Source organism: Halovenus carboxidivorans (assembly GCF_009831575.1).
Lineage (GTDB): Archaea > Halobacteriota > Halobacteria > Halobacteriales > Haloarculaceae > Halovenus > Halovenus carboxidivorans.
Genome location: NZ_WUUT01000007.1, coordinates 1 through 57359, shown reverse-complemented (window position 1 = coordinate 57359; position 57359 = coordinate 1). Strand labels below are relative to the sequence as shown.

Genomic DNA, 57359 nt, shown 5'->3' with positions numbered 1-57359 from the left:
CGTTTCCGCTGCGGTGCAAGCGGTAGGCCTCTGTCTGATCTTGTATGGTCTCTGGAAGCCGACGCGAACGGAAGTCATTTGAGGGCCGGTCGTAGCGATCGGCAACGCGGTACGTTCCGCTTCGAGGATGGTCTGGTGATGTACGTCTGTGATATTGTACGCGTATCTAACCGGTCACGGTAGCTGTGCTGGAGAGCTCATACGACGGTTGCGTGTGATTCCAGGGCGGTAGGGGTATGCGGGGAATCGAAGTACTGCTACCCGCGCAGCCAGTCACCTCGATACAGGAAGGTAGCATGACTGCTGTACGACCGATTGCGGCCCCGAGCCCAAGGAGCACAGTCGGGTCAGGTACAAACGAGAGACCGAGCGCGCTTCCGATAAAAGGCCAACGAGCAGACTGAAGACGAAGCGAGCGGAGGGACATACCATACTCGGGTAGAGACCCAGATAGTGATATCACTGGTGGAGACACATTCTATACGTGGGTGTGTATCAGGAGATAGTCCCTCTGTATTGTGGAAAGCGTGTATCTGGTACTTCTTCTCGGCTACTGCCCACGAAAACGGGTGCCAGCTCACGGTCCCCGCTAAGCGTCAGTTAGCGTGAGGACGAAAGGTCCCGCAGAATCTGTGGAGTATTGGTATTAGGCATATAACAGTAAGTCACCTGCCACGAGCCCCCTGCATGGGTGAAGAATCTGGCCCTGGCGACCGGGAGAAACGACGAGAGCGGCGACGAACCGTGCTAAAAGCGATCGGCAGTGCTCTGTTCGTCGGCGGCGCTGCCAATGCGACCGCTCGCGGGCCACCGGACGGAGCAGGCCCGCCCGGCGGGACAGGCCCACCGTGAAAAAGACGGGGTAGAACCAGCAGTGGAAACGGGAACGGCCAGCCGAAGAATAAACAACAGCCGACGGATCGAACGATTACATGGGACGGGAGGCGCGGGCGCGAGTACGCCGAGCAGGACTGTGCCGGCGTCGCGGTCTGGCACTGGGTCCTGACGCCGGGCGGTCCGGAAGCGTTCACCTCGCTCGGTCCGCTCGAAGTGACGTTCGAGGACGGCGGGAGTCAGACTGCTCAAGGAATGCAGCGAGGCAACGGTGCGTACCACTTTTACGTCCGCCGGAGCGGTGGCGGAGAGATCACCGCTGCGTCTGTCGAGGCGACCGGCGGCGGCAGGAACGCGTTGCTGACGATCAGCGACGGCGGGTGCGAGGGGGCGGGCACCCTGTACTGGCAGGTCGACTTCGGTCAGGGGGCCGTGAAGAACCCGCCGAGCTACTGGCCCGACGACGTGATGGCGGCGCTCGGGAACTCCGAGGACGGAGTTACGGAAAACCCGTCGCTCCGCAGACAACTGACTGACGGGCAACTCAAGGACGTGACCATCGTGAACAACCGGTTCGAGTTCGATGTCGCGGACAACCCGACGGAGGCGACGGTCGAGTTCGAGCTCCCAGACGGGGAAGAGGAAGGGCGCAGACTGCACGTCTCGTCGTGGACTCTGCCGGGCGAATTCGACGAGGAAGAGATAGAAGACCAGGAACTCGAAGACTCGGTTGTGGAGGAGTTCGAGGCCGGAGAACGCGGCTCGTTGACTGTCGACATCCCACAATTATAGTAGAGCGGAAGATCCACGCACTGATACGAAAGAGCCGTTGAGCTGTTTCGGGCCGGAGACACTGCGCTAACCGGGACACCTTCTCGAGCGGTTGCTAGTACGGTTTCTGCGCGCAGATCGGATGTCTGAACGGTTCAACGTCCGCGAGTGTGGGAGACGCGTGTCCCGATATGTAGTTCCGAAGATAGGCTAAAGAAAACAGAGAAGCTTGGCGAAATAATTAGTGCAATATGATCACTTTCGGTCTGCGAGAGATTACCGCGCCCGACGACTGGGAGTCGGTGACCGCTGGGATGGCCCCCGACGGCGTCGCCTTCGATGTGGAAATCAGGGGCGAGACGTGTGCCCATCGGACATCCCTGACGAATCTCATCGGATTGTATCTGTGTGTGAGAGAGGGAGATAGGAGTGCCTGCGAGCAGTGCCCGTACGATATCGATATCGTAGGAGCAGATCAGGTGCGACTGAACGACAATTACATGCTTGACCTCGAGAGCGAGAACATCACTCTAGACCGCAGCGATGTGGTAGCGGCTCTCGAACCGTTCGTAACGGAAATTTGTCGACAATTAGACCGGCAGAGTACGGCAGAGGAGCGGGAGGCGGGATTAGAGTACTTGCAGTCGGTCTTTGACTTCGATGCGGCACAGTTCCACCGGGAACACACGGGCAGATGACCGGGGATGGGAGTGCTGTTCGGACCGAGGTGGGGGAGCCATCAAAACCTCATCCCACACTCCTGCGGACAGGGAGTGATACACTCCTGCCAGCATACATACTGTCAGTCGGGTCTCCGAACCGAACTGCTGTACGACCGACTACTGCAAAAGATCGGAGCGCGGTAGCGCGTCTTCGTCCGTGATCCCCCTCACTCGGTCGCGAGGTCTTCAGATTCGATCGTCTCCCACAGCGCCTCCCCGTCGTCGGTGAGCCCGTACACGCGTCCTTTCTTGCGGTCGTCGGCGACCAGTAGCTCGACGAGCGAGCGCTCCCGAAGATCCTGCAACGCCCTGGAGACGTGTGCGATCCCGACATCCTCGTCGGTCGCGATCTGCGAGGGCGTAGCAGGGCCGACCGAGAGCCGTCGGAGCGCGATGACCCGATACCGCGAACTGATGATGAAGCCGATTTCGTCCCAGTCTGTGCTCATGGTTTGTCCTCGACACGTGCGCCGTCCGTACCGTACGAGCGTGTTAGATTCATTCAGTTCTAAATTATTCGTCGGTAGCTCCGGATATATCTATTGTGTCTGTTCATATTTTAGCCCAAATTTAAGCATATGTTATCAAGAATAGCCGAAGGTTATACTGGTCGTAAACGGTGATCGGCCGAGCCGGTGGCGGGCGAACAGCGCCCAGCATGCCCGGAGGGCGGCCCGAGGCCCAACCAGCGCGGGGACGCGGCAGGGCGGTCACGTCGGTGACGGCCGAGAAACGGCGTCGCTCGGGTGAACCGCGAGGTATGTAGGGTATAACAATACCGAAAGCTACCGACGATCCGATATGGACTGCAGCGGGGACAGCGACCGACCCACGGATCAGAACGAGCCACCGGCTCGAGTGACCCGAAATGAGCGGTGAGCACGTCTACACGGACACGAGAGCCGAGACGACACAGGAACCGGGCGATTCCTGTCCCGAATGCGGGAGTTCGGCGACCCGGTCGGACGACGTTCGGGGGGAGGTAGTCTGCGAGGACTGTGGCTGTGTGCTGCGAAACAGGATGATCGACACCGGCGCGGAGTGGTCGGCGTTCACCCACGAGGAGAACCAGCAGAAATCTCGCGTCGGGTCACCGATGACACAGATGCTCCACGACAGGGGCCTGACGACGAAAATCCACTGGAAGGACCGGGACGCGCAGGGAAAGCCGCTGGCACCGCGGAAGAAAGAGACAATGAAACGGCTCCGGACCTGGCAGAAACGCGTCCGGATTAGCAAAGCCGGCGAACGAAACCTGCAGCTCGCACTCAGTGAGATAAACCGGATGGCGAGTGCGCTGGGCGTGCCCGAACAGGTCAGCGAACAGGCGTCGATGATCTACCGGGATGCGCTCGACCGGAACCTCGTCCAGGGACGGTCAATCGAGGGGGTCGCCTGCGGCGCGCTGTATATCGCCTGCCGAAAACAGGAGATTCCGCGCAGTCTCGACGAGTTCGCGGGAGTGGCGCGGGTCGACCGCAACGAGATCGCGCGCACGTATCGGTGTATAATGGCCGAGCAGGATCTGGAGATGGAGCCGATTCACCCGAAGCAGTTCGTTCCACGGTTCTGCTCCGAGCTCGAAACCGGCCGTGAGATCCAGCGCCGGGCAATCGAGATCCTCGAACGGTCCGGTGAGGAGGGACTCCACTCCGGCAAGTCACCGACCGGGCTCGCAGGTGCGGCCATCTACATCGCCGGAATGCTCTGTGGAGACCGCTGTACACAGTCGGAGATCGCCTCGGTCGCACAGGTGACCGAGGTGACGATCCGGAACCGGTACCAGGAGCAACTCGCAGTCGTCGACGAGGTCGAACAGTAGTTCACCGTCGCGTGTCCAGATCCACCAGCGAGTCCGCGTCCGCGATGACGAACGCCGCGTCGGCAAGCGCCGTTTCGTCGTCGGGGAGCAGAACAACCTGGTCGGTGTCTTCGAGCGTCTCGAAACACTCCCACTCGGTGAACTGATAGCCGAGGTCGGCCTCGTCGTCGGGGTCCGTCGCGAGCGACTTCCAGTCCGACTCGGTCATCTGACTCCCGTCAGGCCTGTCAACCGCAGAGCCAGGCTGTCTGGGACTGTCGCCGTTATCTGTCATCTAATCGCCCCCGCCATGACATCCATCCAATGCACAATTCAGTAGCAAGTACCTACTGTATTAACCCTTGTGACGGGTTCACTGATATCGCATACACATTTTGAGCGAGTTACTTGCAAGGTGATCTCCATATAGTTACGTGACAGAGAGTAGTGTAATTCGTCCAAACAGTCGGCAGACCGCTCAGCGGGGCAAATCTGTGAGTGAAGTAATAGAAACTTACTGGCCTAAGAGCCCCTTACCGCCGGTTTCTGCCGGGAGTTCGGGAGCTGGGTGTCTCGTATCCCAGTTTCAGAGTTAAAAATAGGGATCCGTGCTCTCACTGTGCTCGCCGAGCCACAACGCTCTTTTTCGTACAACTAGAATATGAAAAGAGAAACGCCCATGGTGGGGGCTCGAAGGGACGTGAACGGCGACGAACTTCCCGGAGAGAGGACTACCAAGTGTGAGTTTGATTGGAACAACGACGGGGGGGCACCAGTTGCCGTCGTGGAGACGGTCGCGTCGGTGACCGAACAGTGTCCGACAGAGATGGAGCCGTTGTCGAGGGTCATCGACACCGACGCGCTCGACGAACTGTTCGCATCGACTCGTTCGACCCCACGGAAGACGGGGTATATCCAGTTTCAGTATCAGGGATGTTACGTGCGGGTCTCGGCGGAGGGGACCGTCTACGTGAGTTTACCGGCTGAATAGCTCAGGCGACGACCGAGAGAATCAGCACCGAGTTGACGACGGCAGCGATTGCTGACGGGACCGCCAGCGCGAGCGGCACGAGCGGCCTGACAGGTGCCGGAACGAGCACGCGACAGCAGAGACCGACGAGAAGCGCCGCAAACTTCAGTCCGTACAGCCCCAGCGCACCGGCGCCAGCGAGAGCCGCCCTCGCGACCGGATTGCGCTCCTCCAGTCCGAGGGCGAGCCCGTTGATTGTCAGGGTTACGTCGATCAGCATCACGGCGACCGTACAGAGCCACAGGTTGCGTTCTCGCGAGCGGAGCCAGAGAGGAAAACGGCCGTCGCCACCGCTCGACGCGGCAACGTCGGCCGATCGCGAGAGCAGCTGGCGAAGCGACATGGTCGAGCCCACGGCAGTGCCGGGTTGGCCCGACGGGGGTCGGGTGTCACTCACCCGGCGACGTGACCGTCGACCGACTGGCCCTTTGTTACACTCTACCTTCGGGTGGGAGCCGGGCGCGACGTTCGACCAGCGTGTGGCCGAGACGCCGATAGCGAGGCCAACTCAGTCCGTCGCGGACCCGGCTGCCGGGCAGTAAAGAGAGCATAACAACCACGGGAGCCCCCGGAGTCGGATGTGGATGTCGGAACAGATCAGACCCCGAGGTACCGAGTACGAACTCGACTCGCAGATCGAGTGTCGACGAAATCAGCCGGATCTCTGCACCATCTACCGGTCGGAACCGGACGAGATGCGGGAGATGTCGGGCTGGATCACGGCGAAAGGCGACGCCTTCGTCGATGCGCAAGCATACCGCTGAGTCACCTATCGGACTGTCGGTGATTCCAGAAAACACACCGAACTAATACGGTACGCCGTTCAGCAACCGGAAGCCGCGCCGTCGGCTCCCGGCGGATAGTTACCCCAGCAGTCGCTCGAAAACACTGCTGGGTTCCTCCGACCCGCCCTCCTCCTCGAAGTAAAGATACTCGAGCAGTCGGTCCGACCGCTCGGTGAGGTCGATGGTCCCTCGGTCGGAGTCGTAATCGATGACGCCGGCGTCGGCCATCTTCGGCAGATGGCACTGGTAAAGCCCGACGTACGCGCGCTTGCGCTGCTGCGAGGACAACTCCGCCGGCGTACAGTTACACTCCTGGCTCGCGATGTGTTCAGCGAGTTCGCCGAGTTGTACCGTTCCCTCCGCCGTGTCCAGATACAGCAGCACCGCCTGTCGGCGGTCCGCGCTCAGTAACTCGAACACTTCCGCCTTCGATAGCTGGTATTCACTCCCTGCTGGCTGATCCTCAGTTCGGTGTGTGTCAGTCGCCTGTGGCATTGATACACTGCGTAAGAAGACACCAGGTATATTAGTTAAACAGTCTTTATTTTGATCTAACAAATAAGAAACTGAGTCGGCGGAGCGGCCGGATCGACAGCCAGCGCGTTCACTCGGAGTGGGGAAACACTCCGTCGGTTGGTGTTTTTCGACATTTAGCGTGTTTCGGTGCCTATTGTTCCCGTTCTACCAAAGAATTATGTAGTAGGGAATGATTATTTTGTTTACGCTCGGCGGCGGCGTCCCAACGCGTGCGGGTCCACTCAGTAGCAGTTGACGGTGAGCGGAGAAGAACTGTCCAACCCGCTCTCCGTAGGTATTCGCCTGACGATCGAACGGCAAGCAGACACAGGGGCAGGGAAGTGACAAGGCATGAATAACGCGTATACCGAACGGTCAGGGACAAGTGACGACGAACGCGCAGATACGCGCGACTCCGACGGGAGCGACGGTTCGCTGTCGATCGACGAGCGGTTCGATATCCTCAAAAACGAGCGCCGGCGCATCGTTCTGGAGTATCTCGACGACGCCGGGGAGACCGTCGATGTCGACGAACTGGCCGACCACGTGACGGCCGTCGAGAACGACATCGATATCGACGCGATCACCTCCTCGCAGCGCAAGCGCGTGTACGTCGGACTCTACCAGTTTCACCTGCCGAAGATGTCGGAGATCGGAGTGATCGACTACGATTCCGACCGGGGTGAGGTATCGCTGACAGCGGTCGGCGAACGGCTGTACCACGACCACGAGTCCTCGGACCAACCGCAACGGCGGTGGTACCGGGCGTATCTCGCCCTCGGTGGCCTCGGGGTGGTCGCCGTTCTCGGCGCGGTCATCTCCCAGGCACACATCGCGGTGACGGGACTGTTCGCGGTGCAGACGGCCGCGCTGTTGCTCGTTTCGGCGTATCACAGACAGACAACAGCGGAAGACTCCTGAGTGGCTGTGGAGGTAGATCGAACTTATCCCCGATAGAGCGGGCTTATTGCCGATGAACGGTACTCGCGACTTATCTCATCACGGACAGAGATTCAACTGGGTGCCACGCCCGAATGACACAACCAAGCGGTCTCCGACGGGGGAGAGAGACATCACTTACGCAGTGGTGGAGCACACACGAGAACCGGCGGCGGCGGGCGGACGAACATCGAGTTCGGATGTTCGTCCGCTCGTTCGCGCCCGCACCTGGCCAACACGAGCGTCAACAGCGGCTGATCAGCGGATTGGAGTCTGCGGTGGGAGCATCACTCATCGACAGCTACGAGATCTCGATGCTGGGAGAGCGGCTCTGCTACTGCTGTCAGTGCCGTGAATCGTCCGGCGCGGACCGGCTCCGGGAGACGGTCGACCAGCTGCGCGGCTGGGAGGACGGGGGGCTGGCCGCCAGCGGGTTCGAGGAGCGAGACATCGATTCGGCCATCACCGACGAACAGTACCGCGTGATCGTTCCGCCGGAACTCACGCTCGGGGTCTATTTCGACGACACGCTCGCGGGGGTGTTTCCCTGCGAGGGCGAGGTTCACGTCTACCAGCCAGACACCTATCTCACGATGGGGCTCGATCAGTACGCAGAGGCGAGTCAGGACTCCGGAAAGGGAGTCACGTTCTGAGGCTACGAGTTGGAGAGTTCGGCTAACTGTTCGCACTGCATCAGCGCGATTTTGAGATACGGAGCAGCGAGTTTCGTCCGGTCGGTCGGTTGGATGAGCTGTCGCTCCATATTGTACGTGAGCAGTCCCTCCTCTTCGAGAAGGGGGAGGTGGGTATGGGTGAGTTTAACCGTCACTTTCCGGCGAAACTCCGGCCCCGAACCGCCGTCGGTGGACTCCACCACGTAATCGACAATTTCGCTCATCGTGACGTATCCCTCCGAGCGGAGGAGAAAGGTGAGGATATACCGCCGCCCCGGATGAGAAAGCGCCGAGAACAACGAGTCGATTACCCCCTCGCGTTCCGGAATCGGCGAGGTGATCGAACCGTCGACCAGCGTTCGGACGGCTGCCTGTTCGGCGTCAGTCATCAGCGCGTTCAGTTCGTTTCCGGTCGAGTCTGGGGATGTATCGTCGTGATTACTCATTGTTACCCGTTCGCCGCAGGTGCGTGACGCGTGTGGATTGGATGCGTCCCGCAAACGCTTCGAACGTACACTGTATTGTGAGCAACTTGAACGCTCTCACGGGATACGTACGTGTGCATGTCGGTTGGTTTGCGGTTGTTGCAACGTGCGTCTCGGATCCAGCGAACTGCGTGCAGGCTGGACCAGTCGACGACGAGCCTACTGATAGCAGATAGGCGGGAATTATTGTTATACAGAGGCTGTCGTCGCCTCCGCGAGAATGGCGAAATACGGTGCTTGGCCGCCGGCAGACGGCCCCAGTCCGAAAACAGGACGCCGAAGTCCGTCGGCGGCCGCGACTATCGTGGACTCCCTCGCCGCGGCGGCCGGTTCTGCCAGCATCGACGTGGGAACGAGGCAGATATCGAAGTACTCACGGCAAAAACAGCCGCCGCTCGAAAGCGTTCTCAGGCGTCGCTCGACTCCTCGGCCTGTTCGAGCAACACGATGGCTCCGCCGATCAGAGCGAGATTCTTGAGGAAGTTGATCTTGTTGCTCTGCCGTTGCTGGCCCTCCATCGTCCAGAAGTTGTGAATCGACGGCGTCGTGCCGAGGAAGAACACGATCAGCGCACCCGCGGAGGCCCGGGGGTACTTCCAGAGCAGGATCCCGAGATTCGCGACGAAGAGCATCCCCGTTACGAAGGGAACGAGCACCTCCGGGGCGGGGACTCCTTTCTCCTCGGCGACGGCGACGCGTTTGTCGTTGTTTTTGAAGCCATCGAGAGCCATGTACGCGAGGATCCCGCTGTACAGCGCCCGACCGAGCGCCGAGGGTGCGTCGTCGCTCACGACGATAGCACCTCGATTCGGCTGACGTTGGCCTCGATACGGCCGACGGTCTCGAACTCCTCGCCGTCGGTCTGGCGCATCAGTCGACCCTCTACGTCGTCGCGCTGGTCGGGCACGTCGAACAGTCCCGACCCGCAGATGATATCGCCGTCGTAGATATCCCACGTCTCGATGATCTCGTGTGGCTCGCCCGGATACGAGAGGCGCTCGAAGTCCCGACCGAAGTTCGTCGATTTGAACAGCGCGGCCTCGTGGTCGTCGTCGACCCAGGCGGGCGGGGCTTCCTCGCCGCCACAGAAGTACAGCGCGCCGTCGTGGACGAACACCCGGCGGATATACGAGAAGTCGTTGCCGCGGTCGATCCGCGTCCAGGACTCCCCCGCGTCGGTCGTCCGGTAGAGCCCTCCCTCACCGACCGCGTGGCCGAGACCGAGATTTTCGAGGTCGTGGTCGAGATACCCCGTCGCCGCGAGCCAGACATCCTCGGAGATGGGTAACACCTGGTGGATGTCGTCGATGATCGTGTCCCGGCGGTCGACCCAGGTCTGGCCGCCGTCGTTGCTCAGGTGGATCCCCCCGGCCTCGACGCCGGCGATCAGTTGGTCCGGCCGACCCGGAACGACCTCGAGCGCGCGCAGTCGTGCGTAGTGGGGATCGATGGGTGACTCCCAGTACCCCCGCGAGGGCAGTTCGCGAAAGCCTTTGAGTTCGTTCCAGGTCTCGCCGCCGTCGACCGACCGGAAGATGTAGGGGTCGTTCGTGCCGGCATAGAGTACGCCGTCGGCCGTCGCGAGAATCGACCAGACCTCGCTCTGACCGGCGTGCCAGAACCGGTCGCCGAGCGGGACGCCCAGGTCCGTCCACGTCTGCCCCCCGTCGAGCGAGCGATACGCGCCCGTCGAGGACGCGACGAACACCCCCTCGGTGTGCGGCCACGATTTGACTGCGGTGACGACCCCACAGTCCAGAACTTCCTCAGGTTCCCCCCGCTCGAACGGCACGTCTTCGACCCTGTACAGGCCGTCGTCTGTCCCGATTAACAGTGACATACGAATGTGTCTGGGACTGCCACCTACTAAAAATTTTACCAGGCTGTAAAACACTAAGTGCCAGGGGCTCCGACAGGGAGACATCCGGGGTGGATACAGATGACAGACTATCCGACCAGCCGACCGACAGACGCAGCGTATCTCGGCGAACAGCCGGAGCTACCACGGGAGCTGTTGAACCTGCCGTGGATCGACATCCACAACCACGCGCACACGCTCTCGTGGGAGGACCGCGAGCGGTACGCGCTCTCCGGCTGTCAGTCGATGATGATGGTCGCGTCGGGCTATCACTGGACGCCGTACAAGCCCGTCTCGGCCGACGACATTCGCTTCCTCTGGGACGACGCGATCAACCGCCGGGCGGCAATCGAGCGCAACCACTTCTTCGAGGCGAAACTCGGTCTGGGGGTCCACACGGGCGTCCGAATCGAGAACCCCGACGAACTGCTCGATGCGATGGCGGAGTACTGCGAGTTGCCGGAGGTCATCGCTATCGGTGAAACCGGCGTCACGCCGGGCCAGCACGTTGCGAGTTGGGACGTAGACAGCCAGCAGGCGGTCGTCCAGGCGCAGATGGAACTGGCCGACGAACACGACCTGCCGGTGTTGTTGCACACGCCGAACCAGTCCAGCGACGGCGGGCGGTCCTACCGGTCCGAACTCGCCGTCCCGGGCTACGAGAAGAACACGAGTCTCGGCGCCGATCCGGTGCTCGACGGCGACAATCCCGCTCTCGAATCCGTCAAACGCGACGTGGAGGCGATGCGAGACGCAGGCCTCGACGACCGGCAGGTCGTCGCCTCCCACGCCGACGACAACAACACCGAGTACCTCATGGAGGAGACCGAGTGCTATCTCAGCTACACTATCGGCCACTCCTGGCTGATCGGCGTGACCGCCGAGGACGTCGCCGACGCAATCGACGAGTACGGCCCGGAGCGGATCATGGTCGACACCGACTGTGCGAACGTGCTCCGGACCGACCCGTTCGCGCTGAAGCGTGCAATCTTCGAACTCTACCGGTACGGAATCGACGAGGACGCGATCCGACAGGTCGTCCTCGAAAACCCGCGAACGGTGTTCGACTTCGAGAGCTGAGGTTTGCGTCGCGATAGCAATTTTACTGCCGTCTGGCTGGGCAATACTGTCGAAGTTCAGTTCCGGAGTCGACACTGAGCGACAACAGCGTGTGGCGGCTACGAAAAAGGGAGTTTCGCGTCCGCGGCGTCGAGCGGCGGTCAGTCGTACGCGCACTCGTTCGTGAGTTCGCCGAGTTCCTCGATACCGACGGTCACGGTGTCGCCGTCTTCGAGCAACACCGGCGGTTCGCGGTAGACGCCGACGCCCGGCGGTGTGCCGGTGAAGAGTAGATCACCGGGCTTGAGAGTGAACGCCTGGCTGCAGAAGGAGACCAGGTCGTCGACACCGAAGATCAGGTTCTCCGTCGAGGACTCCTGGAGGCGCTCGCCGTTGACCTCCGTCCAGATGTCCAGATCGTGCGGGTCCGAGAGTTCGTCGGTCGTCACGAGTTCGGGACCGATCGGCGCGAACGAGTCGAGGCTCTTCCCGCGGACCCACTGGCCGTCGCCGTGCTGGAGGTCCCGGGCGGAGACGTCGTTGCCGATGAGGAAGCCGGCGACGTGATCGAGCGCCTCGTCGGGGTCGACCCGACGGGCCTCCTCGCCGATCACGGCGACCAGTTCGGCCTCGTAGTCGACCTGTTCGGTCAGGTCCGGGTCCCACGAAATCGTCTCGCCCGGACCCGTCACCGAGGTCGGGAACTTCGAGAACAACACCGGCTCGTCCGGAATCGGGTTGTCCCCCTCCTCGGCGTGATCGCGGTAGTTGAGACCGACGCAGACGACCTTCTCCGGGTCGGTCACCGGAGCGGCCCGGTCGACCACCGACGCGTCGTAGACGCCGACGCCGGTCTCCTCGGCGTACTCGACGGCCAGTTCGATCTTGCGCTCGTGTTCCCACTGTGCCAGTAGTTCCGTCATCGTTTCGCCGAGGTCGACGCCAGCCCCACTCCCTGCCTCCGAGAGGTTGATGACTGTCTCGTCTCGGCGTACGCCGCACCACGTTCCGGTCGTGTCCGCAGTCTCGTATTGTCCAAGTCTCATTTGCTGAAAGAGTTGTGCCGCAGCTACTTAGAAGTCTATTCCCGCCTCGTCGAGCAGCCGTTCGCCGGACTCGATGAACCGGTCGAACTCCTCGTCGACGAGCGGGTTCTGGAGCTGTCCGTCCCGTTTGACGACCTCGCCGTCGACCAGCACCGTGTCGATGTGAGAAGGATCAGACTGGAAGACGACGGTCTGGATCGGCGAGTGTGCGGGCGCAGTCATGAAGTCGTCCGTGTCGATCATGACGATATCTGCCCGTTTACCGGGCGTCAGCGTCCCGATTTCGTCCTCCAGGTTCAGCGCCTTCGCGCCCTCGATAGTCGCCATCTCCAGGGTCGCCCGGCAGTCGATACTCACCTCGTCGACCTCCTCGTCGCCTTCGAGAATCTTCTGGTTGTCGAACATGCGCTGGAGCTGGAGACCGATGCGCATCTGGCTGCCCATGTCTCCGCTGACGTTCGAGCAGACGTCGACGCCCCACGCCGGACGGCCGCCGGCTTCGAGCACCTTCTCCGTGACCGGAATCCCGTGACCCATCTGCATCTCGACCTCCGGCGTCGAGGAGAAGGAGACGCCCTGCTCGATAGCGTGGTCGATGTCCTCCTGCCGGAAGTGGTTGCCGTGGGCGACGTTCACGTCCGGCCCGAGCATGTCGTCGATTGCGCCGAAGCCCTGATACTCCTCGCCATAGACCGAGGACGGCCACAGCGCGGCGCCCATGTGGATGGTCGCGAGGGCGTCCATCTCCCGGGCCAGTTCCAGGTCGCTGCGGGCGGTCTCGTCGGTACAGAAGTCCGGGCCGCGAAGCCCCAGGGCGAGGCTGAGGCGGTCGTCGTCGCGGATCTTCTCCTCGTATAGCTCCCGGATGAGATCCTCCGGCAGACCCACATCGCTGTCGTACCACCACTTCGCCGCGTCGTCGCCCGGCGGGCCGTAGGTGTACACCGCGCGCAGTCCGGCGTCTTTGAGCGCGTCGACCGCGCGCTCGCCGTGTTCGAGCGAGTTGGGATACGACCAGTCGAGCGCCGTCGTCGTCCCCGTGTAGAGCTTCTCTAACCCCCCGAAGAGGCCGCCGAGATACATGTCCTCGGGCTGGTAGAGGCCGGTGATGTTGCCGAGCATGTGATCGAAGTACTCGCCCATGAGCGACCAGTCCCCGGCGATCCCCCTGACCTGGGTCTGCGCGAGGTGGATGTGCGAGTCCACGAAGCCCGGTACGACGATGTGGTCCTCCGCGTCGATTACCTCCGCGTCGGACGCGTCGAGATTGTGGCCGATCTCGACGATCTCCCCGTCTGCGATACGAATATCTCCCCCCGAAACTTGACCGACGTCCGGGTCAAGCGAGACGATAGTCCCGTTCTGTATGATTTTCTGTGTCATACACGAGCGTATAGTTTGACCAAAGAGTTAAAAATTTACTGCATGGTAAACAGCCGGCCGCGGAAGCACTCCTATTATGTTGGTGTCACTCCGAGTGTACGGCATGAGCGAATCTCGCGAGAAAGTCTCCTCGAAGGAGACCGAGGAGGTGATCATGGAGGCGACGTTCCGCGCGCTGAGCAAGCACGGTTACAAGGACCTCCGGATGCGCGATATCGGCGAGGAGATGGATCTCACCAGACAGGTCATCCACTACCACTTCGACGGGAAGTACGATCTGATGTCGTCGTTTCTGGAGTATATCATCGACCAGTACGAGGGTAGCGTCGAGGTAGCCGACGGCGCGGACCCGCGGACGGAACTCGACGCCAGGATCGATCAGTGCCTGTTCGGCCCCGACTTCGAGGAGTTCACCCACTGGGATCGGATGAAGGTCTACCACGAACTGTACACCTACGCGCAGAACGACGACGAACACCAGGCGATTTTCAACGACCACTACGAGCGCATCCGGGGCAGCATCGTCGAAGTGGTCGAGGAGGGAATCGAGGAAGGCGTCTTTCGGGACGTCGACGCCGAACAGATGGGGCAGTTGATAACCGACGTGATCCACGCCGCTCGGGGGCGACGGATCTCACTGGGTCACGAGGGCGCTCCCGAGGAGGCCAAGCAGGCCATCGACGAGTTCATCCTCGATTCGCTGTACGAGAACTGACCTACTGAGTCACTTTCCGGAGCCGTGGCCTCGTCTTGTCGTCGCCCTCCCGGAGTCGGTACTCGCCGGCGAACTCGACAGTATCGCCCGTGCTGACGCCGTCGTCGGCCAGTTGTGCGATGAGTTGAACGTCACCGAACCGGACGAGCGCGAGGTCGTTCGGCGAGCGAACGTCCGGTGGGGTCATCTCGACGGTGGTCCTCGAGAGCACCTCACCGCGGTCGAGTTCGGTCGTCCCGTACTCGTGACTGGCGCAGACTGGACAGTGGTGTTTGTCGTAATACCAGGTGGCTCCGCACTGCTCGCAGCGGAACGCCTCGTCGACGCGAACCCCGGTCATGCGCGGATCACCGTACAGACGCTGTTGTTCCCGAATCCGGCGACGTTGATCGCCAGTCCGGTGTCAGCCTCGGGGACCTGCCGGTCCGCGGAGGCCTCACCGCGCAGTTGCCAGACCACCTCGACGATCTGTGAGAGGCCGGTCGCCCCGAGCGGGTGCCCCCGAGCCTTCAGTCCGCCGCCCGGATTCACCGGAAACTCGCCGTCGACCGCAGTCTCGCCGTCGAGGGCCGCTTCCCACGCCGTGCCGGCGTCGTAAAAGCCCAGTTCCTCCAGTTCCAGGAGTTCGAGGATCGTGAAGGCGTCGTGAATACAGGCGAAGTCGATCTCTTTGGGAGTCAGTCCGGCCGCCTCGAAGGCCCGTTCGCCCGCGGTTCGGACGCTGTCGATCTCCAGCGGATCCCGGCGCTCGGCGACCGCGTGGGTTCCGGTCGCGCTCGTCGCCGCCGCGACGTCGACGGGGCCGTCCTCCGAGACGACGGCGGCGGCCGCCCCGTCGGTCATCGGACAGCAGTCGTACAGTCGGAGCGGATCGGCGACGACCGGCGAGGACAGCGCCTCCTCGACGGTGATCTCCTTCTGGAACTGCGCGAACTCGTTCGCCAGGCCGTTGCGGTGGTTCTTCGCGGCAACGGCTCCCAGGGCCTCCCGGGGAGCGTCGTACCGGTCGAGATACGCGCCGGCGGCGAGGCCGGCGAAGGAGGGTAGCGTCAGCCCCTGTGCGTACTCGCGGTCGTGGACGAGTTGGCTGATCGCGTCGGTCACCTCCTGGGTTTCGGCGACGGACATCTTCTCGACGCCGACGACGAGAGCGACCTCCGACTGGTCGCTACCGACGGCCTGGATCCCGCGGTGACACGCGCTCGCGCCGGTCGCACTGGTGTTTTCGACCCGGTCGACGGCGACGCCTTCCATCCCCAGTTCGGAGACCAGGGCGTTGCCGATCCCGGTCCCGGTTCCGAGCGCCTCGGTGAGCGCGTTGCCGACGTGGATCGAGGTCACCTCGTCGCTGTCGTGGTGGGAGTCCGCCAGCGCGCGCTCGGCCGCGACCGCGGCGAGTTCGAGCAGTCGGCGGTCGGACTCGCTCTCGAAGTCGGTCATCCCGACACCGGAGATTGCGACATCGGTCATGATTCTTCCTCACCGAAGACGCCCTCCGACTCCAGTGTATCGATCTCCGCTTCGGAGTAGCCCAACTCGCGGAACACCTCGCGGTTGTGTTCGCCCAGCAGCGGCGGGGCCGAGTCGAAGCCACTCTCGGCGTGGTTGTACCGCAGTGGGTGCTCGATGACGGGCACTTCCCCGAGTTCGGGGTGGTCGATCTCCGTGACGGTTCCCCGGGCCTCGATCTGTGGGTTGTTCAGCGCCTCCTCGACGTCGTAGACCGGGCCGGCTGGAACACCGGCATCCTCGGCGATGATCTCGATCCACTCGTCCGTGGTCTTCGCGGCGAGGGTGGACTCGATCTCCTCCTCGAGTTCGTCCAGGTGGTCGACACGGTCGGCGTTTTTCTCGAAGCGGTCGTCTTCGGGCAGGTCCGGGCGGTCCAGCGCCTCGCAGAGTTCACCCCAGAGCTTCTCGTTGAGGATGCAGATGTTGATGTAGCCGTCTTTGGTCTCGAAGGTCTGGTACGGCGCCAGGACCGGATCTTTCGTCCCCATCCGACGGGTCTCCTCGCCTGCGAAGACCATCCCGGCCTGCTTGGTCAGCCACGGCAGCGTCGCTTCGAGCATCCCGAGGTCGATGTACTCGCCCTCGCCGGTCTGTTCTCGGCGGTAGAGGGCGGTCATCGATCCGAACGCGGCCCACATCGCCGTGATGAGATCGGTCATCGGCAGGCCGACTTTCACGGGCTGTCGGCCCTCCTCGCCGGTGACGTCCATGATTCCGCTCATCCCCTGGATGAGCAGGTCGTAGCCGGATCGCTCGCGCCACGGGCCGGTCTGTCCGAACGCCGAGATGGCGAGATAGATCAGGTCGTCGTTGTACTCGGTCAGCGTCTCGTAGTCGACATCGAGTCGCTCGGCCGTCCCGGGCCGGAAGTTCTGGATGAAGATGTCCGCTTGCTCGACCAGTTCGTACAGCGCCTCCTTGGCCCGGTCGTTCTTTAGATCCAGTTCGAGGCTCTTCTTGCCGTAGTTCAGCGTCCAGTAGTACGGTGATTCGCCCTTGATGAACGGCGGCCCGGAGTGCCGGACCGCGTCACCGTAGCCGGGTTGTTCGATCTTGACCACCTCTGCCCCCTGGTTCGCGAGCATCGCGGAACAGAACCCCCCGGTGACGAACGTCGAGAGGTCGACGACTTTGATCCCCTCCAGAATCTTCCCCTGACTGCTCATCGCTCTCCCCCCGTCGGTTTGGCGGTTCGCTCCCCGCTGTGGGCGGTCCACACGTCGTGCCGTGTCTGTCCGTGCATGTGGCGCCCTTTGTTTTACCAAGTAGTAAAAGTACCGGCGTTCGTCCGGGGCTCTCGGTGTAACGAACTGTCGACGGTGATGGTAATTTTCTCACAATATCACAAGAATGATTGATTGTTAAAACGAACCAGGGAAACGAGATGGCAACGCCGCCGGTCGTGATCGATACGCTGGGCGTCGTGACGGGCCTGTCTGCGCTCGTCGTAGCGGCGTATACCCTCCGGTATCGCGGCCGGCCCGTCGCCAACGCGTTCGTCGGGGCCGCGCTGGCGCTCGTGCTCTGGGGCGGACTGATGATCGTACCCGGGACGTTCGGCATCCCCACTGATGGAACGGGGGTCGGGTGGCGACTGTTCAGGTTACTGCGGTTCGTCCTCGGCGCGACGGCGCCGATTCTCTTCTACGTGTACGTGCGGCTGTACACGGGGTACACGCAGTACAGCGAGTGGCAGACGCTCGGACGGCTGTTCGCCCCCGTGGCGGTTCTCGGGGTCGTACGGGTCTGGGGCGCGTCGTTCGTCACGGAGGAGATGGGGATAGCCACTGCCGTGCTGGGAGTCGTCGTGACCGGGTTTTACCTGTACGTGCTCGGGCTGTTACTGCTCGGAGCCTACCGGCTCGCTCGCCTCGCGAAGCGATACAAGCAGATGCCGGCCACACAGGCCGGCGCGCTCTGTCTCGGGATGGTCTCTCCGTACGTCATCGTCTTCGTAAATGGACTTACCGAACCGACCGAAAGCGGGGGGACCGTCAGTATTCTCCCGGTCGATATCACGTTCGTGGGGGTCGCTATCGCCGGTGGAGCCATCGCGTTTGCGGTGCGGTCGTACCCCCTGTTCAGACCGTTGCCCGACGCGGAGTACATCGCCCGCGACGAGGTTATCGAGAACCTCGCGGAAGGGGTCATCGTCCTGGACAGAGACGACCGAATCATCGACCTGAACGAGCGAGCCGAACGGATCTGTGAGGACAGCACGGAGTCGGTGATCGGGAAGCCGATCCAGACGATATCGGAGACGCTGGCAGCGGTCCCAACCGGGGCGACGAGACGGATCGACCTCCAGACGCCCGAGGGGTCGCGTCGGTTCGAGGTGACGACCTCGGCAGTCCGGAGCGGCGAGGACGAACCCGCCGGGAAGACGCTGCGGCTCCGCGACGTGACGGAGCAACAGACCCGAGAGCAACAGCTGCAGGTGCTCACGCGCGTCCTCCGGCACAATCTTCGGAACGAACTGGACGCGGCGCTGGCGTACACGAACGAGGTGGACGACGAGCGGATCAGCACACAGTTGCGCGAGCGGGTGAACAGGCTGGTCGAGATCAGCGACAAGGCTCGCGATGTCGAGGACGTGCTCTCGCGAGGGACCGAATCTCGCTCGATTGTCGATCTGACACAGACGATAACGGACGCAGCCAGCCGGATCGAATCCGAGTACGAGCACTGTCAACTCACGGTATCGACGCCCGAGACGGTCAGGGTCTTCGGGCACCCGGAGCTTCTGGACCGGCTTGTCTCCGAGTTGATCGAGAACGGAATCGAGCACAACGACAGCCCGTCTCCGGCGGTCGAGGTGACTGTCACGACAGCGGCCGACCGGACCGTCGAGATCGAAATCCGGGACAACGGCCCCGGCATTCCGGAACACGAACGGAGTGTGATCGAGTCGGGGGCAGAAACGGAGCTTCGTCACAGCACTGGACTCGGTCTCTGGCTCGCGAACTGGATCGCGGACAGCCTCGCCGGGGAGCTACTGTTTCCGGAGTCCGAGAGCGGAGGCGTTGTGATCGTGCGACTGTACTCGGCGCTGGTCGAGCGGGCTGACCACCCCGTCGACGGTATCACGGGAGCCACGGAGACTGACAGCGCCGAGCCCGAGACCGACGAACAGCAGATACCAGCCGAGTGAACGTCGACCGACAGACGGCCCCGTCGGAACTGTGTCTGGATAGCTAGATACTTCCGGGCCGCCGAGTCTGGATACCTAGCATCCACTACCAGGGAAGACCGTATCGTTCTCTCTACGTACAGATGCGAGACAGATTGGGACAGGTGATCGATTTCGTCACCGAACACAACAGGGTGACCTTGGCCGTACTGTTGGTGGTAACGGGGGCCGTCGCCGCCGGAATCCCGCAACTCGACACCTCCAGTCAGGCGGGCGGATCGGCGGAGCAGTTCGAGGACCTCGACCGAGTACAGGCACAGCAGTACATCCAGGAACAGTACACGAACAGTTCCGAACAACAGACCAACCGCACGATACAGCCGGTGTACGTCCGAAACGAGGGCGGAAATGTCCTCTCGCGCGAGTCGCTGCTCGACGGCCTGCGGTACCAGCGAGAGATTACGAGCGACCCGGACGTGCAGGCGGCGTTACACGAGCAGGGGGTTCGTGGGATCGAGAATCTGGTCGCCAGCCGGTTGGCCGGTGATGCGAATGCGAGCCTCGACGAGCAGATCCAGGCACTGTCGAACGCGACCGATTCGCAGGTGAGAAGCGCCGTCGGTCAACTGCTCGCGGAGAACCCCCGCGCCCAGCAGTTCCTCCCGACGGACCACGGCACAGCCACCACGTCGACGGACAGGCGGCTGATCGTCGTACTCGATACGGGACCGGGTACCAGCCAACAGGACCGCGACGAGGCGGGAACGGCGCTGTACGAGAGAACCAACGAGTACTCCGAGGCCGGATTTTTCGTCCTGAACAGCGACGCGTACCAGGAGGCGAATCAGCACTTCTTCGGTGAGATGGTCGAACTCGTGTTGCCGGTCGCGCTGCTGGTCATTCTGAGTATCCTCGTCTTCGCGTACCGCGACCTCATCGACGTCGTCGTCGGGATGACCGGCGTCGTTCTCTCGGTGCTGTGGACGTTCGGTCTGCTGGGTTGGCTCGGCGTCGAAGCCGGGACGATCAGTATCGTCCCGGTCGTCCTCATTTCGGGACTGAGCATCGACTTCGGTTTCCACATCTTCAACCGGTACCGCGAGCAGCGCGGTCCCGGCGACGGAATCCGCGCACCGATGAACCGCGGCGTCCGGTTAGTCACGACGGCACTGATCCTCGTGACGGTCACGGCCGCAATCGGCTTTCTGGCGAATCTCGCGAATCCGCTGCCGGTGATCCGGGACCTGGGGGTGAGCATCACGCTCGGAGTCGTCTCGGCGCTCGTCATCTTCGTCACGGTCGTGCCGGCGCTGAAGATCAGCATCGACGGCCTACTCGAACGGATCGGACTCGACCGCCGGAAGGCGGCACTCGGCCACGGGACGTATCTCCGGCCGGTCCTCGAATCGAGCGTGACTCTCGCCCGGCGCGCGGCGCCGGCCGTACTCGTCGCCGCCGTCATCCTCGGCGGGGTCGGGGGACTGGCGTGGACCGAACTCAACGAGGAGAGCTATCAGCAGCCAGACGCCGACGTTGCGGAGTGGAAACAGCAACTGCCCGGCCCGCTCGGCTGGGAGCCGAGTGAGGTCCGCCAGCAACAACAGCACGTCAGCGAGATCTATCAGCCGGCGGACGAAAACGACGCGATTCGATCGCAGATACTGATTCGAGACGGCGTCACGAGCGATAGCACTCTCAAAGACATCGACGCCGGCGTTCGCCAGATCGATCGAGAGGGGCTACTCGTCACGCAGTCGACCGTCCAACCGGTTCGGTCCCCAGTGACTGCGATGAACGCCGTCGCCGAGGAGAACGAGAGTTTCGCCGCCGTTCTGGAGGCTCACGATACGAACGACGACGGGATTCCGGATACCGACCTCAAAACGGTGTACGACGCCTTCTACGCGGCCGACAGCGCCACCGCCGAGCAGGTGCTCGAACGGACCAACGGCGAGTACCGCTCGATACTGGTGACGCTCTCGCTGAATGCGGATTTCTCCGACGGCAGCGAAGTCGTCCCGAGACTCGCCGACGGAGCCGCGACGATGGAGGGCGAGGGAGAGCGAACCGCGACCGTCGCCGGGTCGCTGGCGGTCAACGACGCCGTGTTGGACTCGATCATCGGCGGCATCGTCCTGACGATGCTGATCGCCCTGCTCGCGATTGCGGTCACGCTGGTGGCCGTCTTCTGGTCGATGCACGGCAGCGCCAGCCTCGGTGCGGTCGTCGCCGTCCCGATCACGCTCGTCGTCGGACTCGTCGTCGTCGGGATGTTCGTTCTCGACATCCCGCTGACACTGCTGACGGCGCTGTTGATGAGTCTCGTGATCGGGCTCGGCGTCGACTACAACATCCACGTGGGTGACCGATTCGCAGACGAACTCGACGCCGGAGCGGAGCCGATCGAGGCGCTCCGGGCGGCGGTCACGGGAACTGGCGGTGCACTGCTCGGGAGCACGCTCACCTCCGCCGGCGCGTTCGCGACTATCGGGCTGGTCCCGCAGCCGCAACTGCAGAGTTTCGCCGCCATCGTCGTCATCGCGCTGGTCACCTCGTTTCTGGTGAGCCTGATCGTGTTGCCGAGTCTGCTCCTGCTGTGGAGTCGATACACCGACGGCGTCCTCAGCGTCGCCCCCGACGCCGAACCGACGCCGCAGGACTGAGATGAACGACTACCCGGACGGAACTCGGAGAACCAGCGTTCCAGTACGCTCAAGAGTCGACACACCAACAACGGAGTATGGCTGCGCCACGGCTCGTGTACGACGACGACTGCGGCTTCTGCATGTACTGCGTCCGGTGGCTGCTCCGGTTCGGGGAGTTCGAGCCGGTCGGCTTCGGCGAGTTGACGCCCGACCAGAAGGCCCGCTTGCCCGAGGAGTACGACAACTGTATGCATCTGTTGACCGACGACGCCGTCTACTCCTGCGGTGAAGCCGCCGAGCAGTCCCTCGCACACTGCGGGCGTGTCGGGGCGGCTCTCGCGGGACTCGCGCGACAGCTCCCCTACTGGGAGCGGCTTCGAGAGCGAGGGTATCGGTTCGTCGCCGACCGTCGGGCAATCTGGGGTCGGTTCCGGTCCTGTCCGAATGTCGAGTAAGCGTCGCGGCGGACAACAGGAGAAGATGTTCGCGAGGGGGCGTATCCCGCGGGCGACGCTCTAGCCGGTATGGGGAAACACGCGTTTCTGTTGCTCTCGCCGCCGGAAAACCCGGGTCGAATCGCGAATCCGCTCGAATACGCCTCGCAGCTGGATGATGCGGGCCACGAGGTCGTCGTCTGGTTCGACGGCGGCGCGACGTTCTGGTTCGAGGACCTGTCGAGCCGTCCCGAACCCGCGCTCGATGCGTACCGGACGGCCCGCGAGCGCGGGCTGATCGCCGGCGTCTGCAACCACTGTGCGACGCACAAGGGCGTCGTCGGGGCCGTCGAGGACGAAGGATTCGAGATCACCGGCGAGGACCACCAGCCCGCTGTCGACGACCTCGTCGAAGGGGGGTTCAAACTACACGTCGTCTAACGCCTCAGCAGATCAAGCGGGAGGTCACTCCTCCAGTCGGTCGTCCAGGTACTCCGCCAGGACGACGGCGTTGTTGTGCTGTTCGTCGGTCGCGGCGTACAGAAGCGTGAGCGTGCCCGACCGGGCGGAGTCGAGCAGGTCTCGAACCAATTCGGGGCGATCGGCGAGTTCGTCGCGATACCGCTCGCGGAACCCCCCGAAGCGCTCCGGGTCGTGGTCGAACCACTCCCGAAGTTCTTCGCTCGGCGCAATCTCTTTGTGCCAGTCGTCTAGCTGGGCCTGTTCTTTCGAGACGCCGCGAGGCCACAGGCGGTCGACGAGAACCCGCCGGCCGTCATCGGGGGACGGCTCCTCGTAGATCCGTTTCGTCCTGATTGTCATGGGGGGATGTTGGTCGAGAGTACTGTTAAATACCGTCTCTCTCCGGCCGTTTTCTGAAAACGTACGTGTCGAGCGGCGCGCCCAGTTCCGAGGGGACCGACTCCCAGTTGCTCGCTCCAGCGGTGGTTGACTCCGGGTCTCGGGTCGGACCCAGCGAGGCAGGCGCAGTCGTCCGGTCAACGGATCCGGGACTCTCTGCGGAGACGACACCGAACAGTTCCATCTCACGGAGGGCGGCGACGTGATCAGCGGACTCCAGGTGGTTGTTCGCGAGCACCCAGCCACCCGGCCGCAACCACCGTCTGACGATGGGTTCCTCGATCAGTCCGGCGTTGCGGAAGATAATCACGTCGGCGCGGGTGGACAGGTCGTGTCCCGTCGCGTCCGCAGCGACTGCCTCGTACCCGGCGCGTCGGAGGTCGGCCATCGCCGCCGTATCGACATCCGCGTAGATGACGCGACTCCGCGGAACGGCCGCCGACGGACTCACGTCGTGACCCGAGCCCGGATAGTAGACAACCTCGGGAGAGAGTCCGAACTCGTCGACGACGGTCTCGTACTGGACGATTCGATCCTCGAACTGGACCGGCGAGGAGCCCGCGTTCATCGACACGAGCGCCGCTGGACACATCCGTTCCGGGAGTTCGTACCCCGAGTCCGGATCGTACCCCGTCGCGTGGACTCGCACGGCGGCCTGCCGGATCGTCTCTGTTTCGTCGACGACGGTCTCCCAGTCTGGCTGGTCGCGCTCGCGTGCTCGCTCGACGTACCGGGATTCGAGCCGTCGCCCCTCCAGGTAGAGATCCTGAACGCGGTTCGCAAGTGCGACACCTGCCGGTGTCTGGGAGTCGACCGTCCCGAGGATGGTGTCGAGACAGGTGCGAATCTCCGCGGGCACGGCGGCGCAGCCGGTCCCGACCAGGCCGGCGTCGACGATCCGGTCGTAGCACTCCAGCGCGGTGTCGATCCGGTCGGCCTGTGCGTCGAGGTCGGCGGCGGTGACTGACATCGGAGATCGTAGGGTTCGCCCTTCTGTGAAGTACTCTCTGTGCTCCCGTATCGGCCGCGGCGAAGATGTACGCGACCGGATTTTTGTCGAGAGCGACCAACCCTGAAGGACGAGTGAGGCGACACGGATGACAGATCTCGAAACGCACGAGGTGCCGGCGTCGGTATCGACCGACGACTGGCGACTCCAGATCACGGGTGCCGTCGAACGGCCCCGTCAGTACACGGAAGGAGAGATTCGCGAGTCCAGACTGGAGACGTTCACGCAGGATTTCGAGTGTGTCGAGGGGTGGGTCGCGACGGGGCTGGACTGGAAGGGGGTTCGGGTCGGGACGCTCCTGGACGAGGCCGATCCCGTCGACGAGGGGTACGGACTGGTCAGATCGATGGACGAGGGCTACGCCTGTTCGTTCCGTCTCGACCGACTGCGGGACGCCGTCGTCGCTCTCGAAGTCGACGGCGAAGCGCTGCCCGTCGAACACGGCGGCCCGGCCCGCCTCGTCCCCACTGACGACGGGCGGGACTGCTGGGAGAGCGTCAAGTGGGTCACGGAGATTCAGATCTCCGAGGAGGAGCCGACTAAAGACGACACCGCCAGCGACATCGCTCTGTCACGGATCGACTGACGGAACTCACGCGTCGACCATCGACTCCACCTCGGGGAAGAGGACGTTGTTCTCCCTGTGTACGTGCATGTGAGTGTCCTCTTCGAGGTCTTCCAGTCGCGCGAGCATACTCCGGTAACTCGGACAGGCGTCGTCGGGCACCTCGTAGCCGTTGGTCAGTTCTGCGATCCGGTCGAGTCGCGCCGCCGTCTCCTCGTGATCGCTCTCGTAGTGATCCAGTTCGGCCCTGAGCGTCGCCCGCTCGTCGGCGGAGAGTTCCTCCCCGCGGTCGAGTTTGCGGATGATCGGGAAGCCCTCCTCCTCTTCTTCGGCGATGTGCTCGCGCATCTCCTCGGCCAGGTCGGGAAACAGCGAGTCGACCTCGCGGAGTTCGGGGTGGTCGTCACCGTGGACGCGGCTGACCGTCTCGACGAGTTCCTCCAGGTCGGGGAGTTCCTCCCGGAGGTACTCGTGGTGGGTCTCGACGATGTACTCGACGAGTTCGGACGGCGTCTCCCACTCCGGTTGGTCGTCGCCGTCGTCGATATCACGCAAGGCCTCACGGACCTCCTCGACCGACAGATCCTCCTTCGCGCAGGCTGTCGCGAGCGATTCGTCGCCGCCACAACAGTAATCGAGATCGAACGACTCGAAGACGCGGGCGTACTGTGGCTGTTCAGCGACCAGTGCACCGAGCTCTCGCTCCGGGTCGATATCGGTAGACATTCTATCGGGAGCCAGTTCAGGGCGGACGAGCGTAGAGAACACGCCGAATATCTTCGTCAGCGGATCACTCTTCGACGGCGGTCCGGACGAGATACGGTCCGTCCCAGTCGTTGACCCAGTCGGGCGCGGCCGGATGGTCGCGCAGCCGATTCGCCTCGTAGGATTCGTCCGGGTAGACTGCCCCGGTGTCGTCGGTCACGTCCGCGCGCGGGACCGCGAAGGTCACCGGCTCGCGGTCCTCGGCGTCGACGAGTTGTCTGCGACCCCACTCGTGGGCCTGTCCCGGCGCGTCGACCCACTCCTGAGGATGGAACTGTACGAGTACGTCCGACTCGGTCTCGGTCCCTGTCATGACTCCGGGTTCGAGAGCGAACGACATATCGGGCCCGTCGAACACCTTCGGGACACGCGGAGGTATCGACGGCACTCGTCGCGGGTCCGTGTCGTGATCTTAAGTCGGTCCGGTGTCGAATGCAACTATGACGAGCGAGCGAACGACAGTCACGCCCGAGTATTTATTTCTGGGTGTGAATGCGGGTCAGCAGGGCAGCAGAGAGGCCGGGGTTTGCCTCCCCGGTCATCGAGAAGGTGGTGTCGATGGGTGAGCGATCGATCGGGGTCGATGTCGGCGGGACGTTCACGGACGTGACCCTCTCGCTGGACGGGGAACTCGTGACGGCGAAGGTCCCGACCACGGCCGATCAGAGCGAGGGGGTCATCGCCGGGATCGAGAAAGCGTGTGCGGAGGCCGGGATCGATCCACAGACAATCGACGAGTTCACACACGCGATGACCGTCTCGGTCAACGCCCTGCTCGAGGAAGACGGCGCGGAGACGGCCCTGGTCACGACGGAGGGCTTCCGGGACGTGCTGGAGATCGGTCGACAGGATCGGCCGTCGCTGTACGATCTCGACGCCGAGAAACCGACGCCACTGGTCCCGAGACACCGCCGCTTCGAGGTCGACGAGCGGGTGACGACCGACGGCGTCGAGCGGCCGGTCGACGAGGAACAGGTCCGGGGGGTCGCCGCGGATCTGCGCGAGTCGGACGTGGAGTCGGTCGCAGTCTCGCTGCTGCACGCCTACGCCCACCCGGAGAACGAGCGGCGGGTCGCGGAGATCCTGCGAGCGGAACTCGACGTGCCCGTCTCGGCCTCCCACGAGGTGTTAGCCGAGTTCCGGGAGTACGAGCGCACCTCCACCACTGTCGTCGACGCCTACGTGCGGCCGGCGATCGATCGGTACCTCGGCCGCCTCTCCGAGCGGGCGCGGGAGTTGGGCGTGCCCGAACCGCAGATCATGCAGGCGAACGGGGGGATCACGGACGCGGAGACCGCCAGAGAAAACGCCGTGACGACGGTCCTGTCGGGGCCGGCGGCGGGGGTCGTCGGCGCGGGCGCGATGGCGAGCGAGGACGCATCCGGACTCGTTACCTTCGACATGGGAGGGACCTCCAGTGACGTGAGCCTCGTTCAGGACGGGACGGTCGAACGAACGACCGAGGGCAGCATCAACGACCGGCCGATCAGGACGCCGATGGTCGACATCGAGACTGTCGGGGCGGGCGGCGGGTCGATTGCCTGGGTCGACGCCGGCGGCGCGCTCCGAATCGGCCCCCGCTCGGCCGGGGCCGATCCCGGACCCGCCTGTTACGGCCACGGCGGAACGGAGCCGACGGTCACGGACGCCAACCTCGTTCTGGGATATATCGGTGAAAGCACCAGCCTCGGCGGGGAGTTGTCCCTCGACGCCGACGCCGCGTACGATACCCTGGAGGGCCTCGCCGCGGAGGCCGGACTCGACGGGCCGCAGGCGGCCGCACGCGGCGTCTACCGGGTCGCGAACGCGAACATGACACGCGCGATCCGGTCGGTGACCGTCGAGCGCGGGTACGACCCACGAACGTTCGGACTCGTGGCCTTCGGCGGCGCGGGACCGATGCACGCGATGGCGATTGCCGACAGCCTCGACATCGACCGGGTGGTCGTTCCGCGGGCCTCGGGCGTCCTGTCGGCGTACGGTCTGTTGACCGCCGACGAGAAGCGAGACGCGGTGCGAACCTACCAGCGGGCGCTGTCCGCGGTCGATCCGGACAGCGTCGACGCCGTCTACGAGGACCTGTCGGCGGAGCTACTGGCCGAGGTCAGCGACCGGGAGGCCGCGACGGTGCAGTGTGCGGCGGACCTGCGGTACGCCGGCCAGAGCTTCGAACTCACCGTCGACATCGAACGGCCGTTCGGCGCGGACAGCGCCCGCGAGGCGTTCACGTCGGCCCACGAATCCGCGTACGGCTACCGGGCCGACGAACCGGTGGAACTCGTGAACTGCCGGGTGACGACCGTCGTGTCACGCAGCGGCCCGACAATCGAGTACGCGGCGGACGGTGAGCCACAGCGCGGATCGCGCGAGGCCGTCTTCGGCGAGGAGCGCCGCGAGACGCCGGTCTACGGGCGCGAGCAGTTGCCGCCCGGCGGGAGGATAGAGGGACCGGCGATCATCGAGGGCGACGAGAGCACGGTAGTCGTTCCGCCGGCCTGGGATGTGCGGGTCGGAGACGACGGGACGCTGATAGCGGAGGTGGGCACGGGTGAGTGACGAACAGAGCGCAGCGGGGAGCGAGGAGATCGATCCGGTGACTCTGGAGATTCTCCGGAACCAACTAGAAAGCGTCGCCACGGAGATGGGCCACGTGCTCATCCGCGGGGCCTATTCCCCGAACATCAAGGAGCGTCAGGACTGTTCGACGGCGCTGTTCGACGCCTCCGGGCGGATGGTCGCCCAGGCCGAACACATCCCGGTACACCTCGGAGCGATGCCGGACGCGGTCGAGACCGTCCGCGAGCAGAATCCCAGGCCCGGCGACGTGTTCATCGTCAACGACCCGTTCACCGGCGGCACCCATCTGCCGGACATCACGCTCGTGTCGACGATTGCCCCCGACGACGAGGTGATCGGGTTCGCGGTCTCGCGGGCGCATCACGCTGACGTCGGCGGGAGCACCCCCGGAAGCATGCCGCCCGGAGCGCGGGAACTGTACGAGGAGGGGCTACGACTGCCCGCGGTGCGACTCGTCGACGGCGGCGAAGCGAACGAGGCGGTACACGACCTGATCCGGGCGAACGTCCGGACGCCGGACGAACGCGAGGCCGACCTCCGGGCACAGCGGGCCGCGAACGACCGGGCCGAGCAACGGATCGGCGAACTCCTCGCAGAGCACGGGTCGACGCTGCTCGACGCGTTCGACGCCGTGATCGAGTACTCACGCGAGCGCGTCGAGGCGGAACTGGGCGACCTGCCGGACGGAACCTACCGGGCGCGAGACGTGCTCGAAGGCGACGGCGTGACCGGCGACGACATCCCGATCGACGTGGCCGTCACGATCGACGGGCCGTCGATCACCGTCGATTTCGCCGGGACGGCCGATCAGGTCGAAGGCAACCTGAACGCGCCGCTGTCGGTCGCGAAAAGCGCCGTCTACTTCGTGGTCCGAGCGATCACCGACCCGGAGATCCCACCGAACCACGGCTGTTACGAACCGGTGACCGTCTCCGCCCCGGCGGGGTCGGTACTCAATCCGGAGCCACCCGCAGCGGTCGTCGGCGGCAACGTCGAGACGAGCCAGCGGGTCATGGACGTCACGCTCGCTGCGCTGGCCGAGGCCATCCCGAAGGCCGTGCCCGCGGGCGGACAGGGGACGATGAACAACCTCATCATCGGGGATCGCAGCGGCGAGTTCACCTACTACGAGACCATCGGCGGCGGGTTCGGTGCCCGCCCGAACAAGGACGGGATGGACGGGGTTCAGGTGGGAATGACGAACACGCTCAACACGCCCGTCGAGGCGATGGAGACTGAGTACCCTCTACGTGTCGAGCGATACGCCCTGCGGCCGAACAGCGGCGGCGACGGGCGGTATCGAGGCGGGTTGGGAATCGAGCGATCAGTCACCGTCGAAACGGACGCGACCGTGTCGCTGCTGACAGAGCGCCGTCGGACAGCGCCCGCAGGCATCGACGGCGGGGAGGACGGCACTCGCGGGCGGAATCTGATCGACGGCGAGACCGTGCCGGCGAAGACATCGGTAGACGTGGAGTCGGGAACGACAGTCTCGGTACTGACCCCGGGCGGCGGCGGTCACGGCGACCCGGACGACCGGGATCCGGAGGCGCGGGCGCGGGACCGACGGGACGGGAAAGTCGACGACTGAGACACCCGGCGAGCAAATCATTCTTACCCCCTGCCTGTGGTAGGTCGGGTATGGAGTACGAGCGTCTCGAACTGTTCCAGCCACACTACGGGACGGTGAACATCTACCGGATCGGGGACACCCTCGTCGACACCGGACACCCCTGTCCCGAGTCCCGTAAATCCGTACGGGAGGCCCTCGACGGACCGCTCGCGGGGATCGATCGAGTGGTACTGACACACCCGCACATCGATCACGTCGGCGGCTGTCTCACCATCGACGACCTCTCCGCGCTCCCGGTCACGGTCTTCGAGGGAACCGACGAAATCCTCCGGTCGTTCGAGTCGTACCTGCGGGACGCCCGCGAGGAGATGGCGACGTTCGGGTCGGGGCTGACCGACGGCGAACCGCAGGTCGACGACCGCTACTTTCCGGTCGACATCGAGTACGCGACCGACGACGTTGAAGTCGAACAGGTCGCAAGCGCCGGTGATACCGTCTCCGTCGGCCCGTACGACTGCGAGGTGATCCACACGCCGGGGCACTCACAACAGCACATGTCCCTGTATCACGAGTCCTCCGGCGTGATGCTCTCCGGCGATATCGTCTCGACGAACGGCCACTTCATGTACGGACCGCTACACTGGGATATCGGCGCGTACAAGACCGGACTGAAGCGGATCCGCGAGTGCGAGCCCGAACTACTGTTGCCCGGCCACGGCGATCCGATGGACGACCCCGCCGAGCGCGTCGAGGACGCGCTCGAAAAGGCCGAACGGGCCGAGCAGGCGGTCCTGTCGGTCGTCCGAGAGCAGGGCCCGATTCCGGCACACGACCTCGCCGTCGAGGCGCTCGAGGCGACGGAGACAACCGTCCAGTTTCTCACGAACGTCGCGTCGGCGTACGCGATTCACCTCGCCGAGGCGGGCGAGATCGAAGTCGAACGGCGGCCCTACGTCGTCGCCCGGCCGCGGTGAACGCGAGTTCACACAACCCTCTTTTTTTTCTCCCGTGCAAGTGACGGTACAAGATGGATCGAAGGGAGTATCTGGCCGCCGTCGGAACGGTCGGAGTCGGTGCTCTCGCCGGCTGTTCGGGGACCGACAGCCCCGGAGAGACGGGGGACAGCGCCGACAACGAGACCGACGGGTCGGCGGACACACAGCCCGACCAGCCGACTGACGGACAGCCGAGGGGGTCCGACCCGGCGGCGCTTCGGCGGCGGGCACGGGCGTTCGTTGAACTGCTTCTCGACGGGTCGTTCGACGCCGCCTACGAGCGCGTCTCGGAGTCGTTCGCAGAGAGCGTGCCACAACAGACCCTCCGACAGCAGTGGAGCCAGACGGTCGACCCGCTGGGTTCGTTCGAGGGGTTCGCGTCGACGACGTATCGCGGGTCGCGTCGCGGGCTGGAGATCGTCGAGTTGGCGGGAGAGTTCGCGGACGGCGGGCTCACCTTCCAGGTGCAGTTCGGTGACGAGGCAATCGGGGGATTCCGGTTCACCCCGGGCGTCTGGTCGCCGCCGGAGTACGTCGATCAGTCGGCGTTCAGCGAGGAGCTACTGGCGATGCAGGCGACGGGAGACTGCGAGATAAGCGCGACGCTGACTCTGCCCGAGGGGAGCGGCTCCGTCCCCGGAGTCGTGCTCGTTCACGGCAGCGGCGACCAGGGCCGCGACCAGCGAGCCGGCCCGAACCGGACGTTCAAGGAACTCGCCTGGGGGCTGGCGACCCGGGGGATTGCGGTGTTGCGATACGATCAGCGAACGGTCGCCTGCGAGGTAGACCGGACCGAGGCGACCGTCGACGACCTGATCACCGACGACGCGCTGACGGCCATCGAACGACTGGCCGCCCGAGAGCGCGTCGACAGCGTGTTCGTCGTGGGTCACAGCCTCGGCGGACGGCTGGCACCGCGGATCGCCGCCCGGTCCGAGCGCGTCGCGGGCGTGGTCATGATCGCACCGCTCGCAGAGCCGATTCACGAGGCGATTGTGCGCCAGACGGAGTATCAACTCGATCTCGCGGAGAATCTCACGGAGACACAGCGCGAGCGACGACTCTCAGGCGTCGAGGCGTTAGCCGAACGGATTCGGACGCTCTCGATTGGGGAAGACGAAACGATCAACCTCGGCGGGGGTGCCCGCGGGCGGCCGTTCTTCCGGACGCTTCAGGAGTACGACCACCTCAGTACGGCCGCGGAGTTGTCGGTGCCGCGGCTCATCCTCCAGGGCGAGCGGGACTTTCTCGTCACCGTCGAGGACGACCTGATGCTCTGGGAGAACGCGCTGGCCGGTGAGTCGACCGTCGAGATCATTCGCTACGAGAATCTGAACCACCGACTGCAACCGGGAGAGGGGATGTCGACCCCCTCGGAGTGGACGCAGCCCACCCCGGTCGCTGAGACGGTCGTGAACGATATCGCGGGGTTCGTGACTGCCAACCAGTCCGGTTAGCGGCGGCGCAGCGCGCTCGCCGCGCCGACGGCGATCACCGCCAAGGCCGCCGCGAACAGACCGAATCCGGCCCCGGAGCCATCGCTGTCTTGCGCGTTGTCGGACTCGTTCGCCTCCGTGCCGTCGCTTCCGTCCTCGGAGTCGGTGCCGTCCATCGAGTCCTGTGATCCGTTCGTCTGCTGCAGCGAGATTGACTCGTGGACTGTAGTCAGGTCGTCGACGCTCGGTGCGGTCACGATCCGAACGCGGTCGTCGGTCTGTTCGACGGCGACGGCCATGTCGTACGCGTCGGTATCTAACGTGTAGACGTTCTGGTAGCCGTCGGCGAGCGTGCCGCCGCGGTATTCGAGCAGCGAACGGTACGCCTCCGCGAACTGTTCGGCGTCTCCCGCGTCCGCCCAGGCGAGTTCCCAAACGGCGGCCGTCTCGTTGTCGCCGTTCGCGTAGCCGTAGAGTTTGTCGCCGCGCCAGCCGTCGGTCTCGGGGATCCCGTAGTCGAGTTCACCGCGTCGCGGCATGAACTCCGAGAAATCCGAGATGACGCTCTGGCGGCCGTTGGTCTCGTAGTACGGCGCCACGAGGATCGCCGTCACCCCCGCTTGGCCGATGGTGTTGTACGTGAGATTGCCGCTCTGGACCCGTCGCCACGCCGAGGTACTGCGATCCGGAACCGTGATGTTAGCAGTCTCGAACTCGCCGAGGCGGTCGGGATAGATCGTCTCGGTCGTCGTCTCCGGGTAGTTCCCGAACAGGTCGTTGATCGCCTGTGTGCCCCCCGCCTGGTACCGCTGTTCGATCAGCGGCAGGGTGTACTGGAACTGCTGGTTGAGGGCGATCGCCCAGTTCGGCACCTCCGGCGGCTGACCCGGTGCCGGGATGAAACACTCCGTCGCCCATTCACCGGCAGCGCAGTTCTGTTGATACTGCTGCTGGAAGAACTGCGCGTCAGTCTCGACGACGCCAGCGGAGGAGAGATAGCCGTCGTTCGTCGGTTCCGCGAACACCGCCGCAACGTCGAAGTGCTGGTCCTGTAGCGCGTGGACCAGTTCGTGGGCGAGCGTCCCCTGGTTGAGATCCTCGACGGTCTCGTCGTCGGTGACGAAGGCCATGTACTGCTCGCTGGGGAGGTAAAACGCCGCCGGGAACGCGGTCTGTGCCTCGATGAGTTCCCGAGTCGTGTTGACCTCGTTCCCGATTGTCAGCCGTGCGGCGTACTGGGCGCGCTCGTAGAGGCGCCCCTCCGGGCTGATCTGTTCAACGGCCGGCGCAACAATCCTCTCGCGGTACTCCTCGCGGCTGATCGTTCGTAGCGGCGGAAGCCCCTCCGTGTAATCGAGACACCGCAACGCTTCGACCTGGGCGGCCGTTCGCCCGGCGAGGCGGTCCCGTTCGGTCTCGTTGAAGCCGTCCTCGGGCGTCACCTCGACGGGTTCGGTGTACCAGTACCCCTCGACCCACCCGATGACCCCCTCCGGATTCTCGGGGTCGTCGAGGTCGGACGGCGGGGTGGCGGCACACTCCCCGACGTGGTCGTCCGTGAAGACGGCAGATTGTGCAGATGCTGTGCTGTCGGTCGTCTCTCCCGGCGAGGCGGCGGCGGGTGTCACGATCACGACACCGAACGCGACGAGCGCGATGGCGAACAGAAGGAGTCGAGTTCCGTCCCGTCTCATCCGGGACCCTCCTCGACCGTGAGTCGCTGTCCCTCCGGCGCTGGTCTGCGCGTCAGCATGTGTGTACCTTTGTCGTAATTCAAGTAATTGTTTCGCGGTTTCGACCGGTTTCTCGCTCTGAAACGCGGTCGTGAACGGAGGGCATTTTACCGGCTATCCGCAAAGAGGGGTATGTCAGACGACGACGGCGGGTTCGAGGATGTCCGGGAGAACATCGACGGACATCCGATACGGAGTCTCCTCGTCTACGCACTCCCCTACTGGCTTCGGCTGAGCGTCGGTGTCTTGCTGTCGTTCTGCACCCGATTCGCACGGCTCGTCCCCCCGATTGTGGTCGCGACGGCAATCGATCGGGTCATTCTGCAGTCGGGTGAACCCGGTCTACTCGCGAGCGCCGGCCTCGTGCCCGGCGGCGCGATCACCGGCGAGGCGGCACGCGTGGCGCTACTCGAACGGCTAGTCGTGATCGCGATCATCGCGTATCTGGTCCGTTCCGCGGCACGGTTCGGCTCGCGGTATCTGCTGCAGTCGACCGCCCAGAAGGTACAGCGCGACCTCCGAAACGACACCTACGACCACCTGCAACACCTCTCGATGGACTTTTTCGTCTCTCATCAGACCGGCGGCATGATGTCGATTCTGAACAGCGACATCAACCGACTGGAGCAGTTTCTCAACACCGAGTTCCGCCAACTGATCCGCGTCGTCGCGACGGTCGGCGGCATCTCGATCATCCTCTGGACATACTCGCCGAAACTGACGCTGATCGCGCTCGCCCCGGTTCCGGTCATCGGCCTCGCGAGCGGGCTCTTTCTGAACTGGATCGAGCCACGGTACAAGTCGATCCGCGAGACGGTCGCGCGCCTGAACACGCGTCTGGAGAACAATCTCGGCGGGACGGCGGTCATCAAGACGTTCAACCGCCACGCGTTCGAGCGCGAGCGCGTCGCCGAACAGAGCCAGACGTACCACGACGAGAAAGTGTGGGCACTGCGGATCAGGCGCGCGTTTTTCGCTTCCCTCCGGCTGACGACCGGCGTCGTCTTCGTGCTCGTCCTCTACATCGGCGGCACGGATATCATCCTCGGCGATCCCGGGGCGCTGTCCGCGGGTGCGTTCGCGCTGTTTTTCCTGTACCTGCGCCGGCTGTACTCCCCGATGCGTCGGGTCGGCAAGTCCGCGAACAAGTACCAACTCGCCAAGTCAAGCGCCGAGCGCGTCTTCGGGCTGCTCGGGAAGGAGCCGACCGTGACCGAACCAGCGGAGCCGTACACCCCCGACAGCGTCGACGGGGCGGTCCGCTTCGAGAACGTCACCTTCGGCTACGGCGACCGCGAGCCGGTCATTCGCGACGTGTCTCTGGACGTGCCGGCCGGGACGACAGTCGGTCTCGCCGGCCCCACCGGAGCCGGGAAGTCGACGCTTCTGAAGCTTCTCCCTCGGTTTCACGACGTCGATGCCGGGACCGTCGCGGTCGACGGCGTGGATGTCCGGGAGTACAGCCTCGAAGCGTTGCGCTCGGAGATCGCAATCGTCGAACAGAACCCCTACCTGTTCTCCGGAACTGTCGCGGAGAACATCGCCTACGGGGACCGCGAGGTGCTGAGCGCCGAGTGGGACGAGAGCGAGGGTGTCACCGGAGACGGCCGGAACTCACGGGAGCGCATCGTCGAGGCCGCAACGGCCGCAGAAGCACACGAGTTCATCAGCGATCTGCCGGACGGCTACGACACGCTCGTGGGCGAGCGAGGGGTCAAACTCTCCGGTGGCCAGCGCCAGCGACTCGCCATCGCACGAGCGCTGCTCAACGACCCGTCGATCATCGTCTTCGACGAAGCGACCTCGGACGTGGACACCGAGACGGAGGAACTCATTCAGGAGAGCCTGAACCGCCTCATCGAGGACCGAACCGCGTTCGTCATCGCGCACCGGCTGTCGACGATCCAGTCGGCGGATCGGATCGTCGTCATGGACGACGGCGAACTCGTCGAGTCCGGAGCGCACGAGGAGTTGATCGAGAGCGACGGGGAGTACGCCGCGCTCTGGCAGGCACAGGTCGACGCGGACAGCGACGCTCGCGTGACCGAGGAGCCGCACCCACGCACGGACTGAGAGAGGGGCTACGGACGGTTACCGGCGGGCGAGGGTTTATTGAGATCAGTTCCCTATCACGGTTGTGCAAACGACGCCACCGGGGCCGCGGGGCGAACCGCTGTTCGGGAGCGGCCGGCAGTACTCCGCGGACCCACTCCGTTTCGTCGAAGAGGTCGAACGCGCGTACAACGGAATCGCCGCCTTCGAGATGGGGCCGATGGAGACCTACTTCGTCGCCGAGCCGTCGGCAATCGAGCAGATTCTCGTCGGTGATGCCGACAAGTACCGCAAACCGGACTTTCAGAGCGACACGCTGGGTGATCTGCTCGGCGACGGGCTGTTGCTCAGCGAGGGCGACACCTGGCAGAAACAGCGCCAACTCGCCAATCCAGCCTTCACCATGGGTCGACTCGCCTCCTTCGACGACCGCATCGCCGGCCACACCAGCGACCTGCTCGACCGCTGGGGCGACGGCGAGCGCCGCGACATGGAGCGAGAGATGACCCGGGTGACGATCGACGTCATCGCGGATCTGATGCTCGGCACCGAACTTTCGGAGCGACAGCTCAGCCAACTCCGGGAGAATCTCGAACCGATCGGCAGCCAGTTCGAGCCCGATCCCGTCCGGTTCGCGCTGCCGCCGTGGGTCCCCCTCCCCGGTGACCGCGCCTACCAGTCGGCCGTCTCGGCCGTCGACGAGATTGTCGAGGAGATCATCGCCGACCGCCGCGGAACGGAGGGCGATGGTGAGGGCGCGCCGATGGATCTCCTCTCGATTCTGCTGCGTGCCCAGAGCCGCGGCGAACAGTCCGCCCAGCAGCTCCGTGACGAGGTGGTGACGATGCTGCTGGCCGGCCACGACACCACGGCGCTGACGCTCACCTACACCTGGTATCTCCTCTCCGAACACCCCGAGAAACGGGAACGCCTCTACGAGGAGGTCGACAGAATCGAGGGGACGCCGACGATCGACGACGTGCAGAGCTTCGAGTACCTGGAGTGGGTCATCGACGAGGCGATGCGGCTGTACCCGCCCGTGTACACGCTGTTTCGGGAGGCCAACGAGGCGGTCGAACTGCTGGGCTACGAGATTCCCGAGGACGCGATGGTTATGCTCTCGCAGTGGGCCGTCCACCGCTCGCCGGAGTACTGGGACGACCCCGAACAGTTCCGCCCGGAGCGGTGGGCCGACCGAAACGGCCACCGGTTTTCGTACTTCCCCTTCGGCGGCGGGCCGCGTCACTGTATCGGGAAGAACCTCGCCAAACTCGAAGCGCAGATGATCGTCGCGATGGTGGCAAGCGAGTACGAGCTCTCCTACGAGGGGTCCGCGCAGTTGGAGTTGCGGCCGACGCTGACACTGCATCCGCGGGACGGCATGGAGATGGAAATCTCCCGTCGGGAGTGACCGAACCGCACGGGTTTTTGCCCCTCGACAGCCGTTGTTCGGACGATGGCGACGATCGACGCGGAGTTGATCGAGAACTACCTCGACTACTACGAACAGACACAGGGCGTGCTCCCGGAGCGACTGCACGGCTTCGGCGAGCAGTACCGCGAGCAGGGATATCTGACGCGTAATCAATTGTACGACATTGCATACGAGTCCTCGACGCGAAGCGCGTACCACGTCGAGAAGAACCCCGAGGATCGCTGTCGGCAGGTGACGGCAAACGTGCTGCTCGTCGAGGACGACTTCTCGAAACTGCAGTTGTTGACGGGACTGCGCGGGTTCAAGGCACCCACGGCCTCCTGTGTCGTGACAGCTCTCGATCCGGAGTCACACGCCGTCGTGGACACCCGCGTGTGGGCGACGCTCGAACGGTTCGGACACGTCGAGGGTCGCAAGGAGTCCTTTTCGCCGGCTGATTACGTGACGATGATCGAGCCGATCCGCGATATCGCGGCGGAGACGGGCTACACCGCCGAGGAGGTCGGGTACGCGCTGTTTGCCTACGACGACAAACACCGCGAGGGAACGCTGCACTGAGGGGCCCGGCAGACGGGAGGGTGTCCGAGGCGTCGGGAGTCCTGTGGATTTACCAGCGCGGGGTGAATATCGAGTCGGTATGGCAGATCACAGCGGATCGGGAGCGGGACAGCCAGGGGATATCGCGGAACAGTTCGACCTCTCGGGCGAAGTGGCAGTCGTGACCGGAGCGAGCCGCGGAATCGGGCGGGCAATCGCGATCGGACTGGGCGACGCGGGAGCGACGGTGGTTCCGACAGCGCGAACAGAGTCCGCACTGGAGGAGACTGTCGACGAAATCGAGGCTGTCGGCGGAGATGGACTGGCGATTACCTCCGACGTGGCCGACGACGACAGCGTCACGGCGCTGTTCGAGCGGACCGTCGAGGAGTTCGGCGGCGTCGATATTCTCGTCAACAACGCGGGGATGAACCCCGAGGCAGCACTCGGCAAACCCGAGACGATCGACGTCGAGGGATTCGACCAGACGCTGGCGGTGAATCTCCGCGGGGCTTTCCGCTGTGCGCAGGAGGCCGCGGAGTATCTACAGGACGGCGGCGGGTCGGTGGTCAACATCGCGAGCGTGGCCGGTCTGGTCGGCCTGCCGCGACAGCACCCGTACGTCGCCTCGAAGCACGGGCTCGTCGGCATGACCAAGAGTATGGCACTGGACTGGGCGCCGGACGTGCGGGTCAACGCCATCGCGCCGGGCTACGTCGAGACGGAGTTCATCGACGAGGCCTTGGAGAACGACTCGATCCGGGAGTCGCTGCTCGACCAGACGCCGCTGGATCGGTTCGCCGATCCCACCGAGATGGCCGGGCCGGCGGTCTTTCTCGCCTCCGAGGCGAGTTCGTACGTCACCGGGAGTTGTCTCACGGTCGACGGCGGCTGGACCTCGCGGTAAGGGTCTCGCCGCTCCGCCAGCGCGCGGTCGGGGTCTCGTTTCTCTCCCGGAGGGTCGAGCCGACGATTTAGGGGCCTACAGCGCGACAATCAGGCATGGATCGCCGTGCTGTCGCTGCGCGCGTGTTCGTCTGCTGCGCGGTCGCCGTACTGCTCGCTGGCTGTGCGTTTTCAGCCCCGGGCGACACAGACGCCGACAGTCTGCCCGACGCCGCTGGATCGGACACGGAGCCGTCGGTCTCGGAAGACGAAACGGGAACGAACGGACCGATCGACAACACCGGGCTGGCGGTCGACGAGAATCGAGTGTACAACCGGACCGAAGCGCTTCTCGGGGTCGATGCGACGGCACCGACCGTGCGCGTCGAGCAGATCGAGACGCGGGTCGGAGCCCCGGACAGACCGCTCTTCGATCTGCTGGGACTCACCAACGAGAGCGCGACAGACGGGGGCGGAGCCCCTGCCGCGGCGCTCGCGACGGGACCGAACTCCGTCGTCATAAACGAGGCGTACGTTGAGTTGGACGAGAGCGGACAGCGAGCCAGCGACAGCAGCCCGGCGCTCGTACTCGCACACGAGTTCGCACACACGATCCAGTTCGAGCAGCGGTGGATCCCGCCGGACTGGGAGGGCGGACCAGCAGCAGGCCAGGAGTCGCTGGACGGACAGCTTCTAACGCGGGCGCTGATCGAGGGCGGAGCCGTCTACGCCGCCGAGGAGTACGCCGAGGACGCGGACCTCGACGGCAGCCAGATCGGGCGGTTCGAGCGGCAGTACCGAGAAGCACCGCCCGAGCGAGCGTTCGCGATCGGTCCCTACCACCACGGCGGGCAGTACTTCGACACGATGCTCGACTCGGCCGGGGGGCTTGAACAAGTCTACGAGGGCGAGCCGCCCCGGACCACGACCGAACTTCTCCACCCCAGGAGGGGGTTCGAGCCGACACCGGTCTCGTTTTCGGCCGCTGTCGAGCGCGACGGATGGACGACCCGGCCAGACGAGAGTGACACCACGGGCGAGATGTTCGTCCACATCGCGCTGAGCGCACATCTGGACACCGAGCAGGCCAGCGCAGCGGCGACGGGTTACGCGAACGATCGGTTGCTCGCGTTCGGTGACGGCGAATCGGTCTCCTACGCCTGGGTGACACACTGGAACAGCGCTGCCGAGGCCGAAGAGTTCGCGACGACGTTCCGCGAGGCCCTGGACGCGCGGAGTGACGACGACGCCGACCGCGTCAATCTCCGGTTCGCCGGCGAGCGATCTGTCGTCGTCCTCGCCGGGAGCGAGCAGTTCCGCGAGTCGACCGCAATCGACGGAGCGGGGACTACTCTCGAAGTTGTGCTCACTGACGAGCAACCGGGGACGACGCGACGGTCGGCCGCCAGCGCGGACGCTGGAAGCGGCTCGGCAGCGGACACAGGCGACAGTCAGGGGACAGCGGTAGCGAAGTGATCCTGGGCCTCACTCTGGTCTGGGGATGCTAATCTCGACGACTGTCCCGGTCGGATCGTTGTCTGCGATAGAGACGTTGCCACCGACGCGGGTGACGAGCCAGTGGATCGTCCACAGACCGATGCCGCTGCCGTGCAACAGCGAGTCCTCCTCGCCCTCTCTGAGGACTTCTCGCTCGATATCGGGGATACCCGGGCCGTTGTCGACAACCCGGATCGTCACCCGCTCTTCGGCGTCGGTGTCGACGCTGAGCGCGACGGTCGGCGTCTCGCTGTCGTTGTGGACGAGAGCGTTTTCGAGCAGTTCGCCGACGACCAGGGTGAGAAACTCCCGGTTGCCCTGGACCTGTGCCTCCCCGAGGTCGGCTTCGATGTCAGCCTCGGGGTACTCGGCGGTGTACTGCTTTTGAAGTTCGCGTAACACGGATCGAACCGCGATGGAGTCGGTGACATCGACCCGCTTGATCGTCTCGCCGAACGTTCTGACTTTCTGGCTCAACTCGGTGAGGTCGTCGGAACTCGCCTGGATCTCCCGGACGCTCGTGAGCGCTTCGTCGAGCGGGAACTCGCGGAGGCGCTCTCTCGCTTCCGCCGGGTCGGTCGAGGAGTCGATATCAAGGGTTTCGAGCGAGCGTTCAACGTGGTCGGCATAGCCCGTGACGACCGTCAGTTTGTTTCGGAGGTTGTGCCGGAGGACGCGGTTGAGCACCATCAGTCGCTGCTCGCGCTCCTTTCGTTCGGTGATGTCCCGGACGACACCGCGGAGCGTTCGCGTGTCGGCATCAGTAACTCGTTCGCCCTCGATCCGAACCCAGCGAGTCCGACCGGCGGCGGTGATGATCCGGGCCTCGATATCGAACTCGGTGCCGTTCTCGCGGCATGCCTGCAGCGCCTCCGCGACGGTCTCGCGGTTCTCGGGGTGGAAGTAGCCGATCGCGTCCTCGTAGCGGGGCTCGAACGACGGGCCGACATCGTAGAGGTCTCGAAGGCCGTCGGTCCAGTACAGGTTCTCGGTGTCGAGGTCGATCTCCCACCCCCCGACATCTGCTTGGGCCTCTGTCCGACGGATGTGGTCGCGCTCGCGTCGCAGTTCCCGCTCGCGTTCTTTGAGTTCGGTGATGTCGCGGCCTTCGGGGATGAGCAGCGTGACCTCGCCGTGGTCGTCGGTCACCGGCCGGATCGAGAAGTCGATAATCGCCTCGCGGTCAGAGCCCTGCACGGAGACCTCCTGACGGACGAACTCTCCGTCAGCGGCGCGCTCGACGCCGGCTTTCGTCTCCTCACGGAGCGCGTCGGAGTGCTTGAACCAGAAGGCGTCCCAGAGTTTCGTACCGATCACGTCCTCGGGATCGAGATCGCCGAATTCGAGGGCTGCCTCGTTGACCTCGATGAGCGTGCCGTCCGGTTCCATCAGCCCGGTGAACTGGTAGGTGTTGTTGAAGACTGCCTCGAACCGCCGCTGACGCTGCTTACGGTCGGAGATGTTCCGCCCAATCCCGACGAGTCCGAGCGATTCGCCGGTCTCGTCGGTGAGCCTCGCTCCGGTGAACTCGTAGGGGATCTGTTCGCCTTCCTTCGTCTGGAAGTGTGCCTCGATGGTGACCGTCGTGTCTTCCTCGAACACGTCGGCGATGGCTTCGTAGATCTGCTCGCGCTCTTCCGGTGGGAAAAGCTCCGCCGGGTGCATCGATGCAATCTCCTCGTCGCTGTAGCCGGTGACAGCGGACAGTCGGTCGTTCCAGCGGAAGAACTGGCCGTGTTCGTCGAAGGCGTAGAACACGTCGGGCAGCGCGACGAAGATGCTCTCGGTCAGTGCGCGCTCCTCGCGGAGTTCTCTGGTCTGGTCGACCCGGTCGAGCGCCGTCGTCGTGTGCTCGGCGAGGGTTCGTGTCACGTCGACGACGGTGTCGTCGAACTCGACGTGCTCTCTGCCGCCGACGCCGATCATACCGTGCGTGCCGAGGGGCAGGAGCACAGCGTTCGTCAACGAGTTTTCGGGCGCGACAGCCCGGGGCGTGTAGCTCGTCGGGTCGCCGTCTCGGAAGACGCCGTACTCGTAGCTCTCCGGACCGAACGAGTCGACGAACCCCTCCTCGCGGGCCTCCTCGGTCGCGTAGGCGGGTTCGAGGCGGTTGGTGTCGTCGTCGTGAAACCAGCAGATGGCGAACGGAAGGTCGAAGACGTCCGTCGCCGCCTCGACTGCGACCGCCGCGACCTCCTCGGCGGTCTCGGCCTGCTGGATCTGTTCGGTGGCGTCCTGGAGGCGTTCGACGGCGGACTGGCGGCGCATGCGCTCGGTGATATCGCGGACGTTGACGAGCGTGGCCGGTTCTCCCTCGTGTTCGATTCTGGTCACCGCCAGGTCCAGCATTCGCGTGTCGCCCTCGCGAGTTTCGATTTCCAGTTCGTACTGGTTCGGAGGGGATTCGCCGTCGATTCGGCTCTCGTACCGCTGTCGAACGACATCCCGGTACTCGGCGGAACAGAGGTCCTCGAAGTGCTTGCCGACGAGTGCCTCCGGTTCGTAGCCGGTGATCTCCGCGAACGTCTCGTTGACGAAAGCCAGGCGATGGTTCTGGACGACGGCGATGCCGTCGTTGCTCTGCTGGACGAGGGACTCGTATCTGTCCTGTCGTTCCGTCTGGAGGCGGTCGAGGTGACGCTGATGGCTACCGATACAGAGAACGGTCGGCTCCTCGATCCACCACTCCGGGAGGGGCGACAGCGCCCACCGGAGTCGAGTTCCCTCCCCGGCGAGAGTCGTCGTCTCGACGGTCGCGTTGCCGGTATCAAGCGCCTGCCCGATGGCTTCGGTGAGATGATCCGGGGGTTCGGCGAACAGGTCGCTCCCGGCGGTGCCGACAACTGCCGAGCGCGTACGGTCGACCAAGTCGGCGAATGTGTCGTTGCAGTCCCGGATTTCCCCCCTGCTGTTCAAGAGACAGACCGGTTCGGCAAACGTGTCGAGACCCGGCGGCAGTGTGCCGACAGACTCGGGGTCCGCACCGTCACCCATTCCGTAGACGAACGGACCCCACTCAAATAGGCATTATGTCATCGCAGAACGAACAAGCCGACCGAACCGGCAGTACGTGTCTCGATTCAGGAGGTCGTGATTCACGGTGCGAACCGCCGCGTGCACCCGTTCGTCTGTATTGTCGGCCTCCAGGCGGTGCTGGCGTCAAATAAAAACGGTGAGGTATTCGGATGGATCGTCAGTCAGACACCGGCCCCGCGGCGTCTGTGTTCCGGTAAAGAGGTTTCACCGGAAACGTGGTGTGCAGGCAGTCCACCAGTCGGCAGGGAAGACGTTCAGCGGGACGTTTTTCACCGGAAATCCGGTGTGTGTATTTAGTTAAGCCGGTCCTACTCGGGCCGGGCACCCCGCCGAACGGATGTGAGGTGCCCACGTTCAGATGGAAGGGATTTCACCGGAAACGTGGTGTGTCGGGCAGGCGTGGGAACTGTCGTTCCGTCGCGCGGTCGGTCCCGGCGAAGGGGTAAGTGTCCTCAGTTTGCTATCGGCGCCCACGAACGAGGGCCGGCACAGAATCAGTGAAACCGTCACCGATCAGCCAGCCGTCGGTGGGGTGAATATACGACGCGATAAGTTAATTTTCTTATATATCAGAGGCGGATCCTTTAATTCAACGGCTTCTAACGGCCGATTGAGGGGTGTGAGAGCCGTTCGTGGGAACCTGATTTTTGCATTAAAGTTATATACTGAGAATGTAACGATCTATAATGATGTCAATTGAAAATCCAATGGCAGGTGCAGCAGAGGAACCACATCCAGAGATTGCGGGGTTGTTAGAGCAGATGGGAGCCGAACCGATGCCAGCGTTCTCGTCGCTGTCTCCGAACGGCGCCCGGGCCTTTGCCAGGGAGATGTTCCCCGATCCCGAGGAGCCGACGCAGGTCGGGGACATCATGGAACTGAGGATCACCGATAATGACATCCCGATCCGGGTGTACATCCCCGAAGGACAGGGGCCGTACCCCACGCTGGTGTACTTCCACGGCGGCGGTTGGGTTATCGGCGATTTAGATACCCACGACGAGACGTGTCGGGTGCTGTCGAGTGAGGCCGACTGTATGGTCGTGTCTGTCGATTACCGGCTGGCTCCCGAACACAAGTTCCCGACGCCGCTGGAGGACTGTTATGCAGCCTTCGAGTGGGTGAGTGAGAACGCGGAGACGATGCAGGTCGACACCGAGAACCTGTTCGTGGGCGGTGACTCCGCCGGCGGCAATCTCGCGGCTGCCGTTGCGCTTCGCGCTCGCGATACCGGCGGACCGTCTATCGCTCGACAAGTGCTCATCTATCCCGTGACGGACCACAGTTACGATACCCCATCGTACGACGAGAACGGTGAGGGCGGAATGATCTCGGAAGACGATATGCGGTGGTTCTGGAACCACTACCTCCGCGACGAGATAGACGGGAAACACCCGTACGCATCACCGCTACAGGCACAGAGCCTCGATGACCTCCCGCCAGCGACAGTGGCCACCTGCGGACTCGATCCACTCCGGGACGAGGGTGCCGCATATGCGGAGCGGCTCAGAGATGCAGGTGTCTCTGTCGAGCATCACAACTACGAGGATTGCATCCACGGGATCGCACAGATGGTGGTTGAACCGATGGACCTGACCCGTGCGCGCGAACTCCTCGACGACACCGTAACCGATCTCCGCAGGACCATCGAGGAGTAATCACACCCCCCGTTAACACAGTCCGGCCGTTAGGAACTATTTTCAACAGAGAATAAAGTACCTAACGTTGACAAGACTTATGTAATGTTAAATCATTATGTATTGGTGCTGTTATGAGTTCGCAGACTGAACACTCCGGGGGGACAGTGTACGAAACTGATTACGACGCAGTTATCGTCGGGGCCGGATTTTCGGGGCTCTATCAGCTCCACCGCCTGCGGGATGAGTTCGGGCTGTCAGTCAAGGTGATCGAAAAAGCCGACGACGTCGGCGGCACGTGGTACTGGAACCGGTATCCCGGTGCCCAGTGCGACAGCGAGAGTCACGTCTACTGTTACTCGTTTAACGAGGAGATCCTCGAAGAGTGGCAGTGGAGCGAGCGGTATCCGTCACAGCCAGAGGTGCTGGAGTACCTGCGATTCGTCGCGGACCGCCTCGACCTGCGGAAAGACATCGAGTTCGGGACGGAGGTCACGTCCGCGTCATTCGACGAGAGTGACGGCCAGTGGAGAATCGGTACCGACGACGGCGAGGAACTCACGTCACAGTTTTTCGTGACCGCTGTCGGCTGTCTGTCCGAACCGTGGGTTCCGGATTTCGACCACATCGACTCCTTCGAGGGCGAGGCGTACCACACGGGTCGGTGGCCACACGACGGCGTCGACTTCGCCGGGAAACGCATCGCGGTTATCGGCACCGGTGCCTCCGGCATTCAGGTCATTCCGGAGGTCGCCGAGGAGGATATCGACCATCTTACAGTCTTCCAACGGACGCCGAACTACGCCGTCCCCGCACGGGACCGTCCGCTCGAAGACGACGACTGGGACGAGATCCAGAAGAACTACGACGAGATCCTACAAACCGCTCACGAGAACGGATTCGGGATGCCGTTCGATCCGGCGTATCCCACCGCCGAGGACAAATCGATGGAGGAAGTCCGGGAGATTCTGGAGCCTCGCTGGCAAGAAGGTGGGTTCCGGTTTATGCTCACCTTCGAGGATCTCGTGTTCAACCCGGAGACGAACGAGAAAGTGTCCCAGTTCGTCCGTGAGAAGATCCGCGAAACCGTCGACGATCCGGAGTTGGCGGAGAAACTCGTCCCCAAAGACCACTACTACGCGACGAAACGCCCCCCACTGCACACGAACTACTACGAAACGTTCAACGAGGATCACGTGAGCCTCGTGGACGTAACCGAGACACCGATCGAGCGAATGACCCCGGAGGGGATCCAGACCTCGGACGATCATCACGAGTTCGATATGATTATCTACGCGACCGGCTTCGACGCGATGACCGGGACGCTGTTGAATATGGATATTCGAGGCCGGGACGATCTGACTCTCGAGGAGAAGTGGGCTGACGGGCCACAGACGTATCTCGGCCTCGCCGTTCACGGGTTCCCGAACATGTTCACGATCACCGGCCCGCAGAGCCCGTCGGTGCTCAGCAACATGCCCGTCTCTATCGAACACCACGTCGAGTGGGTCTCCGACGCGATCAACCACTTCGCAGAGAACGATATCCGCCTCGTCGAACCGACCAGAGAGGCCGAAGAGGCGTGGACCGCCCACAACACCGAAGTGGCCGAGCAGACGCTGTATCCCACGGCCGATTCCTGGTACATGAACGAAAATATCGAAGACAAGCCGACCGTCTTCACCCCCTACATCGGTGGGGTCGACGTCTACCATCAGACGATCCAGGAGGTCGCCCAGAAGGGGTACGAAGGGTTCGAGCTCACCGAGTCGATCAGCGACCTCGACCCGAAAGGGGATCAGCCGTCACTCAGTGTGATGGAAGGCGACTGACGTGGCGGCAGGCTGTGAGCCTGCGATCCGCGGTTTGCACGGAGGCCGTCACCGAGAGTACAGTTGTGAAGGCAAACCGCAGAGTTCTCCAACAACCCCGCCGCCTCCCGGCAGAGCTATCTCAGTGCGGCGAGAGATGTCTGCCGGTCACGGCGCGGAGAACGTCACCCGCGGCAGCGCTTGCAGTGGTCCGTGTCGCGTGCTACCCCGATCGATTTACAATCGGCACAGGTCGGCTCCCCGCAGTCGGCACAGATAAACCCCGCGTCCGCTTCTGTGGGCGACACCCCGTTTTCGGCGACACTGCTGCCGCAAAGATGACATTCCTCTGCCATGTATTCACACTCAACCGCTACGTATATAAACCTTCGCTACGCCGCGGTCGCAGCAGACTCGTTTGTGAACGGCGACCGGAGGACAGAGGGGTGTTATCGGTACCAGAGAGGATACTGTGTTACTAGATAACAATTATACTCTCAAAACGATAACAAGCCTCGTACGATGCCAACGCTCTCTCAGATTCTCGTGTACCCGGTCAAAGCACTCGATCCCGTCCGCCTCCCGAGGGTGTCGGTTTCCAGCGCCGGGGGGCTCGCCCACGACCGGATCTACGGCATCAAAGACGAAGACGGCAATTACGTCCACGGAAAGCGGACTGCCGCTGTCCATCGGCTCGACACGGAGTACGATCCGGCGACGAAGCGACTCACTGGGAGGGTGCGCGGAGAGGGGGCGTCCCACGAGTTCCATCTCGAAGACGACCGAGCAACGCTCGAAGCGTGGTTGTCAGAGTACTTCGGTACAGCAGTACACCTCGAACGCGGCACGGGCGGGAATCAGACCGACAGCGCCGTTTTCACCGAAGACGGAGGGGCCGGGCCGACGCTTGTCAGTCGGGGGACTCTCGAAGAGGTAGCCTCCTGGTACGATGACATCGACTCCGCTGAGATGTGTCTCCGCTTGCGGCCCAATCTCGTCGTCTCAGGGGTCCCCCCGTTCTGGGAGGACCAGTTGTTCACAGACGGCGGCCGCCGGTTCCGAATCGGTGAGGTCGCTCTCTCGGGAGTCAGACCGATCCCTCGCTGCGTCGTTCCGACTCGTGACCCGCGTACGGGAGCCGAGCATCCGGAGTTCAGGGAGACGTTCGTCCACGAACGACGGGAGAGGCTCCCTGCCTGGGTGGACGTGAGCGAGTTCGACGGGAACCTATTCAGCCTCGCAGTCGGCACGCGGATCCCAGAATCCGATCGGAACCGCACGCTCAGTGTCGGGGATCCGGTGCGATTGTAATATACCTGAGCGTGAACTTACACCTACAATAACTTTATATTTTGAAAACACGTAATAGGATAACATGAGCCACGGTATCGAGTCACTCGCTGTCTGTCTCGACCGTGACCACGTCATCCGCACGGCGGGTATCGCACTGCTCGTCGGGACGTGGCTGACGCTGTTCAATCACGCGACGGCGCTTTTAGGCCTCGAGCTGTCCTTTTGGGTCCGTATCACGCTGAACTATCTTACTCCTCTCACTGTCGCGAACTTGGGACTGATCGCCCGACAGACTGGGTCGTCGGACCACTGAGGTACCCTCTCGTTACACCCGGGGCCGGGACCTCTCGGTTTGCAAAACCAGTGTTTTAAAACGAACTGTCGGGCATCGGGTCGGTCTACGGTAGATTCGACTGGTGATAAATGTAAATAGTTAACTTGACTCATGGAGAGTGGGTACGTACACATGCCAGAGCCAGTCATCGCGTCGGTCGGCGCCTCGCCGCTCGGCCACACGGACCTTCCGGGCCGCGACCTGTTTTCGCTCGCCCTCGCGGAGGCGTTCGACGAACTGCCAGCCCCTGCCGATCTCGTCGAGGCGATGTACGTCGGCAACCAGTCGGAGAGCTACGAACACCAGATCATGTACGGGACGCTGTTGGCGGAGTGGGCCGGCCTCCGTCACGTTCCCGCCGAGCGGGTCGAGGGATGTGCCGCCGCGGGCGCACTCGCCTTACGCCACGCCGTCAAAGACGTCCGGAACGGGGAACACGAGGCCGTACTCGCCTGCGGCGTCGAGAAGATGACGGCAGCGGGCACCAGCGGTGCGACAGACGCGCTGTCGGCGGCGTTCGATCGTGCCATCGAGCAGCGCTCGGGCGTCACCGCGCCCAGCCAGTATGCACTGCTCGCACAGCGCTACCTCCACGAGACGGATGCGACAGAGCGTGACCTTGCGGAAATCGCCGTAAAGAACCACGCCAACGCCGCCAACAACCCCCGAGCGCAGTTCCCGGAGGAGATCGACGTGGCGACGGTTCTGGAATCCGATCCCGTCGCTCCGCCGCTGAAACTGTTCGACTGTGCGCCGGTCGGAGACGGTGCCGCGGCCGTCCTCGTGACGACGCCCGATCTGGCGGCTGACCTCGACCGCCCCCAGGTGCGCGTCGCGGGCAGCGGGGCCTCCGCGAACAGTATCGCGGTCGCCGAACGAGATATGACCGAGATCGCTGGCGCTCGCGTCGCTGCCGAGAGAGCTTACGAGGAGGCGGGCATCGACGCCGGGGCGGTCGACATCGTGGAGGTTCACGACGCATTCACCGTCTGCGAGGCGCTGCTCGCGGAGGCCGCCGGTTTCGCCCCTGCGGGGACGGGCTATCAGAGCTATCTGCCGCCAGCGGAGCGAGCTACCGGCTGGACGGACGTGCAGTTGAGTCCCAGCGGCGGATTGAAAGCTCGTGGCCACCCCATCGGCGCGACCGGACTCTTGCAGGCGCTTGAGGCATACGAACAGCTCACGGGCACAGCAGGCGACCGCACGATCACAGACGCTGAGACGGCACTGCTGCTCAACGAGGGAGGCGTTGCGGACGCCGTTACCGTTAGCCACGTGCTCACGACGGCGGAGGCACGATGACTGACAGTAGCCTCGATGCGACCGACCCGCGGACACTCCCGGGTTTCTTTGCCGCCCTCGCAGACGGCACCCTCTTGGGTGGTGTCTGTGCCGACTGCGAGCAGGTTCTGTTACCGCCGCGGCCGGCCTGTTATGCTTGCGGCAGTCGGGCTGTCACCGTCGAACCACAGTCGCGTGAAGGGAGGATCTTCTCGTACACGGCGGTCCACACGCCGCCGCCGGCGTTCGCAGCGGACGCACCGTACACGGTCGCCGTCGTGGAACTCGCGGACGGTGGCCGCCTTCTCGGACGCGTGGACGCCGACTACGCCGATGTCAGTATCGGAGACTCGGTCGAACTCACGGTACGTGAGCCGACAGCCCCGGAGCGAGAGGCTGCGCTTGATTACGAGACTGACTGGCCGGTCCACGTCTTCGAGCAGCAGTGAGAATCGGGGCGGCTCTGCGCCGGACGTGCCCGAGCGCCTGCTGGTGAAACTCGACAGACCGATTGTACCAGAAGCCGACGGAGACGACTTCGGCGGGGAATTGAAAGGTCACGCGGGTTCACGCCCAGAAACAGAGTTCAGCGTAGGGGTCCACAGAGTAGCTTGAAGTAAGAAAGTGTTCGAGTTCCCGTCAGTTAGGTGGGCCGATCAGACCCCGTTCTCCCCGCCTGACCGCGGCCGTTGCTCTCGTCGGCTTTGCTCCTGTCTTCCTTCTCACCGCTTTTTCGCTGTTCGCTCGCATCTTCTCTTTTACCGTCGATTGTCGCAGTCCCTCGAACCGGTCGCCGGGTGCCGTCGCGTTCGGCGTACAACCGGACTCGAACGTCCCCGTCGGGGCCACCCGGAGCGGTTTCGATCCCCGTCTCGTCGGCCGGGAAGACGAACGTCGTCCGGTTGCCGCGCTGTGTTTCCTGTCGTGGCTCGGCGCCACGGGACCGGTTCACGTCGTAGAACCACCCGAACCGGACCGTTCCGTCCGCGAGGTCGCCCGCCGAGAGGCCCTCGACGGTCACACGGTAGTTTTCTCCGGCCCGTTTCACGTCGATTTCAACGTTGTCGGCCTGTGGATACGGGAGCGCCCGCTGGGTGAGTGGCGGCACGAGATAGTTGCCGCGCCGCTGTGTGGTGAGGTAGTGGGCGATCCCACTGTTTTCATCGACGTCAACCAGATTCCCGTCGTCGTCGAATACCGCCCCTGTTTTTCGATGGTCAATACGACCGTCGTCGGTCAGGCCAAAGGTAGCCGAATCGAGCGGGACCCCGTTCATGGCCTGACGCATGTAGGCCATGTACGGGTTGAACCGCATGAGAGCCACGAAGTGATTGCCAGGAACCCGGTCTTCGTCGGGCGCGGCCGGAGCAGTGCCAGCAAAGTCACGACGGAGCATCACTCCCTCAGTCTCCTGGTCGCCGTCGTGTCCCGGGAGTTCGTCGTCGCGCTCCTCCGCGGGCAGCAGTTCGTCACGGTCACCACCCGAGAGGCGCTCCTGGCCCTCGTCGGTGATCCGAGTCTCCATGTCGAAGCGGGCTCGTGCGACCTTTTGTGCATGGCCGACGACCCCCTCATCGTCCCAGTCCGGCTGTGTCTCGCGTGCCTTGTCACCGGCCGTGGGATCATCGGACGCCTGCGATACGTCACGCATTGGCGTCTCCCCCGGCGCGTTCGAGTTCCCCAGATTCTCCCCGACCGCACCGGTGTTCTCGTCGTCGTGATCCGGTGAGAACATCCTCTCTCGCCGCTCCGTGCGGTCGTTGTCGTCGTAGAACCCCTCCAAGTCGATGTTCAACTTCGAGACGTGTTGAATAGTTCCTTGAGCGAACACGCCGGGATCCTTGGGTACGACGAGCCGCTGGTCTTCCAGCAGAGTGACGTTCGTCTCGCGCGGGAGGCTGTTTTTGTACTGGTCGTTGAACCCCATCGAGAGTTCGGCTGCCGGGTGCGCTCCGACCTCGTCGTCGAACTCGTCCTCATCCGGGACACGGTCGGCATCGAACTCCGTATCCTCGGCCAGTCGCTCCTCGACGTTTTCGTGACCGGCGAAGCCGACCCGACGCTCCGGATACGAGACCGGCTTGCTGAGGATCCCGTCGAGCGTGTGCTCGAACGGCTCCGGATCCTCGGGAGGTGCGTCTTCCCACACAGTGTCGGGATCGTAATCGTCCCACAGCATCGCTTCGGCCAGCAGAAGTTTGCCGATATCGTCGCTGGCGAGATGAATGCAGGCGTCGAAGGTGTCCGCCTCGACCGGTCGTTCTCGCTCCAGCGTCACACCTGGGAGGTCGATAAGTGTCTCGGGCCGAAGGAGCGACGGCTTGTCGAAATCGACCTCCGTCGCGGGGCCGATGCCCTGTGGCAACGACTCGTCGAATCGGTCGAAGTATGCCGGCGAGTAACTCACGGTGAACAGAATCCCTTCGTGACTCCACTCGAACGTTCGTTCCACGTCCCGAAACGCCTGGGCGACAGTTTCCCGGTCTTCGGCTGTCGGTTCCCCGTCCCCGAGATAATCGACGTGGAGGAGGAGGTGGTACTCGGGTGGAAGCGTCTGTTCACGCTGGGGAAAGTACTTCTCGTATCCGTCCCAGGCGTGCTGTCGGTTGTCTCTAGCTGCGAAGCTAATCGGTTCGTGATCGTCCTCCGCAGCAGCAACCGACGGCACACCACCCACGCCAAGGGCGGTCGAGAGAGCACTTATGCCGCCGATCGCGAGCGCCGATCGCATGAACTCCCGGCGGTCGACGCCACGGCTACGTTTTTCTCCGTCGTCGTGACCGGCTTTTGTATCCCCGCTTCCGTTCTCAGTGTCGTCATCGTTATGTACTGGACAGGTCATGGCTCACCCTGCTCGTCCGGAGATGGACGTGCATACCCGTAGGCAAAAATAATACATAATTAGTTGCCTTTTACTATTGCAATAGATTAGATTGTATTAATGTACGATCCTCCATCGAGAAATACACACACGGGACGAAATTGGCGAAAGACTGTGGGGTATACTTTCTTCGTGTTGCACCCGTTTCCCGGGTGTGGCTGAGTAGGCTAATCAGAGTACGCGAAATGCGGACGACCGCCCACATGTTGATTAGCAGACGACGCCCGTCGGAGAGGACCTCTAAGCGAGGCGGGATCAGGGCATGTAAGCTCACGGAGATGGTTATCATTCCGGATCCTAGATCTTCTCGCTCTACGACGAGTTGAAGTCTCTGGCCGCCGAACCCGTGTGTATTGACGGGTTCGAGAGAGGGAGTGGACCGCAGGGAGAGTCCAAATAGCGACACGGTGGCCCTCCCACTACCAGCGGATATTCCGACACCCACAGAGGTGGCCGGGGACACTGACGCAGAGGGGACGGTCGTCTGGCACCGGAAACACCTCCGAGTCGAGGATCATCGAGGGCTGAGCGAGGCGGTCGGGAACAGCGACGTGATCTGTCCGCTGTTCGTCTTCGACCCGACGTTTTACGGCTCGGAGGGGCTCGCCTGCGATTCCCGGGTTCGTTTTCTCCATCAGTCCGTGACGAGCCTCGCTCGGCTGTACGCGGCCGCTCCGTGTCAGGCAGAGTCTGTCGGGACAAACGGACACGAACGAACGTCCGAGACGCGATTGGCAGATTACGGCGGCAGCGAACACGAGGATAGCACGCTGTCGAGCGAAGAGACGGGATTGACTGTCGGCTACGGCGCTCCTGCAGAGATCCTCGCCCGGTTCGTCGACCGCGGGTGGTCGGTCCTGACGATGGCGACGCCGACCAGTCGATACGGGAAGCGGCGAGACGACCGTGTCCGGACCGTCTGCGGCGATGCCGTCAGATTCGTCTCCGGGGACGGGCTGGTTCGGGACCGCGACCGGACGCGAGAGAACTGGCAGTCGCGTATCGACGACTGGCTCACCGACAGCCAGCACGAACCGGACTGGGGGAGAGAGACGACCCGCCTCACGGTCGAGACGGGCGTCACGCCGGCGCGGGTCGATCTAGCCTTCGACATCACGCCGTCGAAGCGTCGAGTCCCGGTCGGGACCCACCGTAAAGCGAGCAAACAACTACGGTCGTTCGTCGACCGAATCGGCTCGTATCCGAGAAATATCTCCGCCCCGCAGGACGCCCGCGAGGGGACGAGCGGGCTCTCGCCGTATCTCAACTTCGGGCTGTTCTCGATCCGGCAAGTCTACCAGTACGTGGCCGAGAACGCCCCTAACTGTCGGGGACGAGAGATGTTCGCGAGTCGGCTGGTGTGGAACTGCCACTACAACCAGAAACTGGTCGACTGGCCCGGGTGGACTGATCGGGCCGTCAATCCCGTCTTCGAGGGGCGCAACGAGGACAACCACGACCCCCAACTGATCGAGGCCTGGAAGCGGGGAGGAACCGGATTCCCGATGGTCGACGCGTCGATGCGGTGTCTTCGGGAGACGGGCTGGCTGAACTTCCGGATGCGGGCGATGTGTGCCTCGTTTTTCGCACATATTCTGAAACAGCCGTGGTGGGTCGGTGCCGACTGGTATCACCATCACCTGATCGACAGCGACGTCGGGATCAACTACACCCAGTGGCAGAGTCAGGCCGGGCTGATCGGCAAGCCGGCACAGCGCGTGTACAACCCGCGAAAGCAGGTCCGAGATCACGACCCCGACGGGGAGTGGATCAGCCGCTGGGTTCCAGAGCTGGCAGAGCTACCGAGTCAGTACCTGCCCCGGCCGGAACGGACACCGCTGGAGGTCCAAGAGAACTGCGGGGTACGAATCGGAGAGAGCTACCCCCGACCGGTGGTCGATTTCGAGACCGAGCGCGAGGCGTTCTGGTCGTGGTACGAGCAACAGCGTCCGCTGGCCGCCGAGCAGTTGGGCCGTCCAGAGATTGCCAAGCGAGCCTCCTTCTCCGGCGGGTACGAGGCCGCCCGAGCCATCGCAGACCAGTACGGGCGACCGTCCGATGACACGGTCGCGACGCAGCTATCGCTGTCCGATGTCGAGGGCGGAGAGCCCCAGCCAGGGGGGACCGATCCGCCAACGGCACAGCGATTGGGAGGCGGGCGAACGGTGGACGGCCGGGAAAGTCCCGAGGTTGTCGACGATACCGGCTCCGTGCCGACGGGTGCCGGACGGGAAACGGGGGAGCCGTCTCCGGATGATCGAGATGCGGTTGCCGAGGTGCCGGAGTCGGCAGACGGGAACGCGGAAAACTCCGAGAGTGACGGCTCCGAACAGACATCGATTGACCGGTTCGATTGAGTGAACGGCACGGACCGGAGTGGGTGACGAAATTCGCTGGACGAGGCGGACCGGAGTGGGTGACGAAATTCGCGAGTCGACCGAGACGGTCCGGAAGCAGAACCAGGGGGTCGGTGCGTGATACTCCCCCTCGCACAGCCCTCTTGACCCCGTAGCTCGTACGTTCACTGTGTCCGGAAGCACCGAGACCGGGAGTACGAAGTCGGAGGTCGGGAGGGTCGGTCGGTACCGCGATGCCGTTCTGTTCGTGTTGCTCGCTGCGCTGTTCGGCGGGTCCTTTGCCGCGATCAAGACCGGACTGGCGGAGTTACCGCCGGTGCTGTTCGCCGCCCACAGATTCGACGTGGCCGCCGTCGCGTTGCTGGGGTATCTCGTTGTTGTCCGGGACCGAGAGACCTGGTTGCCCCGGACGCGGGCGGACTTTGTTGGGATCGGTGTTGCGGCGCTGTTTCTCATCACGCTGAACAACGGGCTGCTGTTCGCCGGGCAAGCGACGACGACGCCGGCGGCGGCATCGGTCATGTACGGGCTGAACCCCGTGCTCGCACCGGTGTTCGCGTGGGTGCTGCTCGGTGACCGACTCTCCCGAGTGGGGGCGCTGGGGATCGGCGTCGCGCTGGCAGGCGTAGTGGTGATGGTTCGTCCCTCGCCGTCGACGCTTGCCGAGGCGAGTGCGATCGGACAGTTGCTCGTTCTCGGCGCCGCGGCCGCGGTCGCGCTCGGAAGCGTGCTGCTTCGACGCGTCGAGCCACAGATGGAGAGTCTCCCGCTGACGGCCTGGGCGATGGCCGTCGGTGCGGTGCTGTTGCACGCGACGAGTGTCGGATTCGGCGAGTCGCAAACTGCTCTGCTCGGTGCCTCCTCGGCAACACTGTGGAGCGTTCTCGCAGTCGGATTACCGTCGACAGCCGTCGCGTACGCGATTTATTTCGCGCTCATCGAACGCCTCGGACCGGTCCGTGCGAACCTGGTCGCCTACGTCGTTCCGGTGTTCGCCGCCCTGACTGGCTGGGTGGTTCTCGGATCCGGGATCTCCGTGTGGACCGTCGTTGGGTTCTTCGTCGTTGTCGTCGGCTTCGCTCTCGTCGAGCGTGAAACGATCCGAGCAGAACTACGACGGGCGTTCGGTCGTGGGAACGTCAGTGTGAGCCATCCAGGCGACGATTAGCGTGGCTCCGATGTGCGGAGACAGGCACGAGCGCAGGCGAAAATCAGTGCGTGGCCGGGCGTCAAGACTTTACTCCACGGTGTCAGCGAGTACCTCCCGGACTACCTCCGGATCTTCGAGCAGTTGGTGGTTGGTGTAACTGCCCTCGGCGCTGCCGCCGCTGTGTCTGGTCTGTTTGGTGATATCCAGAAAGGCGTGCTCTTTGAGAAGGTCTCTGACCCGGCGGAGAGAGAGCGAATCTGAGCCCTCCTGACGGCACACTTCCTGATAGATGTCGTAAATGCGCGTGGTTCGGTAGCCTTCCTGGTCGTCGTCGTTGAGCGAGAGGATGGTCAGCGCTTGCAAGACGTACCGTGAATGGGGAGTCGAGCCGCGGATGAGTTCCCGGAACCGGTCCGTTTCGGCTCGTTCGCGGGCGTCGACGACGAACTCCTCGGTGACCTCGGTCGCGCCTCGGGACTGGGCGATTTCGCCGGCGTACCGAAGGATGTCGATAGCCTGGCGTGCGTCGCCGTGCTCTCTGGCCGCGAGAGCCGCGGCCTTCGGGATGACTCCGTCCTGCAACACGCCGTCGCGGAAGGCGTCTTTCCGCGCGGACATGATGTCGTTGAGTTGGGTCCCGTCGTACGGCGGAAAGACGAACTCTCGTTCACAGAGGCTCGATTTGACCCGTTCGTTGAGCTGTTGTTCTTTGTACTTGATCTTGTTACTGATGCCGATGACGCCGATCTTGCAGTTGTCGACCTTTCCCGCCTCGCCGGCGCGTGAGAGTTGCATCAGAATGTCGTCGTCGGCCAGTTTGTCGATCTCGTCGAGGATGACGAGGACGACATCGAACCGCCGGTCGAGGATGTCCCAGAGCCGTTTGTAGTACGTCGAGGTGGCGATTCCCTTGTCCGGGATTTTGATGTCCGTTTCCGTCGGATCGTTGAGCGAGGACGCGATGGTCTGGACGGCCTGGGTCTCCGTCGAATCCTGCGCGCAGTCGACGTACGCGAAATCCGCCTCGACGTTTTCCTCTTCCGCGGTGTCGATCAACCGGTGAGAGACGTGTTTGGCACAGAGTGATTTTCCGGTGCCCGTCTTGCCGTAGATGAGAACGTTGCTCGGACTCTGGCCGAAGATAGCGGGGTTTACCGCGTTTGCGAGGTTGCGAAGTTCCTCGTCCCGGCCGACGATTCGCCCCTCGTCGGGGAGATGGTTGATCTCCAGTAGTTCCTTCTGGACGAAGATCGGATCCTCCCGAATGAACAGGTCGTCGGAGTCGGCCATGATTTGTACACCACGTTTCCGGTGAAACTA

The 57359-nt window shown here is 63.6% G+C and carries 52 protein-coding genes (1 of these 52 running past the window's edge); 32 read left to right on the top strand and 20 right to left on the bottom strand.

The genetic code is table 11. The annotated features are described in order from the left end of the window. From GRX03_RS17140 to GRX03_RS15325, 3 genes are all read left to right on the top strand, one after another. Positions 1-82, top strand: partial view of a DUF7521 family protein gene (locus GRX03_RS17140; RefSeq protein ID WP_449271939.1) — the final stretch only. 227 nt of this gene lie to the left of the window's left edge; 82 of the gene's 309 nt are visible here — the last part of the coding sequence; the start codon falls outside the window, past its left edge; it ends in the stop codon at positions 80-82. A gap of 1007 nt (positions 83-1089) precedes the next feature. Next, on the top strand, positions 1090-1626 hold the full coding sequence (locus tag GRX03_RS15330) for a hypothetical protein (RefSeq protein WP_159765157.1): 537 nt from the start codon (positions 1090-1092) through the stop codon (positions 1624-1626). 230 nt (positions 1627-1856) lie between these two features. Then, on the top strand, positions 1857-2303 hold the full coding sequence (locus GRX03_RS15325; protein ID WP_159765155.1) for a hypothetical protein: 447 nt from the start codon (positions 1857-1859) through the stop codon (positions 2301-2303). 191 nt (positions 2304-2494) lie between these two features. Here GRX03_RS15325 and GRX03_RS15320 read toward each other — a convergent pair whose 3' ends face one another. After that, positions 2495-2776 carry a winged helix-turn-helix domain-containing protein gene (locus GRX03_RS15320; protein WP_159765153.1) on the bottom strand — a complete coding sequence of 94 codons (282 nt, stop codon included), beginning with the start codon at positions 2774-2776 and terminating at the stop codon, positions 2495-2497. Between the two features lie 419 nt (positions 2777-3195). Here GRX03_RS15320 and GRX03_RS15315 point away from each other — a divergent pair, with 419 nt between their 5' ends. Beyond that, positions 3196-4149, top strand: coding sequence for a transcription initiation factor IIB (locus GRX03_RS15315; protein WP_159765151.1), 954 nt, complete (start codon positions 3196-3198; stop codon positions 4147-4149). 1 nt (position 4150) lies between these two features. Here GRX03_RS15315 and GRX03_RS15310 read toward each other — a convergent pair whose 3' ends face one another. Continuing rightward, positions 4151-4357: a hypothetical protein gene (locus tag GRX03_RS15310; protein ID WP_159765149.1), complete on the bottom strand. Its 207-nt coding sequence runs from the start codon at positions 4355-4357 to the stop codon at positions 4151-4153. A gap of 432 nt (positions 4358-4789) precedes the next feature. On the opposite strand from GRX03_RS15310, the gene GRX03_RS15305 reads away from it, so the two are divergent. Then, entirely contained in the window at positions 4790-5119 is a 330-nt protein-coding gene (locus GRX03_RS15305; protein WP_159765147.1) for a HalOD1 output domain-containing protein, read from the top strand. Between the two features lies 1 nt (position 5120). On the opposite strand, the gene GRX03_RS15300 is transcribed toward GRX03_RS15305, so the two are convergent. Beyond that, the gene (locus GRX03_RS15300) at positions 5121-5501 is read right to left on the bottom strand and encodes a hypothetical protein (RefSeq protein WP_159765145.1); all 381 of its coding nucleotides are present in this window, start codon (positions 5499-5501) and stop codon (positions 5121-5123) included. A gap of 241 nt (positions 5502-5742) precedes the next feature. On the opposite strand from GRX03_RS15300, the gene GRX03_RS15295 reads away from it, so the two are divergent. Further along, positions 5743-5922, top strand: a complete 180-nt coding sequence (locus GRX03_RS15295) for a DUF7511 domain-containing protein (RefSeq protein ID WP_159765143.1) — start codon at positions 5743-5745, stop codon at positions 5920-5922. 99 nt (positions 5923-6021) lie between these two features. Here GRX03_RS15295 and GRX03_RS15290 read toward each other — a convergent pair whose 3' ends face one another. Further along, positions 6022-6438, bottom strand: coding sequence for a DUF7344 domain-containing protein (locus GRX03_RS15290; protein ID WP_159765141.1), 417 nt, complete (start codon positions 6436-6438; stop codon positions 6022-6024). Positions 6439-6810: 372 nt separating this feature from the next. Here GRX03_RS15290 and GRX03_RS15285 point away from each other — a divergent pair, with 372 nt between their 5' ends. Together GRX03_RS15285 and GRX03_RS15280 are read left to right on the top strand one after the other, a co-directional pair. Next, positions 6811-7380: a DUF7344 domain-containing protein gene (locus GRX03_RS15285; RefSeq protein WP_159765139.1), complete on the top strand. Its 570-nt coding sequence runs from the start codon at positions 6811-6813 to the stop codon at positions 7378-7380. A 113-nt stretch (positions 7381-7493) separates the two neighbouring features. Beyond that, positions 7494-8051: an HTH domain-containing protein gene (locus GRX03_RS15280; RefSeq protein WP_368278558.1), complete on the top strand. Its 558-nt coding sequence runs from the start codon at positions 7494-7496 to the stop codon at positions 8049-8051. Between the two features lie 2 nt (positions 8052-8053). On the opposite strand, the gene GRX03_RS15275 is transcribed toward GRX03_RS15280, so the two are convergent. From GRX03_RS15275 to GRX03_RS15265, 3 genes are all read right to left on the bottom strand, one after another. Further along, a complete protein-coding gene (locus tag GRX03_RS15275; RefSeq protein WP_159765135.1) occupies positions 8054-8518 on the bottom strand; it encodes a DUF7344 domain-containing protein in 465 nt (154 codons plus the stop codon). Positions 8519-8964: 446 nt separating this feature from the next. Next, the gene (locus tag GRX03_RS15270) at positions 8965-9288 is read right to left on the bottom strand and encodes a DoxX family protein (RefSeq protein WP_159765283.1); all 324 of its coding nucleotides are present in this window, start codon (positions 9286-9288) and stop codon (positions 8965-8967) included. A 56-nt stretch (positions 9289-9344) separates the two neighbouring features. Further along, positions 9345-10397 (bottom strand): WD40/YVTN/BNR-like repeat-containing protein, encoded by a 1053-nt coding sequence (locus tag GRX03_RS15265; RefSeq protein WP_159765133.1) that lies wholly within the window; start codon positions 10395-10397, stop codon positions 9345-9347. Positions 10398-10496: 99 nt separating this feature from the next. Between GRX03_RS15265 and GRX03_RS15260 the strand changes: the two genes are divergently transcribed. After that, complete coding sequence (locus tag GRX03_RS15260; protein WP_159765131.1) at positions 10497-11495, top strand: TatD family hydrolase; 999 nt, start codon at positions 10497-10499, stop codon at positions 11493-11495. 140 nt (positions 11496-11635) lie between these two features. Here the strand turns inward: GRX03_RS15260 and GRX03_RS15255 are convergent, their stop codons facing one another. Together GRX03_RS15255 and GRX03_RS15250 are read right to left on the bottom strand one after the other, a co-directional pair. Next, positions 11636-12520: a fumarylacetoacetate hydrolase family protein gene (locus GRX03_RS15255; protein ID WP_159765129.1), complete on the bottom strand. Its 885-nt coding sequence runs from the start codon at positions 12518-12520 to the stop codon at positions 11636-11638. 27 nt (positions 12521-12547) lie between these two features. Further along, entirely contained in the window at positions 12548-13903 is a 1356-nt protein-coding gene (locus tag GRX03_RS15250; RefSeq protein ID WP_159765127.1) for an amidohydrolase family protein, read from the bottom strand. A 103-nt stretch (positions 13904-14006) separates the two neighbouring features. Here GRX03_RS15250 and GRX03_RS15245 point away from each other — a divergent pair, with 103 nt between their 5' ends. After that, on the top strand, positions 14007-14618 hold the full coding sequence (locus GRX03_RS15245) for a TetR/AcrR family transcriptional regulator (RefSeq protein ID WP_159765125.1): 612 nt from the start codon (positions 14007-14009) through the stop codon (positions 14616-14618). 1 nt (position 14619) lies between these two features. On the opposite strand, the gene GRX03_RS15240 is transcribed toward GRX03_RS15245, so the two are convergent. From GRX03_RS15240 to GRX03_RS15230, 3 genes are read right to left on the bottom strand one after another with little or no spacing between them, the layout of a single operon-like run. Then, complete coding sequence (locus GRX03_RS15240; protein WP_159765123.1) at positions 14620-14958, bottom strand: Zn-ribbon domain-containing OB-fold protein; 339 nt, start codon at positions 14956-14958, stop codon at positions 14620-14622. After that, positions 14955-16091, bottom strand: coding sequence for a thiolase C-terminal domain-containing protein (locus GRX03_RS15235; protein ID WP_368278576.1), 1137 nt, complete (start codon positions 16089-16091; stop codon positions 14955-14957). Before GRX03_RS15235 ends, GRX03_RS15240 begins: the two co-directional genes overlap by 4 nt. Beyond that, the gene (locus GRX03_RS15230; RefSeq protein ID WP_159765119.1) at positions 16085-17296 is read right to left on the bottom strand and encodes a CaiB/BaiF CoA transferase family protein; all 1212 of its coding nucleotides are present in this window, start codon (positions 17294-17296) and stop codon (positions 16085-16087) included. Before GRX03_RS15230 ends, GRX03_RS15235 begins: the two co-directional genes overlap by 7 nt. 218 nt (positions 17297-17514) lie before the next feature. On the opposite strand from GRX03_RS15230, the gene GRX03_RS15225 reads away from it, so the two are divergent. From GRX03_RS15225 to GRX03_RS15210, 4 genes are all read left to right on the top strand, one after another. Then, positions 17515-19281 (top strand): ATP-binding protein, encoded by a 1767-nt coding sequence (locus GRX03_RS15225; RefSeq protein ID WP_159765117.1) that lies wholly within the window; start codon positions 17515-17517, stop codon positions 19279-19281. A 122-nt stretch (positions 19282-19403) separates the two neighbouring features. After that, positions 19404-21923 carry an efflux RND transporter permease subunit gene (locus GRX03_RS15220; RefSeq protein WP_159765115.1) on the top strand — a complete coding sequence of 840 codons (2520 nt, stop codon included), beginning with the start codon at positions 19404-19406 and terminating at the stop codon, positions 21921-21923. Between the two features lie 77 nt (positions 21924-22000). Beyond that, entirely contained in the window at positions 22001-22360 is a 360-nt protein-coding gene (locus tag GRX03_RS15215; RefSeq protein ID WP_159765113.1) for a thiol-disulfide oxidoreductase DCC family protein, read from the top strand. Positions 22361-22429: 69 nt separating this feature from the next. Then, positions 22430-22780 carry a DsrE family protein gene (locus tag GRX03_RS15210; protein WP_159765111.1) on the top strand — a complete coding sequence of 117 codons (351 nt, stop codon included), beginning with the start codon at positions 22430-22432 and terminating at the stop codon, positions 22778-22780. A gap of 24 nt (positions 22781-22804) precedes the next feature. On the opposite strand, the gene GRX03_RS15205 is transcribed toward GRX03_RS15210, so the two are convergent. Together GRX03_RS15205 and GRX03_RS15200 are read right to left on the bottom strand one after the other, a co-directional pair. Further along, positions 22805-23161 (bottom strand): DUF488 domain-containing protein, encoded by a 357-nt coding sequence (locus GRX03_RS15205; protein ID WP_159765109.1) that lies wholly within the window; start codon positions 23159-23161, stop codon positions 22805-22807. 25 nt (positions 23162-23186) lie between these two features. Further along, entirely contained in the window at positions 23187-24170 is a 984-nt protein-coding gene (locus GRX03_RS15200) for a hypothetical protein (protein ID WP_159765107.1), read from the bottom strand. A 127-nt stretch (positions 24171-24297) separates the two neighbouring features. Between GRX03_RS15200 and GRX03_RS15195 the strand changes: the two genes are divergently transcribed. Then, the gene (locus GRX03_RS15195) at positions 24298-24795 is read left to right on the top strand and encodes a molybdopterin-dependent oxidoreductase (RefSeq protein WP_159765105.1); all 498 of its coding nucleotides are present in this window, start codon (positions 24298-24300) and stop codon (positions 24793-24795) included. A 6-nt stretch (positions 24796-24801) separates the two neighbouring features. On the opposite strand, the gene ric is transcribed toward GRX03_RS15195, so the two are convergent. Together ric and GRX03_RS15185 are read right to left on the bottom strand one after the other, a co-directional pair. Further along, a complete protein-coding gene (gene ric, locus GRX03_RS15190; RefSeq protein ID WP_159765103.1) occupies positions 24802-25500 on the bottom strand; it encodes an iron-sulfur cluster repair di-iron protein in 699 nt (232 codons plus the stop codon). A gap of 64 nt (positions 25501-25564) precedes the next feature. Then, complete coding sequence (locus GRX03_RS15185) at positions 25565-25852, bottom strand: hypothetical protein (protein ID WP_159765101.1); 288 nt, start codon at positions 25850-25852, stop codon at positions 25565-25567. A gap of 245 nt (positions 25853-26097) precedes the next feature. Between GRX03_RS15185 and GRX03_RS15180 the strand changes: the two genes are divergently transcribed. The 4 genes from GRX03_RS15180 to GRX03_RS15165 are packed head-to-tail and all read left to right on the top strand — an operon-like array spanning position 26098 to position 32141. Continuing rightward, positions 26098-28095: a hydantoinase/oxoprolinase family protein gene (locus GRX03_RS15180; protein WP_159765099.1), complete on the top strand. Its 1998-nt coding sequence runs from the start codon at positions 26098-26100 to the stop codon at positions 28093-28095. Next, entirely contained in the window at positions 28088-29707 is a 1620-nt protein-coding gene (locus GRX03_RS15175) for a hydantoinase B/oxoprolinase family protein (protein WP_368278555.1), read from the top strand. The genes GRX03_RS15180 and GRX03_RS15175 overlap by 8 nt, the downstream gene beginning before the upstream one ends. A gap of 50 nt (positions 29708-29757) precedes the next feature. Beyond that, positions 29758-30663, top strand: coding sequence for an MBL fold metallo-hydrolase (locus tag GRX03_RS15170; RefSeq protein ID WP_159765097.1), 906 nt, complete (start codon positions 29758-29760; stop codon positions 30661-30663). A 53-nt stretch (positions 30664-30716) separates the two neighbouring features. Next, positions 30717-32141: an alpha/beta hydrolase gene (locus GRX03_RS15165; RefSeq protein WP_159765095.1), complete on the top strand. Its 1425-nt coding sequence runs from the start codon at positions 30717-30719 to the stop codon at positions 32139-32141. Here GRX03_RS15165 and GRX03_RS15160 read toward each other — a convergent pair. Continuing rightward, on the bottom strand, positions 32138-33814 hold the full coding sequence (locus GRX03_RS15160; RefSeq protein WP_159765093.1) for an Hvo_1808 family surface protein: 1677 nt from the start codon (positions 33812-33814) through the stop codon (positions 32138-32140). The genes GRX03_RS15165 and GRX03_RS15160 overlap by 4 nt on opposite strands. Positions 33815-33985: 171 nt before the next feature. Here GRX03_RS15160 and GRX03_RS15155 point away from each other — a divergent pair, with 171 nt between their 5' ends. From GRX03_RS15155 to GRX03_RS15135, 5 genes are all read left to right on the top strand, one after another. Beyond that, positions 33986-35926, top strand: a complete 1941-nt coding sequence (locus GRX03_RS15155; RefSeq protein ID WP_159765091.1) for an ABC transporter ATP-binding protein — start codon at positions 33986-33988, stop codon at positions 35924-35926. Positions 35927-35990: 64 nt separating this feature from the next. Further along, entirely contained in the window at positions 35991-37316 is a 1326-nt protein-coding gene (locus tag GRX03_RS15150; protein WP_368278554.1) for a cytochrome P450, read from the top strand. A gap of 45 nt (positions 37317-37361) precedes the next feature. Next, complete coding sequence (locus GRX03_RS15145) at positions 37362-37898, top strand: hypothetical protein (protein WP_159765089.1); 537 nt, start codon at positions 37362-37364, stop codon at positions 37896-37898. A gap of 79 nt (positions 37899-37977) precedes the next feature. Continuing rightward, positions 37978-38784 (top strand): SDR family NAD(P)-dependent oxidoreductase, encoded by an 807-nt coding sequence (locus tag GRX03_RS15140; RefSeq protein ID WP_159765087.1) that lies wholly within the window; start codon positions 37978-37980, stop codon positions 38782-38784. 95 nt (positions 38785-38879) lie between these two features. After that, positions 38880-40238: a hypothetical protein gene (locus tag GRX03_RS15135; RefSeq protein WP_159765085.1), complete on the top strand. Its 1359-nt coding sequence runs from the start codon at positions 38880-38882 to the stop codon at positions 40236-40238. A gap of 9 nt (positions 40239-40247) precedes the next feature. Here GRX03_RS15135 and GRX03_RS15130 read toward each other — a convergent pair whose 3' ends face one another. Next, positions 40248-43253: a PAS domain S-box protein gene (locus tag GRX03_RS15130; protein WP_159765083.1), complete on the bottom strand. Its 3006-nt coding sequence runs from the start codon at positions 43251-43253 to the stop codon at positions 40248-40250. Between the two features lie 749 nt (positions 43254-44002). On the opposite strand from GRX03_RS15130, the gene GRX03_RS15125 reads away from it, so the two are divergent. The 6 genes from GRX03_RS15125 (at position 44003) to GRX03_RS15100 (ending at position 50100) form a co-directional block, all read left to right on the top strand. Next, positions 44003-44953, top strand: a complete 951-nt coding sequence (locus GRX03_RS15125) for an alpha/beta hydrolase (RefSeq protein WP_201289259.1) — start codon at positions 44003-44005, stop codon at positions 44951-44953. A gap of 113 nt (positions 44954-45066) precedes the next feature. Further along, the gene (locus GRX03_RS15120) at positions 45067-46764 is read left to right on the top strand and encodes a flavin-containing monooxygenase (RefSeq protein WP_159765079.1); all 1698 of its coding nucleotides are present in this window, start codon (positions 45067-45069) and stop codon (positions 46762-46764) included. A 501-nt stretch (positions 46765-47265) separates the two neighbouring features. Continuing rightward, complete coding sequence (locus GRX03_RS15115) at positions 47266-48054, top strand: MOSC domain-containing protein (RefSeq protein ID WP_159765077.1); 789 nt, start codon at positions 47266-47268, stop codon at positions 48052-48054. A 64-nt stretch (positions 48055-48118) separates the two neighbouring features. Continuing rightward, positions 48119-48349, top strand: coding sequence for a hypothetical protein (locus tag GRX03_RS15110; RefSeq protein WP_159765075.1), 231 nt, complete (start codon positions 48119-48121; stop codon positions 48347-48349). Between the two features lie 153 nt (positions 48350-48502). Next, a complete protein-coding gene (locus GRX03_RS15105; protein ID WP_159765073.1) occupies positions 48503-49672 on the top strand; it encodes a thiolase C-terminal domain-containing protein in 1170 nt (389 codons plus the stop codon). After that, positions 49669-50100 carry a Zn-ribbon domain-containing OB-fold protein gene (locus tag GRX03_RS15100; protein ID WP_159765071.1) on the top strand — a complete coding sequence of 144 codons (432 nt, stop codon included), beginning with the start codon at positions 49669-49671 and terminating at the stop codon, positions 50098-50100. The genes GRX03_RS15105 and GRX03_RS15100 overlap by 4 nt, the downstream gene beginning before the upstream one ends. Positions 50101-50294: 194 nt before the next feature. On the opposite strand, the gene GRX03_RS15095 is transcribed toward GRX03_RS15100, so the two are convergent. After that, the gene (locus tag GRX03_RS15095; RefSeq protein WP_159765069.1) at positions 50295-52382 is read right to left on the bottom strand and encodes a DUF7405 family protein; all 2088 of its coding nucleotides are present in this window, start codon (positions 52380-52382) and stop codon (positions 50295-50297) included. Between the two features lie 557 nt (positions 52383-52939). On the opposite strand from GRX03_RS15095, the gene GRX03_RS15090 reads away from it, so the two are divergent. Beyond that, on the top strand, positions 52940-54889 hold the full coding sequence (locus GRX03_RS15090) for a cryptochrome/deoxyribodipyrimidine photo-lyase family protein (protein WP_394351740.1): 1950 nt from the start codon (positions 52940-52942) through the stop codon (positions 54887-54889). A gap of 169 nt (positions 54890-55058) precedes the next feature. Further along, a complete protein-coding gene (locus GRX03_RS15085) occupies positions 55059-56057 on the top strand; it encodes a DMT family transporter (RefSeq protein WP_368278548.1) in 999 nt (332 codons plus the stop codon). A gap of 69 nt (positions 56058-56126) precedes the next feature. On the opposite strand, the gene GRX03_RS15080 is transcribed toward GRX03_RS15085, so the two are convergent. Next, positions 56127-57329, bottom strand: coding sequence for an orc1/cdc6 family replication initiation protein (locus GRX03_RS15080; RefSeq protein WP_159765065.1), 1203 nt, complete (start codon positions 57327-57329; stop codon positions 56127-56129). Between the last annotated feature and the right edge of the window lie 30 nt (positions 57330-57359).

Bases quoted from the DNA above. Each gene is read 5' to 3' on its own strand.
- GRX03_RS15330 (WP_159765157.1), top strand. From the start codon at position 1,090: ATGCAGCGAGGCAACGGTGCGTACCACTTTTACGTCCGCCGGAGCGGT.
- GRX03_RS15325 (WP_159765155.1), top strand. From the start codon at position 1,857: ATGATCACTTTCGGTCTGCGAGAGATTACCGCGCCCGACGACTGGGAG.
- GRX03_RS15320 (WP_159765153.1), bottom strand. From the start codon at position 2,776: ATGAGCACAGACTGGGACGAAATCGGCTTCATCATCAGTTCGCGGTAT.
- GRX03_RS15315 (WP_159765151.1), top strand. From the start codon at position 3,196: ATGAGCGGTGAGCACGTCTACACGGACACGAGAGCCGAGACGACACAG.
- GRX03_RS15310 (WP_159765149.1), bottom strand. From the start codon at position 4,357: ATGACCGAGTCGGACTGGAAGTCGCTCGCGACGGACCCCGACGACGAG.
- GRX03_RS15305 (WP_159765147.1), top strand. From the start codon at position 4,790: ATGAAAAGAGAAACGCCCATGGTGGGGGCTCGAAGGGACGTGAACGGC.
- GRX03_RS15300 (WP_159765145.1), bottom strand. From the start codon at position 5,501: ATGTCGCTTCGCCAGCTGCTCTCGCGATCGGCCGACGTTGCCGCGTCG.
- GRX03_RS15295 (WP_159765143.1), top strand. From the start codon at position 5,743: ATGTCGGAACAGATCAGACCCCGAGGTACCGAGTACGAACTCGACTCG.
- GRX03_RS15290 (WP_159765141.1), bottom strand. From the start codon at position 6,438: ATGCCACAGGCGACTGACACACACCGAACTGAGGATCAGCCAGCAGGG.
- GRX03_RS15285 (WP_159765139.1), top strand. From the start codon at position 6,811: ATGAATAACGCGTATACCGAACGGTCAGGGACAAGTGACGACGAACGC.
- GRX03_RS15280 (WP_368278558.1), top strand. From the start codon at position 7,494: ATGACACAACCAAGCGGTCTCCGACGGGGGAGAGAGACATCACTTACG.
- GRX03_RS15275 (WP_159765135.1), bottom strand. From the start codon at position 8,518: ATGAGTAATCACGACGATACATCCCCAGACTCGACCGGAAACGAACTG.
- GRX03_RS15270 (WP_159765283.1), bottom strand. From the start codon at position 9,288: ATGGCTCTCGATGGCTTCAAAAACAACGACAAACGCGTCGCCGTCGCC.
- GRX03_RS15265 (WP_159765133.1), bottom strand. From the start codon at position 10,397: ATGTCACTGTTAATCGGGACAGACGACGGCCTGTACAGGGTCGAAGAC.
- GRX03_RS15260 (WP_159765131.1), top strand. From the start codon at position 10,497: ATGACAGACTATCCGACCAGCCGACCGACAGACGCAGCGTATCTCGGC.
- GRX03_RS15255 (WP_159765129.1), bottom strand. From the start codon at position 12,520: ATGAGACTTGGACAATACGAGACTGCGGACACGACCGGAACGTGGTGC.
- GRX03_RS15250 (WP_159765127.1), bottom strand. From the start codon at position 13,903: ATGACACAGAAAATCATACAGAACGGGACTATCGTCTCGCTTGACCCG.
- GRX03_RS15245 (WP_159765125.1), top strand. From the start codon at position 14,007: ATGAGCGAATCTCGCGAGAAAGTCTCCTCGAAGGAGACCGAGGAGGTG.
- GRX03_RS15240 (WP_159765123.1), bottom strand. From the start codon at position 14,958: ATGACCGGGGTTCGCGTCGACGAGGCGTTCCGCTGCGAGCAGTGCGGA.
- GRX03_RS15230 (WP_159765119.1), bottom strand. From the start codon at position 17,296: ATGAGCAGTCAGGGGAAGATTCTGGAGGGGATCAAAGTCGTCGACCTC.
- GRX03_RS15225 (WP_159765117.1), top strand. From the start codon at position 17,515: ATGGCAACGCCGCCGGTCGTGATCGATACGCTGGGCGTCGTGACGGGC.
- GRX03_RS15220 (WP_159765115.1), top strand. From the start codon at position 19,404: ATGCGAGACAGATTGGGACAGGTGATCGATTTCGTCACCGAACACAAC.
- GRX03_RS15215 (WP_159765113.1), top strand. From the start codon at position 22,001: ATGGCTGCGCCACGGCTCGTGTACGACGACGACTGCGGCTTCTGCATG.
- GRX03_RS15210 (WP_159765111.1), top strand. From the start codon at position 22,430: ATGGGGAAACACGCGTTTCTGTTGCTCTCGCCGCCGGAAAACCCGGGT.
- GRX03_RS15205 (WP_159765109.1), bottom strand. From the start codon at position 23,161: ATGACAATCAGGACGAAACGGATCTACGAGGAGCCGTCCCCCGATGAC.
- GRX03_RS15200 (WP_159765107.1), bottom strand. From the start codon at position 24,170: ATGTCAGTCACCGCCGCCGACCTCGACGCACAGGCCGACCGGATCGAC.
- GRX03_RS15195 (WP_159765105.1), top strand. From the start codon at position 24,298: ATGACAGATCTCGAAACGCACGAGGTGCCGGCGTCGGTATCGACCGAC.
- ric (WP_159765103.1), bottom strand. From the start codon at position 25,500: ATGTCTACCGATATCGACCCGGAGCGAGAGCTCGGTGCACTGGTCGCT.
- GRX03_RS15185 (WP_159765101.1), bottom strand. From the start codon at position 25,852: ATGACAGGGACCGAGACCGAGTCGGACGTACTCGTACAGTTCCATCCT.
- GRX03_RS15180 (WP_159765099.1), top strand. From the start codon at position 26,098: ATGGGTGAGCGATCGATCGGGGTCGATGTCGGCGGGACGTTCACGGAC.
- GRX03_RS15170 (WP_159765097.1), top strand. From the start codon at position 29,758: ATGGAGTACGAGCGTCTCGAACTGTTCCAGCCACACTACGGGACGGTG.
- GRX03_RS15165 (WP_159765095.1), top strand. From the start codon at position 30,717: ATGGATCGAAGGGAGTATCTGGCCGCCGTCGGAACGGTCGGAGTCGGT.
- GRX03_RS15160 (WP_159765093.1), bottom strand. From the start codon at position 33,814: ATGAGACGGGACGGAACTCGACTCCTTCTGTTCGCCATCGCGCTCGTC.
- GRX03_RS15155 (WP_159765091.1), top strand. From the start codon at position 33,986: ATGTCAGACGACGACGGCGGGTTCGAGGATGTCCGGGAGAACATCGAC.
- GRX03_RS15145 (WP_159765089.1), top strand. From the start codon at position 37,362: ATGGCGACGATCGACGCGGAGTTGATCGAGAACTACCTCGACTACTAC.
- GRX03_RS15140 (WP_159765087.1), top strand. From the start codon at position 37,978: ATGGCAGATCACAGCGGATCGGGAGCGGGACAGCCAGGGGATATCGCG.
- GRX03_RS15135 (WP_159765085.1), top strand. From the start codon at position 38,880: ATGGATCGCCGTGCTGTCGCTGCGCGCGTGTTCGTCTGCTGCGCGGTC.
- GRX03_RS15130 (WP_159765083.1), bottom strand. From the start codon at position 43,253: ATGGGTGACGGTGCGGACCCCGAGTCTGTCGGCACACTGCCGCCGGGT.
- GRX03_RS15125 (WP_201289259.1), top strand. From the start codon at position 44,003: ATGGCAGGTGCAGCAGAGGAACCACATCCAGAGATTGCGGGGTTGTTA.
- GRX03_RS15120 (WP_159765079.1), top strand. From the start codon at position 45,067: ATGAGTTCGCAGACTGAACACTCCGGGGGGACAGTGTACGAAACTGAT.
- GRX03_RS15115 (WP_159765077.1), top strand. From the start codon at position 47,266: ATGCCAACGCTCTCTCAGATTCTCGTGTACCCGGTCAAAGCACTCGAT.
- GRX03_RS15110 (WP_159765075.1), top strand. From the start codon at position 48,119: ATGAGCCACGGTATCGAGTCACTCGCTGTCTGTCTCGACCGTGACCAC.
- GRX03_RS15105 (WP_159765073.1), top strand. From the start codon at position 48,503: ATGCCAGAGCCAGTCATCGCGTCGGTCGGCGCCTCGCCGCTCGGCCAC.
- GRX03_RS15100 (WP_159765071.1), top strand. From the start codon at position 49,669: ATGACTGACAGTAGCCTCGATGCGACCGACCCGCGGACACTCCCGGGT.
- GRX03_RS15095 (WP_159765069.1), bottom strand. From the start codon at position 52,382: ATGCGATCGGCGCTCGCGATCGGCGGCATAAGTGCTCTCTCGACCGCC.
- GRX03_RS15080 (WP_159765065.1), bottom strand. From the start codon at position 57,329: ATGGCCGACTCCGACGACCTGTTCATTCGGGAGGATCCGATCTTCGTC.